The following is a 56,832-nucleotide window of genomic DNA, read 5'->3' on the forward strand; positions in this document are numbered from 1 at the left end:
TTCATGCACGGCAACCGGGTGGTGCGGACGGTCGAGGTCCAGGGCGACCTGATGGCAGCCCTGCGGCACGTCTCGGAACAGCCCGAGGTGCGCGCCGTCGAGGAGGCCATCAACCCCTACCTCGAAGTGGACCGCGACCTCGGCGACCCGGAGTCGGCCCGCATGTTCTTCATGCGCGCCGCCGTCCCGGCCGTCCACCACATCGCCGCACCGGAGCCCGAGTCCGCCGAGGTGCAGCGGCACGCGATCTACTACCCGGCGAAGCCCGGCTGCGGCCAGGCACTCGCCAGGTTCCTCGCCCGGCAGGACGAGGCGGCCGCACGCCGGTCCACGAGCCCCGTTCGGAGCAGCAGCATCTTCCAGCGGGACGACATCGTCGTCCGGCTGATCGACGTGCGCGGCCCGCTGAAGGCCGACCCGGAGACCGTCTACGGCGTCTCGGGCCCCCGCAAGGCCGCGGTCCTCGACCGGCTGACGCTCGCGCCCGGCGGGCGGGCTCGCTCCGCTCACCACACCATGAACCTGATCACCGACCGCCGGGCACCCGCGCAGTCCTGATCCTCCCGGGGCCGTCCGGCCCCACCCCACCCCGATCCCCACCCCAGCCCTCACCCCGATCTCCGTCGAGGCTCTCCCCACACGCCAGGAGGCACCCACCATGACCCAACAGCGCCCACGCATCGTGGACCTGAGCGAGACGCCGCCCAACCGCCGGCGCGGTGGCGACCTGAGGGCCGTACTCACCCCGACGTCGGTGGGCTCGACCAGCGGCTTCATGGGCCTGGCCATCATGGCCCCCGGAGAGTCGATCGCCGAGCACTACCACCCGTACTCCGAGGAGTTCGTGTACGTCGTCAGCGGCCGGCTGGAGGTCGACCTCGACGGGGAACCCCACCCGCTGCGCACCGACCAGGGACTGCTCGTCCCCCTGAACACCCGCCACCGGTTCCGCAACGTCGGCGACACCGAGGCCCGCATGGTCTTCCACCTCGGCCCCCTCGCCCCGCGCCCCGAGCTGGGACACGTGGACACCGAGCAGGCGCCGAACCCGGAGGGAACCGCATGGGAGCAGCCGCCGGACCGTACAGGAGCGGTCTCGTGACCCGCCGGCGGGTCGCCGTCACCGGAGTGGGCGTCGTCGCGCCCGGCGGCATCGGCGTCCGCGACTTCTGGGACCTGCTGGCCAATGGCCGCACCGCGACGCGGGCCATCAGCCTCTTCGACCCGAAGGGATTCCGCTCCCGGATAGCCGCGGAGGTCGACTTCGACCCCGCCGCGCACGGCCTCGACGACGAGGAGGCGGCCCGCGCGGACCGGTACATCCAGTTCGCCCTGGTCGCCGCCCGCGAGGCGGTGCGCGACTCAGGACTCGACCTCACCTCCGACGAGGCCTGGCGGACCGGCGTCTCCCTCGGCACCGCAGTCGGCGGCACCACCCGTCTGGAGCACGACTACGTCGCCGTGAGCCAGTCCGGCTCCTGGTGGGACGTGGACCACAAGCTGGCAGGCCGGCACCTGCACCGGGCGTTCACGCCGGCCACCCTCGCCTCCGCCGTCGCGGAGCAGACAGGCGCACGCGGTCCCGTCCAGACCGTCTCCACCGGCTGCACCTCGGGACTCGACGCCATCGGGTACGCCGTGCACGCCATCGCGGAGGGCCGGATGGACGTGTGCATCGCCGGAGCCTCGGACTCGCCGATATCGCCGATCACCGTGGCCTGCTTCGACGCCATCAAGGCGACCTCGCCGAACAACGACGACCCGGCCCACGCCTCCCGTCCGTTCGACGCCGACCGGGACGGGTTCGTCCTCGGCGAGGGCGGCGCCGTCCTCGTCCTCGAAGAGCTGGAACACGCCCGCGCCCGCGGTGCGACCGTCTACTGCGAGATCGGCGGCTACGCCACCTTCGGCAACGCCCACCACATGACCGGGCTCACCACCGAGGGCCTGGAGATGGCCCGCGCCATCGAAACCGCCCTCGCCCAGGCCGGGATCGCCGCCGACGAGATCGACTACGTCAACGCGCACGGCTCCGGCACCAAGCAGAACGACCGCCACGAGACCGCGGCGGTCAAGAGGGTCCTGGGCGACCACGCCTACAAGACGCCGATGACCTCCATCAAGTCCATGGTGGGTCACTCCCTCGGCGCCATCGGGGCCATCGAACTCGCGGCCTGCGTCCTCGCCATGGTCCACCAGGTGGTGCCGCCGACCGCCAACTACGAGACGCCCGACCCCGAATGCGACCTGGACTACGTGCCCAAGGTCGCCCGGGAGCGGAAACTGCGCAGTGTGCTCTCCGTGGGCAGCGGCTTCGGCGGCTTCCAGTCCGCCGTGGTCATGACCCGGCCGAAGGAGGAGGTCTCGTGACCAGCCGTACGGTCATCACGGGCATCGGCGTCGTCGCGCCCAACGGCATCGGCGCCGACGCCTTCTGGAAGGCGACCCAGTCCGGCACCAGCGTCCTGGACCGCGTCACCAGGTCGGGCTGCGAGCACCTGCCGCTGCGCGTCGCGGGCGAGGTCCGGGGCTTCGACCCCGGCGCCCTGGTCGAGGACAAGTTCCTCGTCCAGACCGACCGGTTCACCCACCACGCCCTCGCCGCCGCCGACCTCGCACTGGAGGACGCCCGGCTCGGCCGGGCCGACTACGAGGGCGACCCGTTCTCCTTCGGCGTCGTCACCGCCGCCGGCTCCGGCGGCGGTGAGTTCGGCCAGCGCGAACTGCAGCACCTCTGGGAGCAGGGACCGCGCTTCGTCGGCCCGTACCAGTCGATCGCCTGGTTCTACGCCGCGAGCACCGGCCAGATCTCCATCCGCCGCGGGCTGAAGGGGCCCTGCGGGGTCGTCTGCAGCGACGAGGCGGGCGGGCTCGACGCCTTCGCGCACGCCGACCGGGCGATCCGCCAGGGCAGCCGGGCCATGCTGGTCGGAGCGACGGAGGCGCCCCTCGCGCCGTACTCCATCGTCTGCCAGCTGGAGTACGAGGGGCTGAGCACGCGGGACGACCCGGAGCGCGCCTACCGGCCGTTCACCGACCAGGCCTGCGGCTACGTCCCCGCCGAGGGCGGCGCGATGTTCGTCGTCGAGGACGCGGACGAAGCCCGCCGACGCGGCGCCACCGTACGCGCGGTACTGGCCGGGCACGCCGCGACCTTCAGCGGCACCCGCCGGCGGGACGAGGCCGGCGAGGGGCTGGCCCACGCCGTCCGCGGCGCCCTCCGGGAGGCCCGCTGCGCCCCCGAGGACATCGACGTGGTCTTCGCCGACGCCCTCGGAACCCCGGAGGCGGACGCGGCCGAAGCGGCCGCGATCCTCCACGCCCTGGGCGACCACGGGCGGAAGGTGCCGGTCACGGCACCCAAGTCCGGTACCGGACGCGCGTACTGCGCGGCTCCCGCGCTCGACACCGCGGCCGCGGTCCTGGCCCTGGAGCACGGCGTCGTCCCGCCGACCCCGAACGTCTACGACGTGTGCCACGACCTCGACGTGGTGACGGGCAGCGCCCGACCGGCGGAACTGCGCACCGCGCTCGTGCTCAGCCGCGGCCGGATGGGCTCGAACTCCGCGCTCGTCGTCCGCAAGGGATCCCCGGCGGACTCCTAGTCCGCCGGAACCGAGCGGCCCCCACAGGAAGAGAGCACACACATGTCCGACCGACTGACCGTGGAGGAACTGGCGGCCCTGATGAAGACCGCCGGCATCACCGTCGATCCCGCCGAGATGGCGAGCCGTCCGGACTCCACCTTCGACGAGTACGGCCTCGACTCGCTGGGCCTGCTCGGCATCGTCGGTGAGCTGGAGAACCGGCGCGGACGGGCCCTGCCCACCGACGCCGACCGCTGCAAGACCCCCGGGGAATTCCTCGACCTCGTCAACCACAGCCTGATGACCGGAGCCTGACATGCCAGGACACACCGAGAACGAGATCACCGTCAACGCACCCGTGGAGCTCGTGTGGGAGATGACCAACGATCTCCCCAGCTGGCCGCAGCTGTTCAGCGAGTACTCCGCGCTGGAGATCCTCGAACAGAAGGGGGACACCACCACCTTCCGCCTGACCATGCACCCCGACGAGAACGGCAAGGTGTGGAGCTGGGTCTCGGAGCGCACCGTCGACCGCCAGGGCCTCACGGTCCGCGCCCGGCGCGTGGAGACGGGCCCCTTCGCCCACATGGACATCCACTGGCAGTACTTCAAGGTGCCCGGCGGCACCCGGATGAAGTGGACCCAGGACTTCGCGATGAAGCCCGAGGCCCCCGTGGACGACGCCTGGATGACCGACAACATCAACCGCAACTCCCCGATCCAGATGGCGCTCATCCGCGACAAGATCGAGCAGCGCGAACGCGAGGGCCGCGCCCCGGCCGCCAGCCGTCTCTGAAGTGAAAGGCAAGCAGTCGGATGAACGACACGCACCGCGCCCTGATCGTCGCCCGCATGGCGCCGGGATCGGGCCCCGACATCGCCGAGCTCTTCGCGGACTCGGACGCGGGTGAACTGCCGCACCTGGTAGGGGTCACACGCCGGAGCCTCTTCCAGTTCGGCGACGTCTACATGCACTTCATCGAGGCGGACCGGCCGCCCGGCCCGGCCATCGCCAAGGTCATCGAACACCCGGAGTTCCGGATGCTGAGCGAGCGCCTCACGGCGTACGTCAGCCCGCACAACCCGGAGACCTGGCGCAGTCCGAAGGACGCCATGGCCCACGAGTTCTACCGCTGGGAGAACCCCGGCGCGAAGTGACCCGGCGGCCCGGACGGGACCCGCACACCGGCGTGTGCGGGTCCCGCCGCGCGTGCGCCCGCGGAAAGGAGCGGAGCAGCCGTGAGCAGACCGGCCGGGAGCAGGGGGCCCGCGTGCCGAGCGCCCGAGTGCAGAGCGCCCGAGTGCAGAGCAGCCGAGAGCAGAGCGTCCGAGAGCAGAGCCGCAGAGAAGCAGGAGACGGCATGAACCCGACCGACAACGACCACTTCCCCGCGGATCCGGGCCGCCCCCACGACGGCGAGCACCCGCGCAGCTCGCTGCGCGCGCTCGTGCTGTCCGGGTCCTCCCGCAGCGGCTCGGTCAACGTCCGGCTCGCGGCCCTCGTCGCCGCGATGGTGCGCGAGGCCGGGGCCGTGGCGGACCCCGTCACCCTCCGTGACTTCCCCATGCCGCCCTACGACGGCGACGCCGAGGCCGGAGAGGGGCTGCCGGAGGGCGCCCTGGCCCTGTGCCGGCGGATCGAGGCCGCGCAGGCGCTGATCATCGCCTCGCCCGAGTACAACGCCTCCGTGCCGGGCGTCCTGAAGAACGCCGTCGACTGGGTCTCGCGCTACCGGCCGCAGCCCTTCAAGGACAAGCAGACCCTGCTGGTCTCGGCCTCGCCCTCGATGGTCGGCGGCAACCGCGGCCTGTGGGCCCTGCGCGTTCCCCTCGAACACCTCGGCGCCCGCGTCTACCCCGACATGTTCAGCCTGGCCGGCGCCCACCAGGCCTTCACCGAGGACGGCGCCCTGACCGACCCGGGCCTCGGCGAGCGGCTCGGCGTGACGATCGGCTCCTTCCTCGACCTCGTCGAGGCGGACACCCGCTACCTGTGCCTGCAGCGCCGCTGGTACGAGTTCCTGGGCGACCGCACCGACGCCCCGGTGACCTCCCGCGCCCAGGACTGATCATCATCGGCCACGGGGGGTGAGCTATGTTTGGCGCGAGTGACGTGAGAAGGAGGCCCTCCGGTGTCATCGGGGCAGCAGGCACGCGCACAAGCGGCTGCGATCACGCCGAGCGGTCAGTCGGCCACGGAGGTCCGCCCTCCGGCCGACCGGCTCCTCGCGCTCTTCGACGGCCGCCGCCTGTCCCCGGGCCAGCGGCGCATCGCCCAATACCTGATCGACCACCTCACCGAGGCCGCGTTCCTGTCGATCACCGAGCTCGCCGAGCGGGTGGGCGTCAGCCAGCCCTCCGTGACCCGGTTCGCGGCCTCCCTCGGCTTCAGCGGCTACCCGGCCCTGCGCGACGTGCTCCAGCCGATCGCGCTGAGTGCGGTGGCCGGCGCCCCGGACACGCGCGAGCAGATCCGCCGCAACGAACTCCAGGCAGCCGTCGACGCGGAGATCGAGAACCTGGAGAACGTCCGCCGGCTGCTCGCCGACACCAACCAGGTGCTGGACATCGGCCGCGAGCTGGCCGCATCGGTACCGCTGACGATCCTCGGACTGCGCATCTCGGTCTCCCTGGCGGAGTACTTCGCGTACGCCGCGCGGCGCATCCACCCCGACGTGCGCCTCGTGACGCGCGGCGGCAGCGTGGCCTTCGACGCGCTGCTCCAGTCCAGGGCGGCCGGCGGGACCTGGGTGCTGGCGTTCGCCATGCCGCGGCACGCCAAGGAGACCCTGTCCGCCGTCCGGGCGGCCCGCAGTACGGGGCTGCGCGTGGTCCTGATCACCGATCCCACCCTCGGGCCCCTGGTGGACGAGGCCGACGTGGCCCTGACGGCGGCGACCGGTTCCCGCCTGGTGTTCGACTCCTACGCGGCGCCCGGGATGCTCTCGGCGGCCCTGCTGCAGGCGATGGCGGACGCGGATCCCGAGCGGACCCAGGCCCGTCTGGAGGACTACGAGCACGTGGCGGACCAGCACGGCTTCTTCCTGTAGACCTTCTTTAGGCCCTCCGCGCCGACTTCACCAGACGATATTCAGCCTTCGACGTGCATGAAATTTTTCATGCGCTTGCTTACTCGACGGTATATATGTTTACTGACGACGGCGCTCCTGATCCACCAGATGCCAAGGAGGACGACCCCACGTCCTCTCGAACGCACCGCGGTACGACGAACCTCCTCCTCACGTCGCGACCGCGGGTCGAGTCCAGGCTTTCGGATCCCGCAGAGCGCCCATGGCGGCCTCGGTCAACCCCTGGGCCGAGGCCGCCCCTCAGAACGTCTCGATCAGAGCTTCGACACCACTCGGAAGTGACGAGAATGCCCCAGACGGCCACGTTTACGCTCAGCCCGGACTGGCCCCTGCAGGTCAAGGCGCCCGGTACGCACGACTGGGAGCGCACGGCAACGCGCTGGCTGCGGGACCTCCTCCCGGCCCGCTACGGCGGCTACCTGACGCTGACCCGTCACCACGCGCTCCTCGCCCGGCACGTCCAGCTCCAGCTCCAGCACGAGATGCGCGCGGTGCGGGCGGCCCTGCAGACCAGCCGCGCCGAGCTGCCCACGATGGGCATAGCCGAGTCGGTCATCGAGAACTCGATCAGGATGTACGCCCTGGAGCTCGAGCAGCTGGGCCGCCTCGCCCGCGGTGCGCGGCTGGTCTCGGACGCGCTGCTGGTGGGCACCCCCGCCCAGCGCCGGCGCTGAACGGCGGCTCCGGAGCGGCCCTCAGGAGGTCTGCCACGAGCGCAGCCGGGCGGCGACGTCGAAGACACTGACGCGCAGCATGCGGATGTCGGTGATGAGGTCGCGCCACTGCTCGTAGGAGGCCTCGACCGCCTTCCCGGAGGCCTCGATGTAGGCGACGGCCACCCCGTAGGCGAAGTACTCGTTCGAGGTGGGCAGCGGCCGGAGCAGCACGATCGCGTCGAGCAGGGCGGCCGCGCGCCAGTAGGCGTCGGGGTGGTCCACCTCCAGGCTCGGCGTGTTGACCCGGTGCCGGGCCACGGCGGCGACCAGGGCGGAGTGGTCGGCCACCGCCACGTCCTTGAACAGCGCCTCCTGCCGCTCCAGAAGCCAGCGGTGATCGATGTGCAGTTCCACGCGTCCGAGTATCCCCGCCCCGCCCCCGCCCGCGGGGCTTTTCGGCCCCGACGGTGGGCGCGGGGGAGGATCACGCCCGTTCGGCTTCGGCTTCGGTCTCGGCGAGGGAGAGGGCCCGGCGGCCGAGCATCTCCGTCAGCACACGCCGCTGGCGCTGCGTCAAGGGCGTCAGGAAGACCGCCGCGTCGGCCGCGGTCCGTTCACACAGGTCGGCCGCCTCACGCACCTTCCCGTACCGCAGCAGGGTCCGTGACGAGAACGGCCGGGACATCTTCGCGACCCCGCCGTCCGAGACCCCCCGCCGCTGTACGATCCGCCCCACGACCCGCGCGCCCCGGGCCGTCAGAGCCGAGGCCGCCGCGTCCATCAGGGCCGCGAAGTCCTTCTGCTTGACCGAGAAGAATCCGACGACCACCACGTCGGCGCCCGCGATCACCAGGGCCGTCGGCCCCGACGGCGCGGGCGGCGGCCGCTTCGCCCCTCGGCCGGGCAGCCGGTCGCGCCTGCGGTCCCGCCGCCACGCCCGCCCCACCCGCCTCGCCCGCACCGCCTCAGAGTAGACAACCGCCACCTGCGGCGACACGTGTTTCTTGCGCACCGCGCGGTCGACCGCGAGATCAGACCGCGCAGAGGTGTTCCGCCGCGGGACTTTGCCTCCTACGGTCTGTGCAGCACAGTTCCGGGACCAGGAGGCAGCGTGAAGCGCGAGATCGGCATGGACATCGACCAACTGGTGACGGCGATGCGGGCGGTCGACGAGGCGGGGAGGCTCTTCGAGGAGGCGCTCGCGGCGTACGAGTCGCGCGGCCTGAAGCGCACCAGCGACGACTTCAAAGTGGCGGGCGGCTCGGTGCAGACGCTCCAGGGCGCCGAGGAGATGGCCCTGGGCACCCGGAAGTTCCTCGCCGAGCTCGCGCTGATCCTCGGCTACGCGACGGCGGGGATAGAGGACCGCGTGGCCGCCCGGCCGGCGGTCGCCCGGGCCGGCTTCACCGGCATCAGCGGTGGCGGCGCCCGGATGGCGCGCCCGCTGCTGGAACCGACCCTGCGGGGCCTGCGCCTCCTCCTCGGCGTCGACTTCTTCGAGCCCGCCTTCAAGGCCGAGATCGAGGAGGTCCTCCGAGCCGAGAAGGCGACCTACCCCGACCCCGCCACGTTCCGCATCCGCGCCTCGGCCGACGCCGCCGCCTCCGTCGGCCGAACGCGCTGAGCCCCGGGATGCCGGACCGGTCCGGCCCGGCGAGGCTGGGAGGTATGCACCATGCGCCCGTCGTCGTACACCGGATCTTCCCGTCGGGAGGCCGACAGGTCACCCTGCGGACCGCCAACCGGGAGGAGCCCCTCGGCCTCGCCCGCTCGGACGCGGACCTCATCGAGTTCCTGCGGCGGGCGGGCATGCCCGACCCCGACGACGTCGTCCTCGGCAGCACCGAACTGGTGGAGTGGGAGTCGGACACCCCGCACGTCTACGAGGCGGACCCGCCGACCGAAGACCTGCCCTGACCCGGTCGCCCCGGGACGCCCCGTGCCTACACTCCCGGCGGGAAGCGGACACGATCATCAGGAGGGGGAGCAGTGGGCGAGCGCCGGTGGAGCCTGGAGGAGCACATCGTGGTGGACGCCGCCCCCGCGGACGTCCACCGTACGGTCGCCGACCTGCGGAACATGGGCCGCTGGAGCCCCGAGTGCCGGCGGGTGTGGGTACGGCGCCCACCCGCCCGCCCCGGCAGCCGGTTCGTGGGGCTCAATCGGCGAGGCGCCTTCATCTGGTTCACGGTGGGCCGGATCACGGCCCTGCGCGCCCCCGTGGCACCGGACGGACCCGGTGAATTCACCTTCGAGGTCGGCGTCTTCGGGCTGCCCATCGCCCGGTGGGGCTACCGCTGCGAGCCGGAGGGCGCCGGTACCCGTGTCACGGAGACCTGGCAGGACCTTCGCACCGGCCCCGGCTCCCGGCTGACCGAGCTGCTCGGCACGGTCTTCGCGGGCACCTCCCCGGCACGCCGCACCGAGGTCAACCGGGCCGGCATGCGCACGACCCTCGCGCGCATCGCGGCGGGCTGGGACCCCGGCGCCCCCTGAGACGGCCCCCAGGACGCGCCGCGGGCCACGCATGTCGCGGCCATCGGCACCGGCGGCGGCCGGGAGCGTCTGTCAGAGGGAGGACGCCGCTTCGGGAGCCTCCTGGCCGGTACGGCGGCGGCCGGTCACGACCAGGTCGCCTCCGGCGGTCCGGTGCGCGACGGCGCCGGTTCGGAAGAAGCCGTCCCCGGTGAACGAGCGCGCGTCGGGCCCGGGCGCCCGGTAGTAGCCGCGCACGGTGTACGGGCCGCGGGCGAGGAGCTCACCGGACTCCCCGTCGGGCACGTCCTCGCCGTCGGCGCCGACGATGCGGATCTCGTCGTCGGGGGAGAGCGGCCGGCCCTGGGCGCAGAGCACGGACTCGCCCGGGTCCGCGGGCCGGGTGAGGACGAGCGGGCCCTCGGCCGGGCCGAAGACCTGCTGGACGGGGCAGCCAAGCCGTGCTCGTCCGGCAGCGGGTGGTTCCACGCGGCAACGTCCGGCGCAGCCAATCCGGCGGCCTTCTTCGCCACCCACTGGTCCGCGCGGAACGCAGATCGATCCGGAAGGGCGGACGACATTGCTTCCGGCTGCTGAGCCGTGGTGTCGCACTGACGCTTGCTGCCGATCGACGCCGACGCGTGTGACGAATTCCCAGGTCAGCCTTGCGCGGACCGACACAGGTTCGCGAGTTCCAGGGACCTCGACATCGCTTCCCGGTCCGCCGGCACGTACTCTTCCGCGGCGGCGGACGCGTCCAGTACCTCCCGGGTCTCCGAGGCCGTGAGGCTGCGCGCCTCGGCTGCGGCCAGGAGGCTGTCCGCCCGCCCTCGGGGCAGGCCGCGTTCCGAGGCGATCAGCTCTTGCAGCGCTTCCTCGCGCACAGCGAAACGGCTCATTCCGCAGTCGAGGCCATCGTCGTCCAGATCGTTCGGGTAGGGCGCGCGGGCCCAGGCGCCGTTCTCGTACCAGTACACGCAGCCCAGCTCCCAGCTCTCCGACAGCTCCCGCAGGCGCTCGTACGGCAGCCAGTCCGGGGCCTGCGCCAGCATGTCGATCTCGGGTTCGTGCCATTTCACGGCGCTGGACTCGTCCCAGCCGTACAGCAGGTAGCGGCCCTCTCCCACCTGCTGGAACGTCCACCAGGTACAGCCGCGGTCGTCGAGGTGCAGACCCTCGCTGTCGATCCACGTGCCGCCGCGGCGGACGCTCCGGGCCTCCGCCTCCGCCGTGGCCTCCAGCACGGCAACCAGGGCCCAGCGCGCCCACAGCACTTCGGCCGCCGGCAGGTCCTCCGGCCGGCCGGGCCTGTCGATCGCCATTCCGTCCCCCCAGTCCGTCGAGTCCTCGTACGGCGTCGTCCCGCGTGATCGCCTAACCGTGATCGTAGAACAGCGCCTGGGCGGAATCGGAGCGGGTGGGGGCGGCGGACGGAGGGAAGAGGGGTCCTCCCGCGAGCGTCGCGTTGGAGTACCTCCGGTCGCCGGTGATGTCCTTGCCCGCCCACGGCGGCACCGGAGGAGGGGAGGCCGGGTCGCCCGTCCACTCGATCTCGGCCACGGTCAGACCCGCGTGTGTGCCCACGTACTCGTCGACGATCCAGTTGTCCGGGAGGGAGTGGCGCTGCTTCACGAGTACGCGGTCGCCGCAGAGGGAGAGGAGTTCCAAAGCGTCCTCGACCGGGACGGGGTACTCGTACTCGGCGCGGGTCGGGCCGGAGCGGCGGCCCTTGACGGTGAGGAAGGCCGAGGTGTCGCCGACCGCCCGGACCCGGACCTCGCGCTCGGGGTCGGGGGACAGGTAGCCCTGGCGCAGGGTGTGGGTCGTTTGGATCAGGGAGCGCCAGCGTGGGTCGTCTGCGAGGACGAGATACTTGCGCTCGGTTTCGGTGGGCATGTCCGAACCTCCGTCAGGTGGTACCGAGCATCAGCGCGATGCCCGCGACCATGAGGGTCGCGGCGGCGATGCGGGGGGCGCCGAAACGCTCCTTGAAGAAGAAGGCGGCGATCGCGGCTCCCGCGATCACGCTGAACTCGCGGAGCACGGCGACGGGTGCGAGCGGTGCCCGGGTCTGCGCCCAGAGCACCAGGCCGTACGAGAGGACCGAGAGAGCGCCCCCGACGAGGCCGGGAACGAGCACGGGGCGCAGTCTCGGCATGAGGGCGCGGCGCTGGGTGGCCGCCGCGTACGCGGGGATGGCGAGGCCGTCGAGGATCATCAGCCAGGCGATGTAGCCGAGGGCCGCGCCGGCTTCGCGCACGCCGACGCCGTCCACGACCGTGTACACGGCGATCATCACGCCGGTGGCCGCGGCCATCGCCACGGCGGGACCGCTGGGCTGGCTCGTCCGGTCACGGATGCCCCAGAGCGCGAGGCCGACGATGCCGAGGATGACGACCGCCACGCCCGCCGCGTTCGCGCCTCCCAGGTGCTCGCCCAGCACGAAGACGGCGAACAGGGTGACAAGCAGGGGAGCCACGCCCCGGGCGATCGGGTAGACCTGCCCGAAGTCGCCCAGCCGGAACGAGCGCATCAGCGCGACCTGGTAGCCGATGTGCAGCAGGATCGAGGCGATCAGGTACGGCCAGACGGCGGGGGCGGGGAGCGGGGCGAGGCACGCCAGGACGGCGCCGGACAGGGTGCGTCCGGCGCCGACCAGGCTGAGACAGGCCAGCTCGTCCTTGATGCGGTGGGTGATGGCGTTCCAGCTGGCGTGGGTGACCGCCGCGAACAGCACCACCCCGACGACGAGAGGCGTCACGGGTGCACCGGGCCGCTGCCCGTGTCCGGGCGGCCTCCGGCCGAGGCCAGCTCCGCGAGAACCTCCTTGCGGACGGACGGGTCGAGCATGTCGACGTTCGCCCGGTAGCAGCGGGCGCCCTCGACGAGGGCCGTGAGCTGCTCGCGCATGGCGGCCAGGGAGGCGGTGAACGCGCCGAGGTCGCCGTCGTGGTGCGCCAGCAGGTCGTCCTTCAGGCCGTAGTTGACCACTCCGTCCGCGAACAGGGCCAGGAACAGGCCCGCTTGCTCGGCGGTGATCCGCTCGAACGCCCGGGGGCGGTCGGGGGAGTAGTCGGTGATGACGATGGTGCGGACCCGCCCGTGGTCCCTGGGCGTGCCGGGGAAGAGGAGTTCGGGCGCGGCCACGAAGTCGCCGCTCTCCAGATGGGGGGTGAGCCCGTGCCCTTCGATCAGCTCGTCGAACTGCGGGGACCGCCGGACCCGTACGGCGGAGGGCACGGCGTGCGCCTCCCCGTCGCGCACCAGGACGTGGGTGTTGGTGAGGAACCGTGCCCCGTCCAGGCAGGCCTGGCTGAGGAAGACGGTCTTGCCTCCCGCGTTGGGACCGACGAGAAGGGTGGCGCTGCCGTCCTCGAAGGTGAAGCCCCCCGCCTTCAGGTGCAGGTACCCGTGGTCCACGGCAAAGTCGGTGAGGATCCGCTTGACGAAGTACGGCCAGATCGTACGCTCCAGGCGGCGGCCGAAGACGTACGAGCGCCGTCCTTCGGTGACCAGGTACGCCGGCTCCCCGAAGATGTGGTTGAGGTAGTAGCCGGAACGGAAGCGCTTGGCACGCAGGGTGCCGTCGCTCAGCGCGCCCAGCACCTCCGGGTCGTACCGGTCCCGATCCAGGTCGATGCAGACGATCTCGTGGTCCGGCTCCCGTCCGGCGGGCGCGTCCCGGGAGAAGTACGCGTAGCCGTCGAACTCCTCCAGGTTGGTGAGGATGCGTATCGTCAGCAGATTGAGGTCGACGTGGCGCGAGGAGCGTACCGGCAGCGTGCCCAGGCCGGCCGGGCCGGCGACCCCGGCGCCGCCGGTCGCCGTGGCGGTCACCGCGTCACCAGGGTGGCGACGGCGTCGCTGATGCGGCGCACGGAGGAGAAGGTCTCGCGGGTGAGCAGCTCGTCGGGGAACTCGATGTCGAACTCGTCCTCCAGCGACACCATCAGACTGACGCTCAGGAGCGAGTCGAGGCCCGCATTCCACAGATCGGTGTCGGGGCCGACGAGGGAGGCGTCGACGGAGCCGCCCAGGACCGAGAACAGGACCTTCCGGACCCGCTCCGCCGGCCCGGACGTGGTCACGGCGGTGTCTTCCATGGTGCGCATGCTCCTATCCGGGGGGTATCAGGCGGCCGCAGCGGCACGGAACCGCTCGACCAGCTGCTGCGGGGTCCACTCGACGCGCTTGCCGGCGTGCGCGCCGCGGGGGGCACAGGTGATGTGGAGCAGGGAGGTGACCCCCGGCTCGGGCCGGACCGCGGCGAGTTCCTCGGCCGAGGCGACGGTGTGCGCGGCGGAGTACCCGGCGGCGAGCGCCATGCCCGCGGGGTCGGCGATACGGACCGGGCGCTGGCCGCCGGTGCTCTCGTGAAGGCCGTTGTCGAGAACGACGTGCACCAGGTCGGGGGAGTGCTCGGCGATCATCGGCAGCGCGCCGGGGTTCATCGCGAAGGAGCCGTCGCCGTCGAGGACGACGACGTGGCGGTGCGGCTGGGCCAGCGCCACGCCGAGGCCGACGGGGGCGGCCATGCCCATGGATCCGACCAAGTAGAAGTTCTCGGGCCGGTCGACGGTGTTGTAGAGGTCGCGGGTGATGAACCCGCAGGTGGAGACGTAGAGAGAAGTGGGGAACTTCTCGGTGACCGCACGGATCGCTTCCTGGATGCCGAACACGTTCAGATGCCTTCCTTGACGATGAGGACTGGGGTGGAGCGGCCGTCCTCGGCCGCGGCGAGGCAGCGTTCGACGGAGGCGTAGGCGTCATTCGGGTCGAAGACGGTGTGGCGCAGGCCGAACACGTCCAGCAGGTTGAGCAGTTCGCGGCCGATGATGTCGTGCTCGACCGCATCGTTGCCGTCGTGGCCGCGCCAACTGACGATCAGCGGCACGTGCAGGTCGTAGATGAGGTTGAGCGAGGTGAGCACGTTCAGTGAATAGCCCAGGCCCGAGTTCTGCATGAGGACGACCGGCTTGGCGCCGGCAGCCGAGAGGCCGGAGGCGACGCCGAGCGCCGAGTCCTCGCGGGGCGCGGGCAGGTAGGAGACCCCCTCGGCGGGACCGGTCCCCGACTCCAGCACCCGGAAGACGCCCTTGAGGAGCGAGCAGGGGACACCGCTGAAGTGGGTGAACCCGTGGTCCGCAAAGGCTTGGACGAGGGTCTCCGCCGCGTTCTCGCCGCCCGGGGCGGCGGGTCGTGCTGCGGTGAGGCTCTGGACATGTGTCATGGGAAGGGGAACTCTTCTCCGCGAGTGTGGGTGTCACGCGGCCGACGGTGCGCGGCGCGGGAGGCTGGGCGGGGCGGGAGGCCGGGCGGGGCGGCTCGATCCGGACCCGTGCGACCCGCCCGGGCGCCGGACGGGCGCCGGGACGGGTCGCACGAGCCCCGGTACGGGCCCGGGATGCTCCGGCGGGCCCGCGTCGTACTACGGCCAGGCGTTCAGCTCGGGCAGTGCCGCGGCCGGGTCGCCGTCCGCGACGGGCAGGACCGGGTGCGGCCGGCCGGAGATCCAGGCGGCCAGCGCGCGCAGCGAGCCGCGGACCACGATCGGGGCCTCACCTTCGGCAGCGCTGGACCACTCCTCGCCGCTGTCCTCGGCGTTGAGCACCACGCCCTGAGGCAGCCGCGGCCGGAGGAAGGTGACGACGTGCGAGGAGAGCGCGGTGCTCCACTCCTCGGAGCCGTAACCGACGGTGAGGTCGACCGTGTGCAGCTCGGTCTCCCGCCACCAGGCGAGCTGGGTCGCGAACAGCGGCGAGTTCCGGTAGGAGCAGGCAAGCTCCCAGCCATCGGGGCCGAGCGCCTCCCACGCCTCCTCCAGCGCGGTCAGGCCCTCTTCGAGCTGCTCCGTCAGCCACTCGACCGGGCGGCCGTGCAGCTCCTCGATGCGCCGGTCGCGGGTGGGCCGCCCGCCGTCGTACACCTCGATCGTCCTGCCCTCCACGGCGTACCGCGCCTGGCGGGCGAACGCCCGGGACAGGTCGGCGAGATGGATGAGGACGTGGCCGCGCGTCCAGCCCGGCAGGTGGACCGACTCGCGGGCGCCTTCCTCCGTGATCTCCGCGGCAGCCGCGCGCAGCCGATCGTGCGCGGCCCGGATCTCCTTGAGCCGCTCGGATACGTCGACGCCGCCGTACTCGTACGCTGTGTAGTCGATGGTGGTGCTCATGAGGGTGTCCTTTCTGTTTCCTTCGTCTGCCCTCCGGCCGGGGACGTCTGCTCGCGCGGCATGAACGCGTGGATCCAGCACAGGATGTCCCGGATGACGTGGTGGTCCTTGTTGGGCCGGAGAGCGCCGATCTGGTGGTACATCACCCCTTCGCTGGGCGGACCCAGGAAGGTGATCCGTGACTCGACACTGCCATCCTCACGGACCGGGTGGAACTCGGGGGTGAGGTCCAGACCGCCGGGGACGAAGTCGGGTTCCCCCAGGCCGGGGTTGGACCACTTGCGGACGATGCCGCGGCGCAGGAGGTTGGGGTAGACGGCCATGACATCACGCTCGGCGTCGAAGCCGTGGACCCGCGCGTCGACGAGGGCGTCCGCGAACCGCTCGCCACCGGTGGCCGGGCCGTCGATGCGGAACTGGCCGCGCTCCTCGTCGCACGAGAGGCGGGCGCCGGGGCCGACCGAGATGTCGACCCGCCCGCTCTTGATGAGCGCGGTCACCTTTTCCATCGCCTCCACCGAGGCACCCTGGCACAGCCGGTTGTGGTGTGGGGTGTAGACGCCGAGGAAGGTGCGGTGGGAGGAGGCGAGGAGGCCACCGAAGTCGACCGCCTCGATGACGACGCCGCGCATGTCGCGCCAGGCGGCGTCGGCCGCCGCCTTGGCCGGGTTGCTCAGGTTGCCCTGGGCGGCCCAGCGGATGTCCCGGTCGAGGAAATCGAGGAAGGTCTCGACGTACTCCTCGGGGTTCGCGTAGCCGTTCTCCGGGACGGGGACCGGGTTGATGGTCCGCTCCCAGGAGAAGCGGTGCTCGGCCGCCGAAGTGGCATGCCGCCAGGGCGACTCGGCCGCGGCGACGGCGGCGGCGAAGCCATGCGGGTCGTCCGCCTCGTGGAGCAGGGCCTCGGCCCGTTCGGCGCCGTACACGACGGTCAGGAAGGAGCGCACGGCCCGGTCGACCGGCGGGAGGCCGTCGGCGGACTCCCCGCCGAGGTGCACCGCGAGGGCGGTGCGGCCGGCCAGCACGTCGTCGACGCGCCGGGCGATGTCCCGGGCGAGGTCCTCCACCGGCGCGACGAGGAACTCGCCGGCCTCCTGGTGGTCCGCGAAGGCGCCGGCGTCTGCGAGGAACTTCTCGTACGCAGGCTGCGCGATGCGGATGGCGGCCTCGCGGAACTCGGGGCCGTACTGGACGCCGTACTGGATCAGCGCCATCTCGAGGAGGATCAGGGGGAAGACATGCCGCTCGAAGTCGAGCTGCCGCTTGGGGGCACCGCCGATGACGTTCGGCACCCCGACGGTCGCGCGCAGTGCGGCGACGGCCGCCGTGGTGAGGAAGGGACCCTTGTACTCCAGGGCCGCGATGTCGCGTTCCTTCTCGTTGTACGGCCGGGCGAAGGTGAACAGGCCGGACCGGCTGAACGCGACGATCGAGTCGGGTTCGGCGCCGCACGGGACGTAGTGGAGCTCACCGTCGGAGTCGCGCTCGAAGGTGCCGCCCCGACCCTCGGTGAGGTACAGCAGCACGTCGATGCCGGTGAGGCCCATGCCGAGACAGGCGACCGTCGTGCCCGGGCCCGTGTACGCCGGGTCCAGGGACCGCTCCAGCGGGTACGCGGAGGGGATGAGGTGCGCCTTGTGCTCCGCGGCGAAGCGGGCGAGGTGGGCGTGGCGCGGGTCCAGCTCCGGCCGGTTGGACGAGTGGCCCGTGAGCATGAGGACGTAGTCGGCCTCGTAGGCGGGCCCGCCGTCGGCGGTGAGAACGGCGAACCGGTCACCGCGCTCCTCCAGGTCCACGACCTCGGCCTGCCGCAAGGTCACCTCCACGCCTTCGGCGGCGCGCAGGATCTCCACGTACCCGGCGAACTGGTCCCTCAGGGCCTCGCCGTGCACGAACCGCTTGGGCCAGTCCTCGGCGACCATGTCGTAGACCGGGTCGCCGGTCTCCTCGAACTTGTTGCGGCACCATTCGAGCAGCGTGGGGCGCTCGGTGGCGGACAGCAGCGGCCCGGCGTCGACGACGCTCTCGTCGGCGGCGAACGCCACCTGGCCGACGACCCGGTTGAGGTAGCTGGTCTTCGTCTGATCGGGGCTGTGCACCTGGCCGGGCCCGAACTCGCCCGAGAGGTCGTAGATGACGATCTCCAGGGCGACCGGGTCCCGCCGGCTGCGCACAAGGGCGGCGAGCCGCTCCAGGACGTAGGTGCAGGTGGGACCGCCACCCACGATCGCCAGGTGAAGGGGTGCAGCGTTCACGGAATTGTCGGTTGTCACCGGCTCACCGCTCCATCTCTCTTCTCGACAGCGGGGATCAGCGATGCGGGGGCGCTCACCGGCGCGACGACCTCGTCGAAGGCCCGGAAGAAGCCGGCGATGTCGTCACTGGTCAGCTGGCCCATGTTGGCGAGGCGGAACACTCCTGCGGACTTCTCCTGGGTCGCGTAGATCACGTACCCGTGCTCCTTGAGACCGTCGTGCAGCTCGTCGTACGTCATGCCGTTGGACAGGTGCGCGTTGGTGATCGAGCCGGCCCGCTGCTCAGGCGGCAGCAGGAGCTCGATGCCGCGCTCTTCCAGGCCGGCGCGGATCTCCGCGGCCCGCGCCGCGTAGCGGGCCGTCCGGGCCGGGACACCCTCGGCGAGGGTGAGGTCGAGGGCCGCGTCGAGGGCGCGCAGCACCTGGACGGCCGGGGTGAACTGCGGGCTGCCCTTGAGGACCTGGGCGCGGTAGTTCGCCGACAGGTCGAGGTAGAAGGTGCGGGCGGGCACGTCCGCGAGGCTTTCGAGGCGCTCGCGGGGGGCGCACACGAAGCTGATGCCGGGCATGCCCTCCAGGCACTTGTTGGCGGTGCCGACGCACCAGTCGACGTGGTCGCGGACGACGTCGAGGTCCTCGGCGCCGAGGCTGCTGATCGCATCGACGATCAGCGACCGCCCGTGACGGGCGACCAGCGCACCGAGCTCGCGCAGCGGGTTGAGCATGCCGGTGCTGGTCTCGTGGTGGACGACCGCGACATGGGTGATGCCCGCGTCGGCGGAGAGCGCGTGGTCGACCGCGTCCAGGTCCAGGGGCGTGGCCCAGCCGAACTCCAGCCGCACGGATGCGATGCCGTGGACGTTCGAGATGCGCAGCAGGCGCTCGCCGTAGTGTCCGTTGTCGATGACCAGCAGACGGCCCCCGGCGGGGACGACCGAGCTGACGACCGCTTCCAGGGCGGCCGTGCCCGAGCCGGTGAACAGGACGGTGGCGTGGCTGTCGAGGCCGCCTCCGCACACCTTGGTGATCTTGCCTCCGACGGTGCCCAGGAGCGCCTGGGACTCGGGTTCGCGGTGGCATTCGTCGGGGCCGGCCAGGGCGGCGCGAACCCGGTCGTGCACATTGACGGGCCCCGGGTTCATCAGGACGACCCGGTCGGGCCGTCCGGGTGTGCCGGTCATGTGGAGTCCTCCTGGGACAGTTCGGTGGCGGCCGGGGTACGGCGCCGGATCAGGGTGCAGGGGACGTCGCGGGGCCAGGCGTCGAGCGGGGCGAAGAGGTGGGCGAGGCCGCCGGGGCCGCTGTCGCCGCGGGTGATGACGCACTCTGCGCCGCGGCGGGCGTGTGCGGCGAGCGCCTCGACCTTGCCTTCCATGGCTCCGGTGGCGTCCCACGCGTCGTCCCAGAACAGCCGCCGCACGGTGGCGAGGTCGTCGGGGTCGAGGTACGGCAGCACGGGGCTGTCCGGGTCCTTGGTGAGGTGGATGCCCGCCACGTCGGTGAGGGCCACGACCCGGACGGGGCCCGGGGCCACGGCGGCGTCGAGCACCACACCGGGGACGTCGTCGCTGCTCAGGATGCGCAGGGCGCCCGCGGCGGTAACCACGCAGTCGCTGGACAGGACCGGCAGCGCGCCCTCGGCGAGGAGCCGGGACACCACCCCGGTCTCGGTGACGGCGGTGCCGTCGGGCAGCTCGTTGAGCATCGAGGTGGTCTGCAGCGGTACGGCCCGTACTCCGTGGGCGCGGAGCGCGGTGGTCCACGCCCAGCGCATCCGGAAGGCCGGTTCGGTCAGGGCGACGGCCGCGTACGGGTCGTCCTTGGCAGCCTTGATGCGCAGGCCGACGGGGTGACAGAGGGCACCGCCGCCGGTGACCAGGACGATCCGGCCGGGGTGGGCGGCGAGCAGTTCGGCGACCTGGGACGCGTACGCGTCGATGGCCGCGTGGTCGGTCTGCCCGCTGTGCCGCTTGTCGGAGAGGAGGCTGCCGCCGACCTTGAGGACGAGCAGTCCCGGCCTCCCGTCCGGGACGGGGCCCGCCGCCGTGGCGGGGGCAGCGGACGCGACGGCGGCGTTCACCGGAGCGGTACGTTGGAGACGGTCCCGGCGGTGTGCCGGCGGGCGTTGAACAGCCTTTCCAGGAAGGGCTGTTCCCAACGGGCGCTCTGCCCGTCGAGGGACCCGTACAGCTCCAGGTAGGCGGTGTCGTCGGGGCGCACGGCGTCCAGCACGTACGCAGGTACGGCCTCCGGGTAGAGGACCGAGGTGAAATGGAGCGAGTAGTAGACGATCGCCTCGGCGCCGACGGACGCGACCCGCTCGAGGAAGCGCTGCCAGGCGTCCTTCTCGCAGGCCCCGGCGACCAGGGCGAGGTCCAGGAACTTGCTCAGCTGGAGGTCCTGGCGGTCCTCGATGAAGTGGAGGCTGGTGGCCTCCTTGTGCAGGTGCGAGCACAGGTCGAGGAGCCGGTCGTCGGGCGCGGGCTCCCAGGAGGGCGCGCCGCACAGCACGACGGGGACCGCCCGGTCCAGCAGTTCGGCCGCGCCGGCGCTGACCCCGGACTTCTTCTGGAAGATGTCGTGGCAGATGTCGACGTTGAAGTCGGTGATGTCGGGGCGCCCGCCGGGCTTGCGGTACGGCAGCTGGTTGCTGAGGTTCATCTTCCAGAAGGCCTGGGTCTCGCGGCTGTACGGCTCGATCCGCTCGCCGTCTTCGGCGACCTTGCCCTGGATGTAGCCGAGCCGGAGCAGGACCTCGTGGGCGGCGCGCGCGTCCTCGCGGGACAGCAGCACGTCGAGATCGGCGATGCGGCGCAGCGCCGGGTCGCGGTATTCGCCCTCGCCGAGGGAGAAGCCCTTGCGGACCGCGAAGCGCAGTCCGGCGGAGGAGAGCTCCGCGAAGACGCGGCCGAACTCGTCGGACAGGCCCTGGTTGCGCGCCCGGTTGGCGAGGTAGGCGCCGGTGAACACCCATGGGTAGGGGAAGCCGGCCTGTTCGCCGGCCTTGCGGTCCAGGCGGTGCCGGTCGACGTGGCGGCCGATCAGCGGCAGCAGCTTGTGCCAGGCGGCGGCCTCCAGGAAGGCGCCCCAGTCCAGGTCCTGGCGGCTCGCCAGCTCGCGGATCTCGGCGATGTCGTCGGCGCCGAGACGCAGCCGAGCCATCCTCAGCAGCAGCCGGGAGTGGACGGGAAGGTCCTCGGCGGTCCGGTCACGAGAGTCGGTCTTGTCTGCCATGTCACACCTCTGCGAGGGACGTGCCGTCCTGCGTGAGCTGCCGCAGCGCACGATGGTCGGTCTTGCCGTTGGGGGTCAGGGGGAGCACGTCCAGCTCGGTGAGCCGGCGCGGCACCATCGCCTCGGGGAGGGCACCGGCCAGGTGGGCGCGGAGCTCCTCGGGCGTCACGGGTTCTCTCACCGTGTAGTGGGCGGCGAGCGAGGGGTGTCCGTCGACGACGGGCACGGTGACGGCCGCGCGGTCGACGGCCGGGTGGCGCAGCAGGACGGCCTCGATCTCGTCGAGTTCCATGCGCACCCCCGCGACCTTGACCTGGCGGTCGACCCGGCCCAGGTAGAGCACGACGCCGTCCTCGAAGCGGGCGAGGTCACCGGTGCGGTAGAGCCGGCCGGTGGGGGAGTCGGGGTCGAGTGGGTCGGTGAAGAACGCGCGGGCGTTGTTGTCGGGGTCGTTGACGTAGCCGAGCCCGACGACGACACCGCCGACGAAGAGGTCTCCTGCCTCGCCGCGGTCCGCGGCCCGCCAGGGGCCCTCCTCCTCGTCGCGTACCAGCAGGTAGAGCCGGGCGTTGTCGACGGGCCGCCCCACGGGCAGCCGGGGCCGGGTGGTGTCGGCGGCGGTCACCTCGTGGTGGGTGACGTCGTCGGAGCACTCGGTGGGCCCGTAGGCGTTCAGGAGGCGTACGTGGGGGAGGGCCGCGAGGGCGCGGGCCGCCAGCTCGGGACGGAGCTCCTCGCCGGTGGAGATCAGCCAGCGCAGGGCGGGGACCACAGGGGCCCGCCGCTCGGCTTCGCCGACGAGCCAGCCGACCACGGTGGGCACGAGCTCGACGACGGTGACACCGGTGCGCTCCAGGACGGTCCGCACACGGCGCGGGAAGCCGAGGTCCTCCTGCCTCACGACGACGACGGCGCCGCCGACGAGCAGAGGGGCGAGCATCTGCCAGATGGAGATGTCGAAGACCAGGGGCGCGGTGAACGCCAGCCGGTCGCCGGCCGACAGCTCCAGGTCGGAGACCTTGGCCCACAGGTGGTTGACCATGCCGCGGTGCTCGACGGCCGCGCCCTTGGGGCGGCCGGTGGTGCCGGAGGTGAAGATGCAGTACCGGGGCTCCCGGGACTGGTCACGGCCGTCGCAGGTGTACGGGGCGGCCGCGGCGTCCGGGCCGGGGGCGGTGACGATGGCGGTGCCGAGTCCGGCGGCCGCCTTGACCGCGGTCTCGCCGCCGCCCAGGGCGCCGGAGTAGTCGAGCAGGAAGCCCGCCGCGCTGCGCTCGAGGACCTCGGTGACCCGCTGCGCCGGCCAGTCGGTGGCGAGGGGGAGGTAGACGGCGCCTAGCCCTTCGAGGGCGAGGAAGGCGGCGATCGTGTCCGCCGAGCGGTCGCCGACGGCGGCCACGACGCTGCCGGCGCCGCATCCGGCAGAGACCAGGGCGGCCCGGAAGAGGGCGGCGCGGGACAGCAGCTCGGGGTAGGCGAGCGTGGTGTCGCCGTCGATGACGGCGGGCGCGTGCGGGGTGGTCTCGGCGAACCGTGCGACGTGGTGGAGCACGCCGGTGCCGGTGTCGAACCGCGCGCTGCGGCCGAGACAGAGCTCGGTGGCCCGGGCCGCGGCGCCCTCGGCGAGCGGCAGCGGGGCGAGTTCCGGCCCGGCGGGCGTGGTGGGCGTGGTGGGTGCGGTCGTCATGACGTTCCCGCGCTCTGGTGGCGGTCCAGCTCGTGGAAGAAGCCGCCGATGGGGACGGCCTCTCCGGCGGCGACGGCCCTGCGGTGGACGTGGGCGCCGACCGCGAGGTCGAGGATGCCGAGGCCGAAGGGGGAGAAGACCACGGGCCGGTCCGCGGGGACGGTCACGTCGCCGGTGAGCACGTCGTAGAGCGTCCCGTCGAGGAAGTCCCGGTTGCCGGTGGCCTGTTCGGCCAGGTGCACCGAGGTGTCGGCCTTCAGCACGTGCTCGACGTCGTCGACGATGTTGACACTGTCCAGGATCACGTCGGTGCCCAGGTCGCGCAGCGAGACGTGCAGGACCAGCGGGTTGTGGGAGAACCAGGCCGGGTCGCTCACGTGGGGTGTGGCCGCGGTGGTGGCGAAGACGATCAGGTCGCACGAGCGGACGAGGTCTTCGGCGCAGTCGTGGACGCGGACCGGCCGGCCGGTGGGCTCCAGGACCTGCCGGGCGAACGAGGCTGCGTACGTGTCGCTGAGATCGAAGACGTGGTACTCGTCGACGTCCCAGTCGAGCTCGGCCAGGTAGTCCTGGACGAACCGGGCGATCAGACCGGTTCCGAAGAAGCCGATCCGGCGCGGCGCGGAGCCGCGCTGGGCGGCGATCCGCCGGGCCGCGGCGGCGGCCGACGCGGCGGTGCGCACCGCGCTGATGATGGACCCCTCCAGGCAGGCGTAGGGGTAGCCGGTGGCCGGGTCGTTGAGCAGCAGGACGGCGGAGGCGCGCGGGATGTCCCGCTCCAGGTTCGTGGGGAAGCTGGAGATCCACTTGATGCCGTCGACGCCGTCCGTGCCCTCGGCGCCGTCCGTGCCCCCGATCGAGGCCGGCAGGGCGATGATGCGGGCGGTCGGCCGGTCGGGGAAGCGCAGGAAGTACGAGGGAGGGTTGACGGTGCCGCCCTGGCCGTGGCGGCGGTAGGCGGCCTCCACCAGGTCGATGATCTCGGCCCGGTTCCCTTCGAGGCTTCGGTGCACCGCCGCGCCGGGGACGACGGAGAACTGCGGCGGACCGCCCTGCTGCTCAGCCATTGCTCTCTTCCTGTTCCTTGTCGAGGTCGCCGTAGGTGCTCCGCACCCAGGCGTCGTCGTAAACCGTTTCGATGTAGCGGTCGCCCATGTCGGCGGAGATGGCCACCGAGGTGAGGGTGGCGGCCGGATCGTGCCGGTCCAGCCAGCCGGCGGCACCGCTGACGACGGTCCCGGTGGAGCCGCCCATGAGGAAGCCGTGTCTGGCGAGGCGACGGCACATCCGCACGGCGTCGCGTTCGTGGACCCGGACGACCTCGTCCATCGGGGTGGCTTCGACCAGGGGCATCGGCTCGCTGGCGCCGAGCCCCGGCAGGTACCGGGGGCCGGCGGGCATCCCGAAGTTGACCGAGCCCACGGTGTCGACCGCGACGATCCGGACTCCGGGACGGTTGTCCCGGAACCAGCGGACGCAGCCGGTGAGGGTGCCACCGGTGCCGGTACCGATGAACAGCACGTCGAGGTCGGGGAACTGCTTGCCGATCAGGGGCGCGGTGTTCTCGTAGTGGGCGAGCCAGTTGGCGGGGTTCTCGTACTGGTTGAGCCACACGTAGCCGGAGTTGCGGGAGCACAGCTCACGCACGAGTGTCTTGCGGGCGGTGAGATAGCTGCCGTCCGCGTCCGGCCGGTCGGCGACGACGACCTCGCTGCCCAGGGCCCGCATGAGTTTGACGGTCGCGGGATTGCACTTGGGGTCGGTGACGCAGACGAACCGCAGGGAGCGGGCGGCCGCCACCACGCTGAGCGCCACCCCGAGGTTTCCGGAGGACGATTCGACCATGGTGGAGTGCTCGTCGATCAGGCCGAGCCGGATCGACGACTCGACCATGGAGGTGGCGGCCCTGAGCTTCACGGAGCCGGCGAAATTGAAGCCCTCGCACTTGAGGTGCAACGGAATGCGGAGTGTCCGTCCGAGGTCGACGTAGACGTCGCTGTCGAACAGTTCGTCCGCTGTGGAGATGATGGCCAAGAGTCGTTTCCGCTTCTTTCGTCCCGCCCCCTACGGTCCGTCCCTGCGCTCAGACGTCGAGCTTCTGCCAGGCCTCCAGGCGCTGCAGGGCGAAGACGTCCTGGACGGAGGCGATGGAGTCCTCGACCGCCGTGGAGTCGCCGGTTTCGTAGACGGAGCGGTAGGTCTCGCGCAGCGCGCTGACGGTGGCGCGCAGCCCCTGGTTGGCGTAGATGACGACGGAGACGCCGGCCTGCTTGATCTCGTCGATGTGCCAGTCCGGGTAGGTCGTCGGGACGATGACCACCGGAACGCGGAAGTCCCAGCCCTCGAGGAAGCCGAGGACCTGGTCCCTGGTCTTGACCTTGGAATGGACGAGGACCGCGTCGGCGCCGGCGTCGGCGTAGGCGCGGGCCCGCTCGAGGGCCGCGTCGACGTCGAGCCCGCTGATGAGGGCCTCGGTGCGGGCGATGACGAACATCTCCTGGGTGGCCTGGGCCGCCTTGGCGATGCGGATCTTGTCGGCGAACTCCTTGGTGCCGAGAAGCGTTTGTCCGCCCGCGACGAAGCTGTTCATCTTCGGGAACAGCTTGTCCTCGATGCAGATCGCGGTGATGCCGGCCGCCTCGAACTCGTGGACCATGTGCGCCACGTTGAGGTTGCCGCCATAGCCGGTGTCGCAGTCGGCGACGACCGGGATCCGCAGCGCCTTCTGGATGTTGGACGCCGCTTCGAGGTACTCGGTCATGCTCAGAATGCTCGCGTCGGGCAGCGCGCGTGACGCTGACACCTCAAGGCTGGACGACCAGACGGCCTGGAACCCGGCCTCTTCTGCGAGCAGCCCGCCGAGGGCGTGGTTGGCGCCCGCCACACGAACAATCTCGTTGTCGGCCAGCACAGAGCGAAATGAAGGATAGATGGACCGCTGCACGCCTGAGACTCCTGAATCGTTCGATGTGGTGGATCGAATCGCTCTACGCCGTTGTAGGCAAGCCTGAGCAAGCTCTAGGCAAGTCGCTGCCTAGTGTTAATTCCCGCTCTATCGCCGACCGTTAGCCTGATCGCCCGGCCGGCACGGGAGTCAACGTAGGGCGACCGAGGCAAAGCTGTCAACGATCTTGTCAGGGACTTGCCTATATGTTGCAATGCTTGCCAAGCCCGTCGAGGGCTATCGGAAGCTCAGAGAGGAACAGCAGAGAATGAGCACCACGCTCGCGCCCGCCCACCCCCGCACCCTCGAGGTTCCGGCCGAGACCTTCCACGGCTTCTCCGAGCAGGCACAGCGCGAGGTCGCCGCGTACGTCGCCGAGCTCGGCGAGCGCTTCCCCGAGGGCCGTGTCGACGCGATCGAGGTCGACCTCGACGCCGTCCCGCTCTTCACGGCGGAGGTCGACGCGAGCCGTCACGTCATCGACGACACCGCGCACTTCATCGTGTACGACCGCATCGCCGGCGTGGACAGCCTGCGCGGGCAGGCGCTGTACGCCTGGCTCCTCGGCACCGCCCTCGGCAGGCCCATGGTCCAGAACACCGACGGCTGGCGGCTCATCGAGGTCTACGACCGCGGCATCCGCAAGACCATCGAGGACGGCGCCCGCTACCACCAGACCAAGCAGGGCTCGTACATGCACAACGACGCGGTCAACGACGTCGACCCCATCGACTACCTGCTGCTGTCCTGCGGCCAGTCCGCCCACATCGGCGGCGAGAGCATCCTCGTGGACGCCAAGCCCGTCCACGAGGTCCTCGAGCGCCACCCGGAGGTCCTGGCCGTCCTCACCCAGGACTTCTGGTTCGAGAAGCGCGGCATGTCGCTGTCGCAGGAGACCGGCTTCTTCCGCTCGCCGATCATCCGCTACACCGCCGACGGCGAACCCCTGGTCCGCTACTTCCGCACCTACATCGAGGTCGCCCACGAGAAGGTCGGCGAACCCATCACCGACGAACAGCGCGCCGCACTCGACTTCTTCGACGCCGTGCTGGACCAGTCCTCGGTGCAGTACCGCGTCCGCTTGGAGCAGGGCCAGACCCTCGTCTCCGCAGACGACCGCTTCCTCCACACCCGCACGGCGTTCTACGACCGCTTCGCGCCCCGCGAGATCGACATGGGCCAGGACCTGGCCGCCGACGTCAACCGCTACATGTTCCGGATGTGGTCCACCAAGGCCTGACGGCCTTCCCCGTGCTGCGAACGAACGTCCCGACACGCCAAGGAGACCATCGATGCACCCGCGTGACTCCCTCCGGGAGGTGGGCCACGACCTGGCCGCCGAACTGCGGGCGAATCGCCCCAAGGACCAGCTCACCGCATCCGGCGAGGTGCAGACCTGGCACCGCACCAGCGGCCGGCTCGCCGAGGGCCGCGTCAGCGACATCAGCGTCCAGTGGGGACAGGCCACCGCGGCCCGGTACGTCACACGCGACACGTTCCTGCACCGCTCCACCTCCGGCTTCGACCCGACCGTGGCTCGGCTCGGCGACAAGGCCGCCAGGACCGCCCCCGCCGGCCTTCAGGACACCGGACGCCCCCCCGCCTGGACCGAACCCGGCACGGCGCTCACCGCCCTGCGCGAACTCGAACAGGCCGCACGCGACTTCGACCCCGCGGTCGCCCAGGTCGTCGTCGACTTCGAACTTGCCGAACAGGACCTCTGCGTCGTGGACCACGAGGGCCGCGTGCACGACGAGACCCGCCTGCTCAGCTACCTCACCGTGCGTGTCATCGCCCGCAAGGGCGGCCGCGTCTCCACGGGCTTCTACACCCCCGGCGTCAGCGGCCCCCTCTCCGGCATCGACATGCACGCCGCCGGGGCGGAGGTCGCCCGGCGCGCCGTCACGGGCCTCGCGGCCCGCCCCGCGCCCGTCGGCCGGCTGCCCGTCGTCGTCGCCGGCGGCCGCGGCATGGTCTTGCTCCACGAAGCCTGCTGCCACCCGCTGGAGGGCGACGAAGTACTGCGCGGCTCCGTGTATGCCGGGCGGATGGGCGAAACCATCGCCTCCCCGCTGGTCACCCTCCGGGACGACCCCACCGTCCCGGGCGCCGTCGGCTCCTACGCCTACGACGACGAAGGCGTGCGCGCCACCCCCACCACCCTGATCGAGAACGGCGTCCTCACCGGCTGGCTCACCGACCAGGAGTCCGCGGCCCGGCTCTCCATCGCCTCCAGCGGCAACGGCCGCTGCACCACCGCCCTCCAGCCGCCCCAACCCCGGATGACCAACACCTGCCTCGCCGCCGGCACCTCGACCGTCGACGAGATCATCGCCTCCACCGAGTACGGCATCTACGCCGAGCACGTCGGCGGCGGCGAGGTCATCGAATCCACCGGCGAGTTCACCTTCCGGGTGACCAACGGCCATCTGATCGAGAACGGGCGGGTCACCGACCCCATCGAGGAAACCACCATCACGGGAACGGGAACACAGGTGCTGAGGGACATCGACGCCATCGCCGACGACACCGCGGTCGGCGCGGCCAAATGCGGCAAGTTCGGCCAGTGGGTCACGGTCGGAGTCGTCGGACCGACCCTCCGGGTCGGCTCCCTCCTGGTCGGAGGCACCCGCCGATGACCACCTCCGACGCACACGTCACCGACACCGCGGCAACCACCGGCGCGAGCGATGTGCTCCTCGCCGAGGCCGCGCGGCACGGCGCCGACGCCGAGGTCTGGACCGCCTGGCACGAGACCGACGAACTGGTCTGCCGGGCCGCAACCGTCGAGCGCCGCAGCGACGTCTCCTCCGGAGCCACCGCCCTGACCGTCTGGGCCGACGGCAACGAAGGCTACGCCGTCCGCAACGTCCCCGGCGCCACCGACCCCGCCCTGGTCACCACCGCCCTCGACATCGGCCGCGTCCTCGCCGCCGCGGACGCGGCCCCCTCCCCCCGCACCGACCGCGCCTCCCACACCCCGTCGGCAGCCCCCCTGCCCCGGATCGACGACGCCGCCACCGCACGGCTGCGCGCCCTCACCGAGAGCACCGGCGACCTGGAGATCGAACTGCGCGCACGGGCCGACCGCACCCGTGTCCGCCTGCACCGCGCGGGCTCCGTCCCGGCGCAGTACGACACCGGCGTCGCACAGCTCTTCGCCCGGATCACCGCCCGAGGCGAGGGCACGGGCTACATCGGCCACCAGCTCTTCGGCCGCACCATGGAAGGCATCCTCGACGCCACCGAGCGCACCGAACTGGCCGAACTCGTCGGCCTCGCCCGGATCCTCGCCTCCCGGCCCGCCACCGTCCTCGACCACGACGACCTCCTCGTCGACGGCAGGGTGTTCTGCCGCCTGCTCACTCTCGTCGCCCCCGCCTTCCTCCTCGACTCCGTCCTCGAAGGCCGCTCACCCCTGAAGGACGACATCGGCGAACGGGTCGCCTCCCCGGGCGTCACCCTCCTCGACGATCCCACTGCCGCCGACTCCCCGCTCCCCACCCCCTGGGACGGCGAAGGAACCCCCACCGGCCCCACCGTGCTCGTCGAGGACGGAGTCCTGCGCGGCTTCCTCTCCTCCCGACGCACCGCCGCCGAGGCCGGCGCACCCGCGACCGGATCCGCCCACCGCGGCGCCAACGGCGAGATGCCGACCGTCCAGCCGGGCCATCTCGTCCTCAGCCACACCGACGACCTCGGCACCGAGATACGCGCCGACCGCACCGTTCTCCACGTGGTGCAGGCCAACGGCGCCCACACCTCCAACCCCATCACCGGCGACTTCTCCATCGGCGCCAACGCCGTCCTCGTCAGCCCCGACGGCACCCGCCGCAACGCCGGCAACATCACCCTCGCCGGCAACGTCTTCGAACTGCTCCGCTCCATCGACGGCCACGACGGCCGCGTCCGCGTCAACCGCAGCAACAACTCCTTCGTCGCCGGCCCCGGCATCTGGACCCGCAGCCTCACAGTCGGCCACCAGGACGGCGCATGAGCCTCCTGCACAATCCCGGATTCCGGCTGTTCTGGGGTGCGCAGACCGTCAGCATGGTCGGCACCAACATGACCCGGGTCGCCATCCCGCTCCTCGCGGCAAGCACCCTGTCCGCCACCCCGTTCCAGATGGGGCTGCTCCAGGCCGCGCAGACGATCGCCTTCCTCCTCGTCGGCCTGCCGGCCGGCGTCCTCGTCGACCGGTCCCGCCGCCGCCCGATCCTCATCATCTGCGACCTGCTGCGCGCCGTATTGATGGCCGCGATCGTCATTGGCTTCCTCCTCGACCTCGTCACCTTCACCCGCCTGCTCGCCGTCACCCTCCTCGTAGGCCTGGCCACCGCGTTCTTCGAGATCGCCTACCAGTCCTACATCCCCGTCGTCGTCGGACGGGAGAACCTCATCGAGGGCAACGCCCGGCTGGAGAGCACCAACGCCGTCTCCCGCCTGGCCGGGCCGACCCTCGGCGGCGGCCTCGTCCAACTCGCCGGCGCCGTCGCCACCGTCTCCGTCCAGGCCGCCACCCATGTCCTCTCCGCGCTCCTGCTCTCCCGCATCAGCACCCCCGAGGCGACCCCGGAGCGCACCGAGCAGCGCCGCATGGGCGCCGAGATCCGCGAGGGCCTCCGCTTCGTCCTGCGCGATCCGGTCTTCCGGGCCATCACCGGTTCCGCCGCGACGTACAACTTCTTCTACGCGGTCTCCCTCCCGTTGGTGATGCTGCTGCTCGTCGAGGAGATGGGGCTCTCCGGAACCGCCGTCGGCCTCTTGATGGCGGTCAGCGGCGTCGGCGGCGTACTCGGCGCCGCCTTCGCCGGCCGCCTCGGCCGCCGGTTCGGACAAGTCCGCACCATGTGGACCTCGTACCTGCTGACGGTGCCCACCGCACTGCTCATCCCGTTCGCCGAAAGCGGCTGGCAGAGCCTGCTGTTCGCCGCACCCTGGTTCACCATGAGCTTCGGCATCGTCGTCTACAACGTCGGCCAGGTCAGCATCCGCCAGCAGCTGTGCCCGCCGGAACTCCTCGGCCGGATGAACGCCAGCGTCCGCTTCCTCGTCTGGGGCATCCTGCCCCTCGGCTCGGTCACCGGCGGAGCGCTGGGCGAATGGCTCGGGGTCCGCGGCGCCCTCCTCATCGGCGGCATCGGCATGAGCACCGGCGTCCTGTGGCTCGTGCTCTCCCGCCTGCGCCCCCTGCGCGACCTTCCCGCGCCCGCACCATCCCCGTCGGCCGACGGCACCACGCTGCGCGCCTGAGACATGCCCCGCCTTCCCAGAGCAACCGAACGGAGTACCCCGTGTCCCCCCGCTACGTAGTGTTCATCGAATCCCCCTGGACCGGCGCCGGCCAGGACTGTGCGCGCTTCCTGCTGGAGCAGGGCATCACGCCGATCATCCTGGCCACCGCCCCAGCACACATGCACCCCTCGCTGCTCCACGACTACGCCGAACTCGGCGTCGACATCCGCGCCTGTGACATCGACTCCGCCGACGCGATCGTGGCCTTCTGCGAAGAACTCGCCACCCAGGGCGAACTCGTCGGCGTCACCTCCGTCTACGAGTACTACTGCGACATGGGCGCCCGCGTCGCCGCCCGCCTCGGCCTCGCCGGGCCCGACCCGGCCGCCGCCGCCATCTGCCGCTCCAAGGCCGCCATGCGCGAGGCCATGGCCGCGGTGCCCGGCCTCAACCCCCTCTTCCGGGTCGCCGAGTCACCCGAGGCAGCCGCGCAGGCCGCCGACCGGATCGGCTACCCCGTCGTCGTCAAGCCGCTCGACCTCACCGGCAGCCTCTTCGTCCGCCGCTGCGAGAACGCGGACGACGTCACCGCCATCACCGCCGAGGTCATGCGGCTCGGCGAGTACCTCGGCCACACTGTCACCCCGAAGGTGATCATCGAGGAATGCGTCCTGGGCGCCGAGTACTCCGCGGAGATCGTGCACGGCAAGGTCCTCGGCCTCACCGAGAAGATCGGCAGCGAGCCCCCGCTCTTCCTGGAGATGGGCCACGTCTTCCCGGCCGCCCTGCCCGGGGAGCAGGAGCGGCTGCTGATCGAGAAGGCCGAACTCGCCGTCAAGGCCGTCGGCATCACCTGGGGCCCGTCCCACGTCGAACTCAAACTCACCGCCGACGGCAAGGACGCACGGGTCATCGAGGTCAACGGCCGCATCGCCGGCGACCGCATCCCCGAGGCCGTACGCATCGCCAGCGGCGTCGACATGTGCCGCCTCCACATGACCGCACTGCTCGGCGGCGTCCCGGACCTGACGCTCACCACCGACCGCACCGCCGCCATCCACTTCCTGATGCTCCGCTCCAGCGGCCACCTCGACGCCATCGACGGCATGGCGCAGGCCCAGGCCCTCGACGGAGTCCACGAGGTGCACCTGCGCCCCGGCGTCCAGGCCGGCATCGACTACCGGGCGAACGGCTCCAACCGCGACCGGGCCGCCTGGATCATCGCCGAGGGCGCCGACCGCGAGCAGGCCCTGGCCCGCGCCCGCGCCGCCGGCGACACGCTCACCTTCACCTGGTCCCCCCTCGACGAGACCGCCGCGGAGGCATAGCACCGTGCCCCGCCCAGCCCCCGGGCCGTCCGCATCCCCGGACCGCACCGTCCCCGTCCCCTTCGCCGCCGGCACCGCGCCCACGGACGGTGACACGGCCGAGGCCCCGCTGACCTGGAGCCAGCGCTACTACCTCGCCGAGGTCGACGCGGCCCGGGCCCACGGGCGGGGACTCAACGTGCCCCGCCTGTACCGGCTGCGCGCGGGCACCACCGAGGCTGACACCGTCACCGCACTGAGCGAACTGCTCGAACGGTACGAGGTGCTGCGCAGCCGGGTCGTCCGGGACCCGGCCCGCGGCACGCACCAGCAGGTGCACGCCCGGGGCACCCTGCACCTGGCCGTCCACGAGGCGCCCGCCGGCACCGCCGACGCATACGCGGAGGCCGTCCTGGACGCGATCACCGCCCCGCCGCTGGACATGACGCACGGCTGGCCGCTACGCGCGGCGCTCGTCACCGAGGACGGCGCCCCGCGCCACCTCGCCCTGGCGTTCGGCCATGTCGCCGTGGACGCATACGCGCTCGTCCCCCTCTCCGCGCACCTGGTCGGGCGGATCGCGGAGACCGATCCGGTGGCCCGCACCGCCCCCGCCCCGGGCGGCCCCCCGCGCGGACCGCGCGAGCAGGCTGCCGCCGAGGCGTCCCCGGCAGGAGAACGCTCCGCGCAGCGCGCGCTGCGCCACGCCGAGGAGGCCTACCGCCGCATGCCGGCCGCCCCGCCCCCGGCGGCGGAAACCCCGGCCGGGCCCCGGTACCGGTTCCTCCGGCACCGTTCCCCCGCCCTGGACCTCGCCGTCGGCGCCGTTGCCGCCCACACCGGGGAGTCGCCCGCCACCGTCCTGACGGCCGCCCTGGCCGCCCTCGACGCCGCCCGGACCGGTCCCGTACCGGGCGAGGACGGCACGGGGGAGACCCGGTACGGCACGGTCCACCTGATCTCGGCGAACCGGCTGCGGCCCGAGACCGCCGCGGCCGTCCTGCCGCTGTCCCAGCCCGTGCCCTGCTGCGTGGACACGGCCGGGACCACCTTCCACGAGCTGGTGCGCCGGACCGCCGCGGCCTCGCTGCGCGCCTTCCGGGCCGGCGGCGGCCCGCCCGACCGGCTGGCTGCGCTGCTCAGGACCGTCGAGGAGGAGCGAGGCGTACACCTCGACGCCACCCCGGCCCTCAACTACCGGCCGCGCTCGACCGCGCTGCCCATACGCCCGACCACCGCCGCGGAACTCGCGGCCGCAGCGCCGCGCGCCGCGACGGAGTGGACCGACGCCGACCCGTGGCGGGCGAGCCACTACCTCAGCGCCGACGTGGACGCCGACGGGATCCGGCTGCTCCTCCAGATCGACACCGCCGTCCACCCGCCGGAGTGGGCCGTGCGGCACACCGCCGCCCTCGAACGGCTGCTGTGCGCGGCCGCCCTGGACGCGGACCTCCCGGTGGGCTGACCCCCCCCCTCGTACGAGACAGATTGAGGAACACAACGATGGCAGACGATCAGCAGCGCACGGCCCTCCTGGTCGGCGCCGGAGTCATGGCGGAGGGGTATCTGCACGCGGCCCGGACCCTGGGGCTGCGGGTGGGCATCGTGGAGACCCCCACCCGGTACGCGGCACTCGCGGACCGCTTCCCGTGCATCGTGGACTTCGAGCCGGTCGACGAGGCCGCCGCCGCCCGGGACGAGAGCTGGCTGGCACCCGCGATGACCCTGGCGGCCCGGCTGCGCCCGGACGCGGTCTGGGGCTTCGCCGAGCCGCACGTCCTGGCCACGGCGATGGTCCAGCACCGTCTGGGGCTGCCCGGCCCCGGTCTGGACGCGGCGACGGTCTCGCGCAACAAGGCGCTCCAGCGCGCCGAGTTCGCCCGCACCGGGCTGCCCCAGCCGGCCCACCGCCACACCCGCAAGCTGTCCGAGGCCACCGACTGGGCCCTGGAGCGGCTGCCCGTCGTGGTCAAGCCGGTCTCCTCGCAGGGCAGCCAGGGCGTCGAGCGGGTCGCCACCCCGGACGACTGGGCGGACACCGTCGCCCGCCGCGACACCGAGGGGCCGCTCCTCGTCGAGCAGTACGTCGAGGGCCAGGAGTACAGCGTGGAGGCCCTGGTGCACCAGGGCCGGGTGCTGTTCACCAACCTGACCCGCAAGGAGACCACCGGACCGCCGTACTTCGTGGAGCTGCTCCACGAGGCGGGCCACGGAACGGACCGGCCCGTGCTGCGGAAGGCCGCCGACGAGCTGTGCCGGGGGGTGGTGGCCGCGCTCGGCATGGTGACCGGCATCGCGCACCTGGAGTTCCGGGCGGTCGACGGCGACGAGCCGGTGATCATGGAGGTGGCGGTCCGCACCCCGGGCGACCACATCATGGAACTCGTCGCCCGAGCCCACGGATTCGACGTCTTCGGTGCGTGTCTGCGTCTCGCCCTGGGCGAGGAGCCGGCCGTGCCGGACGGCCACGACCCGGTGCGCGCGGCAGGCAGCCTCTTCCTCTCGTCCCCCGGCACCGGCACGCTGGCCGCACTCGACCTGTCCGCCTGGAGGGCCCTGCCCGAGGTGGCCCGGCACGACGCCCGGCTGGCCCCGGGTGCGCGGGTGCGTCCCGCCGAGGACTCGGGGGACCGGCTGGCATGGGCGGTCCTGGACTGCGACACCCCGGACCGGCTGCGTTCGCTGGCACGGGAGCTCGTCACCGGGGCCGTGGTGGACCTCACCGGGGACGCGGACCCCGCCACCGGCGCCTGACCCCCGGCCCCACGGGACCGCACCAACGAACTTCCCATGTCAAGGAGCATCATGTCCGAACAGCGCGTCCTGATCGTCGGCGGCCGGATCGAGAACATCCGCAAGGCGAAGGAACAGGGTCTCGGCGTCGTCTACCTCCAACAGCCCGGTCAGTTCACCCCCGAGCACGCCTCCCTGGTGGACGCTGCGCTGCTCGTGGACTACACCGACTGGTCCGTGACCGAACCCCTGGTGGCCGCCGCGCACCGCGCGTACGGCTTCACGAGCGTGGCCACCACGACGGAGGCGGGCGTGGAGCCCGCCGGCCGGATCAGCGACCTGCTCGGCCTGGGCGGTGTCTCCCACGAGGTGGCCCATCTGCTGCGGGACAAGCTGAGCATGAGGCAGCACCTGGCCGCCGCAGCACCGTCGGTCTCGGTCGCCGCTGCGGAGGTCGGTGACCGAGAGAGCCTGACCGGCTTCGGCGCGCGCCACGGCTACCCGTTCATCGTCAAACCGGTCGACGGCATCGGCAGCCTCGGGCTCCAGCTGGTCGAATCGCCGGACCAGCTGGACGAGGTGTGGGAGACGGTCACGCGGCTGCGCCACTCGGACCACCAGTTCGCCCGCTTCTTCCCGCTGGAGCGCTTCCTGATGGAGGAGTACATCTCCGGGCCCGAGCTCAGCGTGGAGGCCTTCACCTTCGAGGGCCGTCATGTGGTGGTGGCCGTCACCGAGAAGCTGACGTACGACAACTTCGTGGAGCTCGGACACGTGGTGCCCGCCCGGATCACCCCCGCGGACGAGGCGGCCGTGGTGGCGTGCGTGACCACGTTCCTGGACGCGGTGGGGGTGGCGAGCGGTCCCAGCCACACGGAGGTACGGCTGTCGGAGCGCGGGCCGCGGGTGATCGAGTCACACAACCGGCCGGGCGGCGACCGCATCCGGGACCTGGTCGAGGAGGCGACCGGCTTCGACATCGAGCGGTACACGGTGGCCTGGCCGGGCGGGGGCCTGCCGCCCCTGGAGGAGCGGCCGGCCGTGCGTCAGGCGGCGGCCACCCGATTCCTGGCCGCAGAGCCGGGGACGGTGACCGCCGTCGAGGGGCGGGAGGCGGCGCGGGCGCTGGAAGGGGTGGTCGACGTGGACCTGCCGGTGGAGCCGGGGAGCGTGGTCCGGCCGCTCCGGTCGAGCTGGGACCGGCTCGGTCAGGTGATCGCCGTGGCCCCGGACGCGGATGCCGCGGTGGCGCTGTGCGAGAAGGCATGCGCGACCATCCGGGTCGGCACGACGCCCCATCCGGAGGGTTCCGAGAGGGCGGCCGGTGCCGCGGACGTGGCCGGGTGACGCGTGGAGTACGAGGAGATTACGACCGAGGAAGAACTGCGTGAACTTGTCGGCCCGGTGAATTCGGTGGTGTTCCGCAAGGCCACTCCGACTCTCCGGGCGTACGAGACCGAATGGATCAGCAATTCGCCTTTCTGCATGATCGCGACTGCCGCTCCGGACGGGACGTGCGATGTCTCTCCGCGCGGCGATCCGCCAGGATTCGTGCGCATTCTCGACGAACGCACGCTCGCCGTTCCCGACCGGCCGGGTAATCGCCGGCTCGACACCTGGCGGAATGTCCTGCAGAACCCGCAGGTGGGCATGATCTTCCTGATTCCCGGACGGGGTGACACCCTCCGGGTCAACGGGCGTGCCCGCCTGATCCGTTCGGCCCCCTTCTTCGACGACATGGTCGTCAGGGGGAGCCGGCCGCAGCTGGCCCTCGTGGTGAGTGTCGAGGAGGCGTACTTCCACTGCGCCAAATCCTTCATGCGGGCCAAGCTGTGGGAACCGGAGTCATGGGCTCCGGAGGCGGTGTCCTCCAGGGCGCGGATCGCGCAGGCGACGGAGTGGACCGAGGCCTCGCTGGAAACCCTGGAGCGCAGGTACGGCCCCGCGTACGAGCAGCATCTGTACCCGGGGGCGTCGCAGGGTCCGCCGACCCCGGGGCCGGTGGACCCTCCGTGAAGCCCCGTTGAGCCCCCCCGTGACGTGGCAGCAACTTGACAGGCCTGTCAATCCTTTGCCTGATGGCCTCCGTTCCGGGTACATTGGCGCAGCCCCGGTATGGGCGATCGGTGAAGTTGAGCAAAGGATTCCCATGAAGAAGACCGTAGTTGCCCGCATAGTCGCTCTCGCATTCTCAGCTCTACTGATTGCGGGTGCGGCTTCGGTCGGTACGGGTGAAGTGCGCACTCTTGCCGCCGGCACCGGCGATATCGACTGGCCGTAACCATTCTTTTCAGGCTGTCTTCGGCCAGACTTTGAGACCCGGTTGCCAGCGCAAGTCAATATTTGTCACCATGCTTCGGGGGGGCTACAGTGGCCCCCCCGAAGTCTGTGCGGGGCATCGGACGAAAACCTCGAAGGCAGTGATCGTATGCTGGAGCAACCTGGCTTTGGGCGGCGCTTGCGTCAGCTGAGGCTGCAGCAGGGCAAGACCCAGGCGGAGCTCACCGGGCCGGGCATGTCCTCGGCGTACCTCTCCCGCCTGGAATCGGGTGCCCGGTTCCCCACGCAACGCGCCGTCGACTACCTCGCGGAGCGCCTCGGCATTCCTGCCGAGATCTTCACCGAACGCATCGAGGACGACCTCTCGGACATCGTCGCCACCCTCGCCTCCCGGCCGGACAGCGAGCGTGACGCCGAGATGCGCGACCTCCTCGCCGACGCGCTCGCGCGCGCCACTGACGCGGACCCCTCCACCCGCTGGCAGGCCCTGGCCCTCCTCGCCCAGCTGCACGCCTCCCTCGGGGAGTTCCCCGAGGAGTGGGACGTCCTCGAATCCCTGAACCGGCTCAGCAAGGAACTGGACCGCCCGGCCCTCCAGGTCTACGCCAAGCAGCGGGTCGCCCGATGCGCCCGCAGCCGCGGCGACATGGAGCTGGCCCGCAGGGCGGTCCGCGAGTCCCTGGAGCTGGGCGACCACTACCGTGTCCGGGTCCCCGCCGCCGATCTGCTCCGCAGCCGGCTGCTGCTGGTCTCGGCCGAGGCGGAGCTCGGCAACGTCGCCGAGGCAATGCGGCTGAGCCTCGACACCCTCGAAGCCCTGCCGTCCGAGCGGGGCGCCCTCACCGCCGAGGCGTACTGGACCGCCGCGACCGTGAGCACCCGCCAGGGCAACACCGAGGCGGCCCGCCGCTACCTGGACAAGGCGATCGATGCCCTGGACAGCCGGGAGGACATCACTCTCTGGATGCGGCTGCGACTGGGAGCAGCTTCGCTCTGCCTCCAGAGCCTGCCGCCGCGACTGGAGCACGCGCAGGCCCTGCTCTCCGCCGTCGAGCCCGTCCTGGACTTCGCCGGACCGCCTCGCCACCGCCAGGAGTTCCTCTTCCTCCGCGCCCAACTGGCCTTCCAGTGCGGCGACTCCGACCTCGCGGCCGAACTCGCGGCCGAGGCCGAGGAGGGCCTCCAGCTCTTCACCTTCCGCGACCGGATCCGCTTCCGGATCCTCCAGGAGATGCTGGCCGCCCACGCCGGTGACATGCACGCGGTGGCCCGCCTCAACGAGTTGGCCACCGAGGTGCAGCGCACCCAGATGCCGGAACTCGCCGCCGAGGTATGGCGGGCGGCCACCGAGTGCGCGGTGAAGACGTTCCTGCCCACCTTGTGAGCGGGCCGCGCCGCCGCCACCCTCCACAGGGCGAGCCGGACGACGAACGCTTGGCATGATCAGGTCGAACAGGGGCCCACGCCGGCCCCCGACCCCGGGGCTGCCGCCCCCGCTGCCCGCGCGCCATCCTCGCGCGGGCCCACCGGTGGATCACCGAGGGCGCCGATCACCTCGCCCCCGGCCCGTCACGATGGCCGTGGACGTCCTCGTCCGCCTCCGCCCTGACCGTCCGGGTCCGATCGGATCAACACCCGGTACGGCACGGCCCTGCCCCGGGAACACGTCTCCCGCGAGGTGCGGGGTGCGGGCACGCGCGGCGGTCACTGCCTGCGGTGCCTGTTCGTCGTGCTGGACGTGCCGCCGGCCGTCCGCGGCACCGAGTACATGAGCCTGGGCGCCACCGACATGCAGCAGCGAGTCAGTGCAGCGCCGGTCACCGTGCAGCGGCAGCTCGACAACTCCCGCCTGTGGTCGGTCGCGGCCCGCCTGATGACGCTGTACGCGAAGACGGCGCGGGGCGCGGACGGGGCGAAGGCGGTGCACCGGTGGCGGATGGCCGCGAAGGCGCCGCCCTCCCCGTCGCCGACGACTTCGCCGACCAGGCCACCGCCTTCAGCAGCAACCAGCCCTCCCTCGGCGGCCGAACGCCGTGTTCGGCAAGGCCCACACCGCTGCCGGACGGCTTCTCGCCGAGGGCCGGCGCGCCTTGGACCGGGCCGGCTCGCACGAGCAGACCTCCGACTACGCCGTCCCCCGCCCGCGCCTCAGCCGCTCAGGGCCGCGCGGCGGATCTTGCCGCTGTCCGTCTTCGGCAGCGCCGTGACGAAGTGGACGCGCCGCGGATAGGCGTGGGCCGACAGCCGGGTCTTCACCAGGGCCTGGAGCTCCGCCACCAGCGCGGGGCCGGTGGCCGCCGAGGGGGCGGGCACGACGTACGCCTCCACGACCTCCCCGCGGAGGCTGTCCGGGGCGGCGGTGACGCCCGCCTCGGACACCGCGGGGTGCTCGATCAGGATGCTCTCGATCTCGGTCGGGCCGATCCGGTAGCCCGCCATGACGATGAGGTCGTCCTGGCGGCCCCGCACGTGCAGGCGGCCCGCGTCGTCGAGGACGGCCAGGTCACCGGTGACGAACCAACGGCCCTCCTGGAGGAAGGACCCGCCCACCTTCGGGGCGGGCCCGCCGCCGCCCGCGTAGCCGGTGAACCACATGAGGGGGCTGCGGGCCACGTCGACGGCGAGGAGCCCGGTCCCGCCCACCGTCTCGCGGCCCGTCTCCGCATCGAGCACGGCGAGCGTCCAGCCGGGGAAGGCGCGCACCTCGCTCGGCGCCGCGCCCGCCGCCGACGCGACGTCCCAGGCCTGACCGGCCGCCATGCCCAGTTCGGACTGGCCGTAGTGGTCGTACAGGTCCGCGCCGAGCACGCGGCGGGCCCACGGCGGGAGGTCCGGGGGCAGGGGCTGTCGGTTCATTCTCGCGATCCCGATTGAGCACCCACTTCCTGAACCGTCCACTCAGCGTGTCCGCACCGCAGAAGCCGTGCCAGGACCCGAAGTCGTGAACAAAGCCACCCGTGGTTGCATGGGAGCGGGTCGGGTCCGTGGTTCAGAGCCCGGATGTGCGCAGTGCTCCGACGAGGAAGCCCGATCCGATCACGACGAAGAGGGCGCCGATGCCGACGAAGAGCCACCACAGGAGGCTGCTCTCGGCCGGGAGCGTCCAGCGGGTGGGCTTCGCGGGGTCGTAGCGGACCTCGACCCGTGTGCCGACGGTCAGGGTCCTGTCCCGGGAGCGGGCTATGTCCGTCCGGGTTTCCATCGCCCGGCCATCGGCGGTTGTCCAGGCGATGACCGGGTAGTACGCGGTCGTGCCGGAGCTTCGGAAGGTGATGGTGCCGCCGTCACCCGGTCCCTCCAGCTTCGTCGCCGCGAGGCGGATCGCCAGCCCGTGGGCCAGCGTTCCCCGCCGGACCAGAGCGCGCACCTGCCACACCTTGCGGTACGCCGCCGCGCCGATGACGGTTCCGGCCGGGATGAAGATCAGCGCAAAGAGCCAAAGAACCTGGGACGTGCTCATGTGGGCTTCTCGATTCGCGGCAGAGGTCGACGGAGGGGCGACGTGCACCCCTCCGCCGCGCCTTCCTGACGGCCGCAGCGCCGGAAGCCGTACGCCTTGCAGCAGTTGATCACACATTCCGCCGCGGCCACGACCCCAGGCCCCGCCCCCCGGCGGTTGCATGTGAGCGTAGTGCGGCTCGCTCGCTGAACTCGTCCTCGGTGGTGACGGCTCAGCGCGGCCGTGACGGGGCGTGGGCCCGTCCAGGGGTGTTGGCCGGGGCCCGGCGGGTGCCGGGGGTCAGGGCCGCGGCAGGAGGTGGTTCAGTGGCGGCGGAAGGTGTCCTTGACGTCTTCCTTCGCCTGGCGGGCGTTGCCCTTGGCCCGCCCGGCCTGTGCCTTGGTCTTCTCGGTGCCCGACATGGGGACCTCCTCGTGTAGTACCGGGTTGGTCGTGACGACTCGCCTGCTCACGATCCCGAGGCCAAACCCCGCAATCGGTCCGCCGATGTCGGATGTCGACGTTGCAGTCCGACACCCGGACAGGTCCCTGGCCTCTCGGCGTACGGCCGCCGGAGCGGATCGACTCGGGGGCCGTTCCGCCCGCGGGGCAAGTAGTGTTCCGCGAGCAACTGGGTGCTGCGGCAGCAGCGGTTGGGGGGGAAGAGTATGAACGAAGTGATCGGGCCAAACGTCGGCGCCGGCGACGCTGACGCGGCGCGCCGCAAGCGGGTGCGGCGCAGTGCTGCCTGGGGAGGGGTGGCGGGCGCAGCAGGGGTCGTGCCGGTAGCCATCAACGCAACGGAATTCTGGCCGTGGTGGCTCAACCTGGTGTTCTGCCTTTTCGTCGGCGGTGCGGGTGCCTTTACCGGGGCGGTGACCGGGCGCCGGGAGGGGCGCAAATCCGAAGTCCGCAGGGACACTCTCGAAGCAGGCGAGAGGCAACTGGGCCAGTACAGGGTCAGGATCGTCCCCGAAGGAGCTCAGGCGCCTGCGCCCTTCAAGGAGGATGACTACACGTCCTATTCCCTGACGACGACCACGCACCGGCTTCAGCTGTGGGAATTCGGCTACGTGCCGCAGTGGAGCCACCCGTGGAGAGACCTGCACCTGGCCTTGGAAGATCACGTCGTGGTCATCACCGGGCCGCAAGGCCTCCTCGGCCGATTCATCCTGGGCAGGAACGTCGTGCCGAATGAGCTCGTCCTGGTCGCGGACCGGCTCCGGGCCCGCGCACCCAGACACTCGGCCGCGCCCGAGAGCGGTGAGTACTGAGCCGACTCCGGATCGGGATCCGACCGCCCTGACCGATACCCGCCTGACCGTTCTGCGACCCCGTTTCCTCCGTCGGCGGCAGGCCGCTCCGGCCATGAGGCGGGGTCTCTGAGGCGTGGCGCTCGGTGTGCTTCACCCCCCTACCTTCCGGCCTCGCTGCTGAACGCCTGGTCAGGCTGAGCGATTGTCCAGGTGTTCCCAGCGCGGGACGTGTTCGGCGCGGTCACGTTCTGACCCACTTCCACTTCACGCCGGCCTCGGCGAAGGCTGCGAGCCGGGCGCGGCCGACCGTGTTGCAGCGGCTTTCTGGTTGCTGATCCAGATGCCCACTCGGTGTTCGGTGCCGTCGGGCAGCTGCTCGACGGCGGCCCGTCCAGGCAGTCGGCCTCCCGCGTATCTGCCGTCTTCCCGTGACAGCCGGTTGTCCTTCGTGCAGGCCTCCCGGACCGATACCCGGCTGAAACGCAATTGCGAGGCCCTCGAAGGGTCCTCCTGACGCCCTGGAAGCGCGCGTCTCCGAGGCTGTGCCGGTACTCGACCACCGGCGTACGCGATATCGGAAGGCAATTGCCGTGCTGAGCACCCCGTACCGTTCTGAGACCACAAGGCAAGAGGAGCCGTCCGGCCCGCCGCAGCCTCGTCCCGCCGGCCGCTTCCGCGCCGTCCCGGCCACCGGCCGTGGCCGCCTCATCGCCGCCGGCGCCGTGTGCGCGGCCCTGACGATGGCCCTGCACACCTGGATCCCGAACGGGGCCTTCAACCTCGGCAGCCTGTTCCAGACCTTCCTCCCCTGGGCCGGGCTGAGCGTCCCCGTCCTCCTCCTGGCGGCGGCTGTAGGCCGCTCCCGGCTCGCGGCCGTCGCCGTCCTGGCCCCCCTGACCGCCTGGGGCTGCCTTTTCGGCGGAACCCTCACCGACAAGCGATCCGAGCGGCCCGGCAGCGGAGACTTCACCGTGGTCAGCCACAACGTGGACGAGGAGAATCCCGATCCGGCGGGGACCGCGCGAGCGCTCGCCGCATCGGGCGCGGACGTGCTGGCCCTGGAGGAGATGTCCTCGAAGGCCACGCCCGCCTACGAGCGCGAGCTTGCCGCCGGCTACCCGTACCGCTCCGACACCCTCGGCGTCAGACTGTGGAGCAAGCACCCGCTGAACGGCGTGGAAGCGGTGCCGATCATGCCGTGGACGCGTGCCGTACGGGCCACCGTCGAGACCCCGGGCGGCCCCGTCGCGGTCTTCGCCACCCACCTCGCTTCGGTACGCGTGACCCCGGACGCCGGATTCACCACCGCCCGCCGCAATGATGCGGCCCGGAAGCTGGCCGCGGCCGTGCGGGCCGAGCCGCTGGCCCGGGTCGTCGTGATGGGCGACTTCAACGGGACGGCGGAGGACTCGGCCCTGCGACCCGTGACCTCCCAGATGGCCTCCGCGCAGCACGAGGCGGGCGCCGGCTTCGGCTTCACCTGGCCCGCTCGGTTCCCCATGGTCCGCATCGACCAGATCCTGGTGAAGGGGATGAGCGTGACCTCCGCATGGACCCTTCCCGCCACCGGCAGCGACCACCTCCCCGTCGCGGCCTCCCTCCGGCTGTGACCGCACCGCAGGCCCCACTGACTAGGATGAACTCCATAAATATCCGTTCTGAGCAGGTAGGTGGCGTGTCGGCACCCCGGGGCCCGGACCCCGTCAGCATCCTCGTCGTCGAGGACGACGCCGCCATCCGCCGCGCCGTACAGCTGTCCCTGGAGCGGTACGGCTATCAGGTCGCGGTGGCCGAGAACGGACTCGACGGCCTGGAGGCGTTCCGAGCCGGAAGGTACGACCTGCTGATCCTGGACGTGATGCTGCCCGAACTCGACGGCATCGGGCTGTGCCGCCGGATCCGCGAGGAGAGCCTCGTCCCGGTCCTGATGATGTCCGCGCGCGGCGACGCCCTCGACGTGGTGTCCGGACTGGAGGCGGGCGCCGACGACTATGTCGTCAAACCCGTCGACACCCCCGTCCTCGTCGCCCGGATCCGGACGCTGCTGCGCCGCGCCACCTTCCGGCCCGCCGAACCGGAGACGACGCCGACGCGGGGGGCCGGACCGGCGAACCCCGCAGCCGTCCCCGCGGATGCCGGGACGACTCCCGGGGAGCTGGTCTTCGGGGACCTGTCCGTGAACACCCTCGGCCTGGAGGTACGCCGGCGCGGACAACCCGTTCCGCTGACCCCCACCGAGCTGCGGCTGCTGCTGGAGTTCGCGGCGGCTCCCGGCGCCGTGCTCGACCGCCGGCGTCTCCTGAGGGACGTGTGGGACTACGGCTGGGAGGGCGACACCCGGGTCGTGGACCTGTGCGTGCTGCGGCTGCGCAAGAAGATCGGAGCCGAGCGGATCGAGACCGTCCGGGGCTTCGGCTACAAACTCGTCCGCGGCTGAGGGGCCGGCCGCACCCATGGCACTCCTCAACCCGCGCGCCCTGCGCTGGAAAATCGCCGCCCTGACCGCGGCCGCCTGCTGCGCGGTGGCCGCCGTGATCGGCGTCCTCGTCCACCAGGCGATGGCCGAACGAAGCGAGCGCACCTGGAACGAACGCCTCTCCGCTCGCATGGCAGCCGCGGAGCGCGAGTACACCCGCACGGGCACCGCCCCGCTCGATGTCGAGGTCCTCACCCCGGATCGGCTCGACGCACCCCTCGCGCGGGCGCTGGCCGCCAAGGACCCGGCCGCTCTGTACGCGACCTGGACCGACCGCAAACCCCCCAACTGGTACTGGATGTGGGCGGCCATGCCCGTCGACGGCGGCCGGGTACTCGTCGCCCGGACGGACATGAGCTCCGAGGTACGCGGCCTCCAACTCCTGGACCGCAGCATCGTCAAGGCCGTGCTCGCCGCCCTCCTGGTCGTGGTACCGCTCGCCGCCCTGGCCACCGAACCGATGAACCGCAGGCTGCGCCGGGGATCCCGTACGGCCCGGGCCATCGCCGACGGCGACCTCGACGCCCGGATCGGACCGGGTGGCCGGGCCCGCGACGAGATCACCGAGATGTCGGCGGCAGTGGACGAGATGGCAGCCGCCCTGCAGCAGAAACTGGAGGGCGAGCGCCGCTTCACCGCGGACGTCGCGCACGAACTGCGCACCCCGCTCATGGGGCTGTCCACCGCCGCCGGGCTTCTCCCGGAGGGCGACGAAGTGGCCGACCTCGTCCGGGACCGTGCCCGGGCCCTGAACGGACTGGTCGAGGACCTCCTGGAAATCTCCCGGCTCGACGCCGGAGCCGAACGCGCGCGCACCGACGCGGTACCCCTGGGCGAACTGGTCACCGACATCGTCCGCCGCACGGGGACGCCGACCGCCGTGGTGGTCCGTACCACCACGATCCTGGAGACCGACCCGCGCCGGGTGGAACGGATCGTGGTCAACCTCGTCACCAACGCCCACCGGCACGGAGCCGACCCCGTCGAAGTCACCGTGGAGGCCACCGCCACGGGCGCACGGATCCTCGTACGGGACCGGGGCCCCGGCTATCCCGCCGCGCTGCTCACGGAGGGCCCACAGCGCTTTCGTACGGGAAGCCCCGAGCGGGGGCGCGGGCACGGACTCGGGCTGACCATCGCGCTCGGGCAGGCGGGCGTCCTCGGCGCCAGGCTGGCCTTCGCGAACGCTCCGGAGGGGGGCGCGGTCGCCACCCTCGACCTGGACGGCGTGCGCGGCCCCTCCAGCAGCTGAAACGGAACCGCAACACGCCTTCCCGACGGCGCCAACCAGACTCGCGCGGGTCGTACGGCACCCTCGGCCTTGCCGGCCACGGCCCCGGACGACGCGGGCCCGGCCGACAGGATCCGAAAGAGACGCCAGGGGTGCGGGGGGCGGTGCCTACGGCTGTTCGATCGGGACGAACAGGGCGTTGATGGTCCGGTCGGCGTTCATCGTGAGCTGGTAGTTCGGGTCGGTCCCCTCCAGCTCGATGCCGTCCACGGCCCACGCGTCGAACCGGAAACCGGGGTTGGGGACGGCGGTGACGGTGACCTGCGTGCCCGGGTCGTACGGACCGTACTCGCTGACCCGGACCGTGCCCGCGCCCACCGGGTCGTGCGACAGGGTGAGGGAGCGGCGGTTGGTCACGAGGGAGGAACGGTATCCGGCCAGGGTGTCCGCGTTCTGCAGCGCGACGGCGGCGTTGTTGTTCTGGGCGTTGCCCAGGATCTGGCCGTTCCAGGTGCGCTCGGGGGTGGAGTACGAGTTGACCACGTTGCACGCCTGGGGGCATGCGGTGGAGTACGCCATGAGCGTGCGGTGTTGGCCGTTGGGCGTGACCCAGCCGTAGTTGAACGTGCCCGCGGGGGTGGCACCGCCCTGGCGGGCGATCGTCAGACGGTCGTGCTTCATGCCGAAGTTGTGGCCGATCTCGTGGGCGAGGTTCTCCCAGCCCGTCACGGATCCGATGCTGGTGACCGAGAACGCGGCACTGTCGGTCGCGGAGGTCGGGCCCGGGTCGGGCAGGCTCGCGGCCCCGGAGCTGTCCTCGAAGGGGACGCCGGCGAGCAGGGCTACGAGGTCGCCGCCGTACTGGTTGCGCCGGGCGGCGGCCGTGGCGCCGAGGACCGTGTTCGCGGGGTTGCTGATCATGCTGAGCAGGGTGTTGACGTTCTCGCGGTCAACGCCCGTTGCCGCGGTCTGGTAGGTGTGCACGACGTGCACGCTGGCCGGCACGTTGTCGGTGGCGAGCGCCCGGTTGAGCTGGTTCACGCCGTAGGAGATGCGGGACTGCACCGCCTGGACACTGCCGACCGCCTGGACGCTGGCCGGCGTGTAGGCGGCGACGATGTCGATGGCGGCCGGGGCGTTGGGCGTGGCGGCCCGGAGCCCCGGCTTGTGCGGCTTGTGCGGGTGGTGCGGGTGGTGCGGCTTTTTCGCAGGGACGTCGACCGTGTCGACACCGACCCCGCTGGGCGGCAGGGCGAGGGAGTCGATCTCCTGCAGCTCGTACCAGCCCGGCCGCTTGGCCAGCGGCTGGTACGCGTACTGGCGGAAGCCGATCGTGATGACGCCGGAGAGGGTGACCGGCCCTTCGGTGCAGGCCCCGATGGCGGACACGGAGATGGTGTTCTCCGGGTCCTTCGGGTCGTGGCCGCCCCAGAACACGGTGCCGTCCGCGTCCTGGTGCTGGAAGTCCTGCACCGCGGTGAAGCCCTTGCCACGGCCGAACAGCGGGAATGTACGACGCTCCGGCCTGCCCTCCTTCTGCTCGCCGCACAGGGACCGGAACGCCTCGGCGTCCGTGCGCTGCGCGGCGGTGCGTACCACCCAGGGTTCGTGTTCGTGGCCGCCTCCACCCGTCCCGGCGGAGGCGGCGGGTGCGGTCAGGGCGAGTGACACGGTGGCGGTGAAGGCGGTCGCCGCGGCGGACGCGACGAGCAGGAAACGACGGCGCATGGGGGAGAGAAGCCTCTCTTCGGGGGTGTGCGCCTTGGTATTCCGTGCCGGACGGCACGCCACACCGGCTGCCTCCGCCCGCACCGGCGGCCGGTCCGAAGTTCACCCGATCACGGCGGGGGCGGCCCGCCGGACCGCGACGATTCCCTATATCCATCCGGCCCGGAGCCCGGGGAGGAACTGGCCGGGGCCGCCACGGCTCCGGCACACCTGCGGTGTGCCGGGGCCGCGCCATGCCTACGTGGCCGGGGATCGGCGTTGTCAGGCATGTGCTCCGCACCACTCACCCGGCGAGGCGGTCCGCTCTTGCTGGTACCCGCCACACTTGGATTGCGTAGGTCTCCGGTCGGTTTGCCCTCCGGGCCTATAGGCCGTTGACCCGGGCCATCCGCGCGGCGTCCTGGGGTTGCTGGATTTCAGCTGTCGCCGTGCGGGTTCTGCGGGGTACCCGGGCTTGCTGTTGCTGGACCTGCGCCATGAGGCGCCTGCTGTGCAGGGCCATCTCCAGCTCGAAGCGGGTGCGGGGGTCGCGCAGATCGGGACCGAAGAGCTTTTCCAGTTGCCGCATGCGGTATCGGACGGTCTGGGGATGCACGCTGAGGGCTTTGGCGGCCTCGGGTGCGCCGCCGCCCTCCAGCCAGGCGAGCAGGGTGTCTTCGAGTCGCTCGCTCTGGCGGGGTGTGAGGTCGGCGAGTGGACGCAACCGTCGTGCGGCCAGGGCGTGGGCCAGGTGTTCGTCCTGGAGCAGCATCAGCGCGGAAAGGTGGTCGTCGACGAATACGGCGCGCGCGTCCGGGGCGGACGGGGTGGGGATGAGGTTGAGCAGACGCACGGCCCAGCGCTGGGAGGAGGCGGTGTCGCGGGGTGGGACGGGGTGCCCGACGGCGGCGAACCGGCCGCGGAGTGTTGTCGCCACTTCGGTGCGGGCTTCCGGGTCGGGGGTGGGCAGCAGCAGGCAGGGCTGTCCGCAGACCATTCCGGCCAGGGCGCCGTCCGTGCCGGCCGCCAGCTGCTGGGCCTCACCGGGTGAGGTCAGGGCGATGGCCCGGACGAAGTCCGGCAGGGGCCAGCGAGCTGCCCCGGCCAGCTCTGCCAAGGCTTGCTCGGACGGGGGAGTGTCGGACGTGAGGGCGGTGAAGAGCTCTCGGCGAGCTTGTTCGGGCCTCGCGTTGGACCGCTGGGAGGGTATCGCGCTGAGGGACGGCAACGGCCCGTCGTGCGCGTCCCGTCCTCGTGGGCTTCCCTCGCCCTGTCCGGCAGCCGGGGGCTCATGGCTGCCCAGGGCGGTGAGGAGGGCTGATTCCACGTGCTGGTTGACGACTTCGTCGTCGATGTCCGCGACGTGAGCGGAGATACCCGGGATGCTGTCGCGTAGTTCCTTCGCGATCTCCGCGGCCAGCGCGGGTAGTTCCTTTCGCAGGAGCTGGGGCCATTCGCCGCGTGGGCGGGTCCGGATGTGGTTCAGAAGGTCAGACATAGTTACCTCGCTCCCATGGTGCGTGCCCTGTCCCGGCATGGGGAGTTGAGCGCTTCGTACTCCCTTCAGGAGAACGTCCGTTAACCACGGACCCGCGACATTGCCTGACCTTTACCTTTGGGGAGGTGTGGCGGCGGGCAGGGCGGGCAGCTGCGTGCCGCCCGTTGGTCGCCCCGAAGGCCTGGCCGACCTGCCGTACGTGGTCGCGGGGGCCGACTCCGCGACGGGGCCGACGCTGCGGTGGGGCGGGTCGTCGGCAACGGCCGCGGCGAGGAACGACCGATACGGCGGCGGCGGTTCAGGTCGGCCGGACCCCGACCAGCCGGGCCGCCGGAGACGACCGGCGGCGCGGAAGCAGAGGAAGGCGGTGGTGAGGGTGTGCCCCGAAGGTCCTTCCTCCGCGACGGGAAGCCCCCGCTACCGCCCACATCGCCGACGACCGCACCTTGGGGGCCCACGCGTTCGGCTGGCTGTCCCTCCTGGCCAAAGACCAGAGCCGCCCTCGCGGGGCCGTCGCCAACGCCCGGGTCAAGCAGTTGCCCGCCGTAGGCGCCCACCGCGCGGCTTCCAGGAGCGGTCCGAGGGCGTTGTCTTCGACAACTGCCGACGGATCGAACCGGTAGGGGCTGAAGCGTCCTGCAAGCAGTGGGTGTATGCGGCTGGACGGCTCATGGGAAGAAGGCGCGTTCCACGCAACCGGCCACCCCGGGCCAGTATTTCGGCAGGTGTAAGGACATGCGCGGCCAGGTCCGACGCCGAGACCGCAGGGCCTTAAACCCGAGTGATCCACGGGCCGCGTTCTGTAGCCTGAGCGGGCCTTCAGCCCCGTTCCAGGGCTCACAGACATTTGGGGGATCGGTGTCTCATCGCCGACTTGTAGCAACCGCGACCATCCTCGCGGCAGGCATGTGCATGTCTCTCATACCAGGGCCGGCCCACGCCGCCGGCCCCGCGTCGGGCAAGGTACAGGGGGTGTCCCAGCCCGACCTGGACTCGGCCGTCGAGGCCAAGTCCACCACGTTCGACAGCCCGGCCGACCGCTCGGTCAAGGTCCCGGCCAACGGCAAGGGAAAGGCAGCCGGCACGCCGGCGGCATCGGACGCGAACCCGAACCTCGCGGTTGCCCTTCAGGCCGCCACGTTCCAGGCCAAGTCGCTGCGGCTGGACATGGACGTCACGAGCGCCGTGACCCCCGTCTTGATCGACATCAACTGGGGTGACGGCTCGGCGTCCAATGCGAACACTCACGGCTCCAATTCGGTGACCACGGAACACGTGTACAGCGAGGTCGGCACGTACACGGTCAAGGTCACTGTGACGGACACGGTCAATCAGACGTCGGCCGAAAACTCGGTCACCGTCATTACCGCAGGCTCGGACTTCACCCCGTACAACCCGACCCGCCTGCTGGACACCCGTGACGGCACCGGCGCGCCGAAGGCCAAGGTCGCTCCGTACGCCTACGCCCGGGTCAAGGTCGGGGGCTACGGCGCCATCCCCGCCGGTGTGACCGCAGTGGCCCTCAACGTCACCGTCACCAACAGCAGGAGCGGCGGCCACGTCACCGCCTTCGCCGAGGGCACCAATCGCCCGACCACCTCGAACCTCAACTACGAGCCCGGCCAGACGGTTCCCAACCTGGTCATCGTGCCGGTCGGCGCCAACGGCTACGTGGACCTCTACAACGGCGGTTGGGAGTCGGTCGACCTCCTCGCCGACGTCACCGGCTACTTCACCCGGTCCGCCGCCAACGGCTACACGGCGCTCAGCCCGGACCGGTTCGTCGACACCCGCACCGGTCTCGGCACCCTCAAGGGTCAGGTCGCCGGGTACGGCACCTTCAGCACCAAGATCGCGGGAAACCGCGGCGTCCCCGCCGGAGCCAAGGCCGTGGCGGTCAACGTGACGGTCACCAACTCGGTGAGCGACGGCCACCTGACCGTCTTCCCCACCGGGAAGGCGGCGCCGACCGCGTCCAACCTGAACTTCGCTGCGGGCCAGACCATCGCCAACTCGGTGATCGTCCCGGTAGGCACCGACGGGCAGATCAGCATTCGCAACGGCGGCTGGAACCCGGCCGACGTGATCGTCGACATCGTCGGCTACTACAGCCCCGACAGCGTCAGCGCGTACCTCCCCCTCGATCCGGTGCGCGTGGAAGACACCCGCGAGGCCAAGAAGCCGCTGCCCGGCCGCCACTACAGTGCGCTCGGACTCGGCGACGGCCAACGGCACACCACTGGCTTCGTCATGAACACCACGGTGACCAACCCCCAGGGGGCCGGCTTCCTCGCGGTCGCTCCGGACCCGAACACCATCGCGGACTACAACAACGGCACCAACGTCGAGGTGCCGAGCCCGACCTCATCGAACCTGAACTTCACCGCGAACAAGACCGTCGCGAACCTGGTTCAGGCGGGCCGCGGCTCCACTGGTGTCATCGACTTCTTCAACTGGAGCGACGCCAACATCGACCTCATCGTCGACGTCTTCGGCATCTACGTGGACAACTGATCCACCGCTGGGCCGTCTCTTTCGGATCTTGCCGGGCCCATGCCGCCCGGCAAGAGCTGGAAGGGACGGCCCAGGCACGGAAGGCTGCCCGACACTGCCACCCCCCCCGTGTACGACTGTGGATCACGGTGCCCCGGGCGCCGTCCGGGCCGCTTCCCCCGGGCCCCACTCGCCCTACGCCGGGCAAGCGGGACCTCCACTTGGCCGAGGCAGTCGGGCAGGCATCCGACAAGCCATGGACCCTGAACTGGCCGCCCGCCATCGGGGCACAGGCCGCTTGTCGGCACATCGCTTCTCGCCCCGGCGGCGGGATTCGCTGCACTGACCTGTCCCGGGCACGAGGATGTCGCCGAGTGGGTCGCGCAGTACAACGTCCGGACGTTCGGGACACAACCGGCCGGGCGGCCGCAGTAGGGCCAGGGGTTCTTCCGACGGTGTCGGTCCGGGCGGGGCGTCCCGCCCCTGCGCGGATGCCGAGTGCGGGGGAGGGGGCCCCGGGGGCGGCGGGCCGTCCCACCGCCGATACCCTGACGGAACGTATTCGACCGTTACGGTGAGTTTCCGAACGGGTAGAGCTGGGGTTCCCGACCCTGGAGGAAGACGATGTCCGATTCTGCCCGGCAGACGGTAAAGCCCGAGGTCACCCTGTTCAGCGGTATCGGTCACACGGGTGACAGCTGTGTCCTGCCGATGGACGGCTCCACCTACTCCCTGAGGGCGACCGGTCTGAACAAGATCGCGTCGGTCAGGGTCGACTGGCCTGACCATGGCATGGCGAAGCCGGTCGTCCGCCTCTATACAGAGGTCCCCACCCAGCAGGAGGACTTCGCAGTCGGCCAGGGGTCCGCCTTCAAGGACTTCATCGCCGACACCGCCGACACCGGCAAATGGGCCGGCGCGAAGTGCGTCAAGGGCTACGCCGACGACGGCAGGGCGACGGCGCGCACCAGCTTCTCCGGCCACCGCGGCGAGCGGACCGTCCTGGACACCCTCGACGACCCGAACCCCATGCCCAATCTCAGCCGGCCGAGTACGGGCCGCGGCCTGCTTGGCTGACTCCTGACCGCAGGGCGCAGCCCCGGGCCGCGAGGGGGCCGCACACCGCACCCGCGACGCGTTCCTGACCGTGGCCGATTCCGCCGGCATCGGCTCCGAGGACCTCGCACGGTCGCTTGTCGGCGGGCTGGGTCGGGCGACGGCTCGGTGCCGGTGGTGGCCGTGTCGCGGGTTCGTCCTTGTCGGTGGAGCGTGGCGTCGGCGCGGGCGGCTGTTCCTTCGCCGGCGAGGTAGCCGGCGGCGGCCTGGTTCGGCTGCGCCTTTCGGGGCAGGTGCGAGTGCGACGGCGGCGCGGCCAGTGGCATCGGAGGCCCGTGCTTCGAGGAGATGACGTGGAGGGATTGCTTCTATGACTGAGAATGTGTGGGGTTACCGCGAGACGTCCGGCCGTACGGTCGGAGACGACCTGACGGGTTACAAGGTCGAGGCGGCCGACGGCTCCATCGGGAAGGTCGACAAGCACTCCGACGAGGTCGGCTCGTCTTACGTCGTGGTCGACACCGGCCCGTGGATCTTCGGCAAGGAGGTCCTTCTGCCGGCGGGCACGATCGACCGGGTCGACGTGCAGGAGGAGAAGATCTACGTCGGCTGGACGAAGGAGCAGATCAAGGCGGCTCCGGAGTTCGAGAAGGACAGGCACCTCGGCAACGCGGAGTACCACCGTGAGGTCGGCGGCTACTACGGCAACCTGTCGAACCGCCTCTGAGACCGGACCCGTTGAGGTCGCCGCCGCTCAGGCGGCGCAGGGTGGGGCGGCAGCCACCGGGCTGCCGCCCCACATGCCCGCCCGCACTCGGTCTCTGCGGTGAGCGGCCCGCCGCCCCCGCCCGGCTCCGCTGCCGCGGCCCCCGGACGTCTGCGGACTGGGGGTGTGGCGCATCAGGTGCGCCGGAGTCGGCCCGGCGGTGCCTTTACCCCCTACAGACGGTTGCAGCATTGAGGTTGGCCAACGCGACGCAGCACGGACTGGCGGGCAGAGGCCGTTGGTAACGAGGACGGGGGCTTCTGGCTGCCCGCCCCTTCGGCAGTTCCCGCTTCCGCCGCCGGGCCCGCTGTCCTGGCAGGGACTTTTGGGCTGCTCCGCTGTTCGGTGAGGAACAGGTGGGCGGCGGTGACCAGGGTGACGTGGCGGTGCCAGCCGGTGAACGAGCGGCCCTCGAGGTGGTCCAGGCCCAGGGCTGTCTTCAGCTCGCGGTGGTCGTGCTCGATCCGCCACCTCGACTTCGCCAGCCTGACCAGGCCCTTCGCCGGGATGTTGGCGGGCAGGTTGGAGACCCAGTACTTCACCGGCTCGTCCTCGCCCTCAGGCCACTGCGCGATCAGCCAGGCCAGCGGGATCGTGCCATCGTCAGCGGGTTTCGGACGCCGGCCGGCGAGACGGACCCGCAAGAGTACAAAGTGCGAGCTCAGCGCGGCTTTGGACCCCTTGCGCCAGACCACGGCCCGCCCCTGCCTCCGTCCGGCGGCCAGCACATGCTCGCGCAGGGAGACCGGGCGGGACCGGTATCGCGGCAGCGGCCGCGGACCAAGGCCGCGCCGTAGCCCGCGTCCGCGACCACAACGGCGGGCCGCAGCCCGATGCCCGCCAGTTCATCGAGCATGTCCGGCGCGAGCCGCCATTTCGGCTGATGGTGCTCGTCTGCGGGGATCCGGCAGGCCTCCCGTCGGCTGACCGCGGCAGGGCCGTCCCAGGACGCGGGCAGGAACACACGCCAGGCCAGCGGGCATGAGGCGGTGTCTGAGGCCGCTGGACACTCACCCCGATCTGGCAGTTGCCGACCTTCCCCAGAGTGCCCGAGTACTGCCGGGCCACCCCCGCGGACGCCTTCCCGTCCTTGGGGAAACCGGTGTCGTCCACCACCCACACCTGCGGCCGCACCACCCGCACGGCCCGCCACGCAAGACGGGCCCGCACATCCTGAACGGGCCAGGTCGAGGACGTCATGAACTGCTGCAACTGCTGATGGTCGATCCCCAGGCGCTCCGCCATCGGCTGCATCGACTTACGCCGGCCGTCCAGCAACAGGCCCCGCAGATACAGGCCGCCCTTGACCCGCTGATCCCGCCGCACCAACGGCGCGAACACCTCGGAAGCGAAATCCTCCAACCGGCCCCGAAACGCAGCAGGTTCCCCAGCCCTCATACAACCAGCGAACTACCAGACACCCACCACGACAAGACCGGCCAACAAAGCACTACTAGGGTGGCGGGGTGACGAACGAGGGTGTGGGCATGAGCGACGACGACCGGGTGCTGTACGGGTGCATGGGCCTGGGCGGGAGCTGGGATCCCGAGCCGTACGGGCCGGGCGACATCGATGTCGCCGAGGCGGCCGTCGAGGCCGCCCTCGACAGCGGGATCACCGTCTTCGACCACGCCGACATCTACCGGCACGGCAAGTCCGAGGCCGTGTTCGGCGAGGTCCTCGCGCGGACACCCGGTCTGCGCGACCGCATCACGCTCCAGACCAAGTGCGGGATCCGGCTCGGTGACGAGGACCGCCCGGGCATGTACGACCTGCGCGGGGAGACCATCACGCGGCGCGTGGAGGAGAGCCTCACCCGGTTGCGGACCGACGTCATCGACGTCCTGCTGCTGCACCGCCCCGACCCCCTGGCGGACGTGGACTCCATCGCCTCGGCGCTGACCTCCCTGCACCGGCAGGGCCTCGTACGGCATTTCGGCGTGTCCAACATGGGTGCCGCGCAGATCGCCCACCTCCAGGCCCGGCTGGACCAGCCGCTCGTGGCCAACCAGCTGGAGATGAGCCTGCACAGCCGTGACTGGGTGGAGGCCGGGGTGCTGCTCAACACCCCCGCTGCCACGGCGAACGGATTCCCCTTCGGCACCCTGGAACACTGCCGCGACCACGGCATCCGCCTCCAGGCCTGGGGTGCGCTGGCCCAGGGCCGCTTCACCGGCCGCCAGCAGACGCCGGCCGAGCGGGCCACCGCCGAGCTGCTGGCCGAACTGGCCCGGCGCAAGGGGACGACGCCCGAGACCGTTCTGCTGTGGTGGCTGATCCGGCATCCGTCGCGGATCGCGCCGGTCATCGGGACCGCCCGCCCCGACCGGATCCGCGCCTGCCGCGACGCAGCCCTGCGCGAACCCGACCTCACGCACGAGGAGTGGTACGAGCTCTGGGTCACGGCCCGCGGCGTCCCCCTGCCGTAGGTCGGAACACCGGCAAACCGGCCTCCTCGTAAGGGGGTTGGCCCCACCACGACCCGACCGGCCTGCCGGATGGGGCCCCTGCGCGTGATCGACAAGGCTTGCGCCATGACGACCCACCCGAAGAAGGCCCTGCTCCTCGCCCTCGCCGCGACCACGGTGGCGGCGGGTCTCACGGCGACCGCCGCCCCGGCAGTCGCCCGGCCCGCCACCACCGCGGCCTCGAAGCTCGACTGGAAGCCCTGCGCCGCACCCGGCGGACCCACCGCCCAGGAGTGCGCGGTACTGCCCGTTCCGCTCGACTACGACGACCCCGACGGCCGCCAGCTCCACGTCGCCGTCTCCCGGGTCCTCAGCGACCGCCCCGCGGCCCGCCGCGGCACGCTCGTCGTGATCCCCGGCGGCCCCGGCGGATCCGGCGTGCAGCGCCTGGCCCAGAAGGGCGCCGCCCTCCAGCGGGAGCTGGCCGGCGCCTACGACCTGGTCGCCTTCGATCCGCGCGGGGTGGGCGCCAGCACCACCGCGAGCTGCGGCCTCGCCCCCGAGGACCGGTACCTGACCACGCTGCGGTCCTGGCCGGGCCCGAACGGCGAGATCACGGAGAACGCAGCCCGCTCCCGCCGCATCGCCGAGGCCTGCGCCCGCAACGGGGGCCCCGAACTGCGCAGTTTCACCACCGCCAACCAGGTCCGGGACCTCGACCGCCTCCGCGAGGCCCTCGGCGAGCGCAGGCTCTCCGCCTGGGGGACCTCGTACGGGGCGTACGTGGCGGCCGAATACGCGCAGAGGTACCCGCGGCGCACCGACCGCTGGGTCCTCGACAGCACCGG

56 protein-coding genes and 3 pseudogenes (2 of these 59 only partly in view) are annotated in these 56,832 nt (G+C 71.6%); 32 read left to right on the top strand and 27 right to left on the bottom strand.

Going from position 1 to position 56,832, the window contains the following annotated elements; translation table 11 throughout:
- The 10 genes from E6U81_RS03905 to E6U81_RS03950 all read left to right on the top strand — a co-directional run.
- On the top strand, nt 1-558 hold the 3' portion of the coding sequence (locus tag E6U81_RS03905; RefSeq protein ID WP_136228652.1) for a SchA/CurD-like domain-containing protein. 540 nt of this gene lie to the left of the window's left edge; only the last 558 of its 1,098 coding nucleotides appear in the window; the start codon falls outside the window, past its left edge; the stop codon is at nt 556-558.
- Between the two features lie 100 nt (nt 559-658).
- On the top strand, nt 659-1,102 hold the full coding sequence (locus E6U81_RS03910; protein WP_030965476.1) for a cupin domain-containing protein: 444 nt from the start codon (nt 659-661) through the stop codon (nt 1,100-1,102).
- Nucleotides 1,063-2,370: a beta-ketoacyl-[acyl-carrier-protein] synthase family protein gene (locus E6U81_RS03915; protein ID WP_136228653.1), complete on the top strand. Its 1,308-nt coding sequence runs from the start codon at nt 1,063-1,065 to the stop codon at nt 2,368-2,370. The genes E6U81_RS03910 and E6U81_RS03915 overlap by 40 nt, the downstream gene beginning before the upstream one ends.
- On the top strand, nt 2,367-3,605 hold the full coding sequence (locus tag E6U81_RS03920; RefSeq protein ID WP_136228654.1) for a beta-ketoacyl synthase N-terminal-like domain-containing protein: 1,239 nt from the start codon (nt 2,367-2,369) through the stop codon (nt 3,603-3,605). Before E6U81_RS03915 ends, E6U81_RS03920 begins: the two co-directional genes overlap by 4 nt.
- Before the next feature lie 42 nt (nt 3,606-3,647).
- On the top strand, nt 3,648-3,902 hold the full coding sequence (locus E6U81_RS03925) for an acyl carrier protein (protein WP_136228655.1): 255 nt from the start codon (nt 3,648-3,650) through the stop codon (nt 3,900-3,902).
- 1 nt (nt 3,903) lies between these two features.
- Nucleotides 3,904-4,383, top strand: a complete 480-nt coding sequence (locus E6U81_RS03930) for an SRPBCC family protein (RefSeq protein ID WP_136228656.1) — start codon at nt 3,904-3,906, stop codon at nt 4,381-4,383.
- Nucleotides 4,384-4,403: 20 nt separating this feature from the next.
- Nucleotides 4,404-4,745 (top strand): TcmI family type II polyketide cyclase, encoded by a 342-nt coding sequence (locus E6U81_RS03935; RefSeq protein ID WP_136228657.1) that lies wholly within the window; start codon nt 4,404-4,406, stop codon nt 4,743-4,745.
- A gap of 278 nt (nt 4,746-5,023) precedes the next feature.
- Nucleotides 5,024-5,656 carry an NAD(P)H-dependent oxidoreductase gene (locus E6U81_RS03940; protein ID WP_136228915.1) on the top strand — a complete coding sequence of 211 codons (633 nt, stop codon included), beginning with the start codon at nt 5,024-5,026 and terminating at the stop codon, nt 5,654-5,656.
- Between the two features lie 63 nt (nt 5,657-5,719).
- The gene (locus tag E6U81_RS03945; RefSeq protein WP_031157543.1) at nt 5,720-6,637 is read left to right on the top strand and encodes a MurR/RpiR family transcriptional regulator; all 918 of its coding nucleotides are present in this window, start codon (nt 5,720-5,722) and stop codon (nt 6,635-6,637) included.
- Nucleotides 6,638-6,963: 326 nt separating this feature from the next.
- Nucleotides 6,964-7,350 (top strand): hypothetical protein, encoded by a 387-nt coding sequence (locus E6U81_RS03950; protein WP_030848295.1) that lies wholly within the window; start codon nt 6,964-6,966, stop codon nt 7,348-7,350.
- 21 nt (nt 7,351-7,371) lie between these two features.
- Here E6U81_RS03950 and E6U81_RS03955 read toward each other — a convergent pair whose 3' ends face one another.
- Both E6U81_RS03955 and E6U81_RS03960 read right to left on the bottom strand, forming a co-directional pair.
- On the bottom strand, nt 7,372-7,746 hold the full coding sequence (locus tag E6U81_RS03955) for a toxin Doc (RefSeq protein WP_136228658.1): 375 nt from the start codon (nt 7,744-7,746) through the stop codon (nt 7,372-7,374).
- A gap of 70 nt (nt 7,747-7,816) precedes the next feature.
- Nucleotides 7,817-8,293 carry a hypothetical protein gene (locus E6U81_RS03960; protein ID WP_240803614.1) on the bottom strand — a complete coding sequence of 159 codons (477 nt, stop codon included), beginning with the start codon at nt 8,291-8,293 and terminating at the stop codon, nt 7,817-7,819.
- 150 nt (nt 8,294-8,443) lie between these two features.
- Here E6U81_RS03960 and E6U81_RS03965 point away from each other — a divergent pair, with 150 nt between their 5' ends.
- The 3 genes from E6U81_RS03965 to E6U81_RS03975 all read left to right on the top strand — a co-directional run bounded on the left by E6U81_RS03965 (nt 8,444) and on the right by E6U81_RS03975 (nt 9,828).
- Nucleotides 8,444-8,956, top strand: coding sequence for a hypothetical protein (locus E6U81_RS03965; protein WP_136228659.1), 513 nt, complete (start codon nt 8,444-8,446; stop codon nt 8,954-8,956).
- 44 nt (nt 8,957-9,000) lie between these two features.
- The gene (locus E6U81_RS03970) at nt 9,001-9,249 is read left to right on the top strand and encodes a hypothetical protein (protein WP_030818001.1); all 249 of its coding nucleotides are present in this window, start codon (nt 9,001-9,003) and stop codon (nt 9,247-9,249) included.
- 72 nt (nt 9,250-9,321) lie between these two features.
- Nucleotides 9,322-9,828 (top strand): SRPBCC family protein, encoded by a 507-nt coding sequence (locus E6U81_RS03975; protein WP_136228660.1) that lies wholly within the window; start codon nt 9,322-9,324, stop codon nt 9,826-9,828.
- 72 nt (nt 9,829-9,900) lie between these two features.
- On the opposite strand, the pseudogene E6U81_RS40825 reads toward E6U81_RS03975, so the two are convergent.
- From E6U81_RS40825 to E6U81_RS04060, 17 genes and pseudogenes are all read right to left on the bottom strand, one after another.
- Nucleotides 9,901-10,299: pseudogene (locus E6U81_RS40825) on the bottom strand (AMP-binding protein); the annotation flags it as partial.
- A gap of 167 nt (nt 10,300-10,466) precedes the next feature.
- Nucleotides 10,467-11,129 carry a hypothetical protein gene (locus E6U81_RS03985; RefSeq protein WP_136228662.1) on the bottom strand — a complete coding sequence of 221 codons (663 nt, stop codon included), beginning with the start codon at nt 11,127-11,129 and terminating at the stop codon, nt 10,467-10,469.
- 52 nt (nt 11,130-11,181) lie between these two features.
- Nucleotides 11,182-11,703, bottom strand: a complete 522-nt coding sequence (locus E6U81_RS03990; protein ID WP_206309832.1) for a CYTH domain-containing protein — start codon at nt 11,701-11,703, stop codon at nt 11,182-11,184.
- Between the two features lie 13 nt (nt 11,704-11,716).
- Nucleotides 11,717-12,568 carry a DMT family transporter gene (locus E6U81_RS03995; protein WP_136228663.1) on the bottom strand — a complete coding sequence of 284 codons (852 nt, stop codon included), beginning with the start codon at nt 12,566-12,568 and terminating at the stop codon, nt 11,717-11,719.
- A complete protein-coding gene (locus E6U81_RS04000) occupies nt 12,565-13,596 on the bottom strand; it encodes a FomB family phosphonate monophosphate kinase (protein ID WP_136228917.1) in 1,032 nt (343 codons plus the stop codon). The genes E6U81_RS03995 and E6U81_RS04000 overlap by 4 nt, the downstream gene beginning before the upstream one ends.
- Nucleotides 13,597-13,640: 44 nt before the next feature.
- Nucleotides 13,641-13,910, bottom strand: a complete 270-nt coding sequence (locus E6U81_RS04005; protein ID WP_136228664.1) for an acyl carrier protein — start codon at nt 13,908-13,910, stop codon at nt 13,641-13,643.
- 27 nt (nt 13,911-13,937) lie between these two features.
- On the bottom strand, nt 13,938-14,486 hold the full coding sequence (locus tag E6U81_RS04010; protein ID WP_206309833.1) for a thiamine pyrophosphate-dependent enzyme: 549 nt from the start codon (nt 14,484-14,486) through the stop codon (nt 13,938-13,940).
- A gap of 2 nt (nt 14,487-14,488) precedes the next feature.
- Nucleotides 14,489-15,037, bottom strand: coding sequence for a thiamine pyrophosphate-binding protein (locus tag E6U81_RS04015; RefSeq protein WP_136228665.1), 549 nt, complete (start codon nt 15,035-15,037; stop codon nt 14,489-14,491).
- Between the two features lie 198 nt (nt 15,038-15,235).
- Entirely contained in the window at nt 15,236-15,979 is a 744-nt protein-coding gene (locus E6U81_RS04020) for a maleylpyruvate isomerase family mycothiol-dependent enzyme (RefSeq protein WP_136228666.1), read from the bottom strand.
- On the bottom strand, nt 15,976-18,234 hold the full coding sequence (locus E6U81_RS04025; protein WP_240803615.1) for an FAD/NAD(P)-binding protein: 2,259 nt from the start codon (nt 18,232-18,234) through the stop codon (nt 15,976-15,978). Before E6U81_RS04025 ends, E6U81_RS04020 begins: the two co-directional genes overlap by 4 nt.
- A gap of 14 nt (nt 18,235-18,248) precedes the next feature.
- Nucleotides 18,249-19,415: an aminotransferase class V-fold PLP-dependent enzyme gene (locus tag E6U81_RS04030; RefSeq protein WP_136228668.1), complete on the bottom strand. Its 1,167-nt coding sequence runs from the start codon at nt 19,413-19,415 to the stop codon at nt 18,249-18,251.
- A complete protein-coding gene (locus E6U81_RS04035; RefSeq protein ID WP_168714541.1) occupies nt 19,412-20,314 on the bottom strand; it encodes a hypothetical protein in 903 nt (300 codons plus the stop codon). Before E6U81_RS04035 ends, E6U81_RS04030 begins: the two co-directional genes overlap by 4 nt.
- Complete coding sequence (locus E6U81_RS04040; RefSeq protein ID WP_136228670.1) at nt 20,311-21,468, bottom strand: nucleotidyltransferase family protein; 1,158 nt, start codon at nt 21,466-21,468, stop codon at nt 20,311-20,313. The genes E6U81_RS04035 and E6U81_RS04040 overlap by 4 nt, the downstream gene beginning before the upstream one ends.
- Nucleotide 21,469: 1 nt before the next feature.
- Complete coding sequence (locus E6U81_RS04045) at nt 21,470-23,155, bottom strand: amino acid adenylation domain-containing protein (protein WP_136228671.1); 1,686 nt, start codon at nt 23,153-23,155, stop codon at nt 21,470-21,472.
- The gene (sbnB, locus tag E6U81_RS04050; protein ID WP_136228672.1) at nt 23,152-24,222 is read right to left on the bottom strand and encodes a 2,3-diaminopropionate biosynthesis protein SbnB; all 1,071 of its coding nucleotides are present in this window, start codon (nt 24,220-24,222) and stop codon (nt 23,152-23,154) included. The genes E6U81_RS04045 and sbnB overlap by 4 nt, the downstream gene beginning before the upstream one ends.
- Complete coding sequence (gene sbnA, locus E6U81_RS04055) at nt 24,215-25,189, bottom strand: 2,3-diaminopropionate biosynthesis protein SbnA (RefSeq protein WP_136228673.1); 975 nt, start codon at nt 25,187-25,189, stop codon at nt 24,215-24,217. Before sbnA ends, sbnB begins: the two co-directional genes overlap by 8 nt.
- 49 nt (nt 25,190-25,238) lie before the next feature.
- Complete coding sequence (locus E6U81_RS04060) at nt 25,239-26,066, bottom strand: isocitrate lyase/phosphoenolpyruvate mutase family protein (protein ID WP_240803616.1); 828 nt, start codon at nt 26,064-26,066, stop codon at nt 25,239-25,241.
- Between the two features lie 301 nt (nt 26,067-26,367).
- Here E6U81_RS04060 and E6U81_RS04065 point away from each other — a divergent pair, with 301 nt between their 5' ends.
- The 10 genes from E6U81_RS04065 (at nt 26,368) to E6U81_RS04110 (ending at nt 39,038) form a co-directional block, all read left to right on the top strand.
- The gene (locus E6U81_RS04065) at nt 26,368-27,339 is read left to right on the top strand and encodes a TauD/TfdA family dioxygenase (protein WP_136228675.1); all 972 of its coding nucleotides are present in this window, start codon (nt 26,368-26,370) and stop codon (nt 27,337-27,339) included.
- 52 nt (nt 27,340-27,391) lie between these two features.
- Nucleotides 27,392-28,738 (top strand): TldD/PmbA family protein, encoded by a 1,347-nt coding sequence (locus E6U81_RS04070; protein WP_136228676.1) that lies wholly within the window; start codon nt 27,392-27,394, stop codon nt 28,736-28,738.
- Complete coding sequence (locus E6U81_RS04075) at nt 28,735-30,096, top strand: metallopeptidase TldD-related protein (protein ID WP_168714542.1); 1,362 nt, start codon at nt 28,735-28,737, stop codon at nt 30,094-30,096. Before E6U81_RS04070 ends, E6U81_RS04075 begins: the two co-directional genes overlap by 4 nt.
- Entirely contained in the window at nt 30,093-31,352 is a 1,260-nt protein-coding gene (locus tag E6U81_RS04080; protein WP_136228678.1) for an MFS transporter, read from the top strand. The genes E6U81_RS04075 and E6U81_RS04080 overlap by 4 nt, the downstream gene beginning before the upstream one ends.
- A gap of 41 nt (nt 31,353-31,393) precedes the next feature.
- Nucleotides 31,394-32,662 (top strand): ATP-grasp domain-containing protein, encoded by a 1,269-nt coding sequence (locus E6U81_RS04085; protein WP_168714543.1) that lies wholly within the window; start codon nt 31,394-31,396, stop codon nt 32,660-32,662.
- Nucleotides 32,663-32,666: 4 nt separating this feature from the next.
- The gene (locus tag E6U81_RS04090; protein WP_136228680.1) at nt 32,667-34,106 is read left to right on the top strand and encodes a hypothetical protein; all 1,440 of its coding nucleotides are present in this window, start codon (nt 32,667-32,669) and stop codon (nt 34,104-34,106) included.
- Between the two features lie 38 nt (nt 34,107-34,144).
- Nucleotides 34,145-35,395, top strand: coding sequence for an ATP-grasp domain-containing protein (locus tag E6U81_RS04095; protein ID WP_136228681.1), 1,251 nt, complete (start codon nt 34,145-34,147; stop codon nt 35,393-35,395).
- Between the two features lie 51 nt (nt 35,396-35,446).
- A complete protein-coding gene (locus E6U81_RS04100; protein ID WP_168714544.1) occupies nt 35,447-36,721 on the top strand; it encodes an ATP-grasp domain-containing protein in 1,275 nt (424 codons plus the stop codon).
- A 3-nt stretch (nt 36,722-36,724) separates the two neighbouring features.
- The gene (locus tag E6U81_RS04105; RefSeq protein WP_136228683.1) at nt 36,725-37,390 is read left to right on the top strand and encodes an MSMEG_1061 family FMN-dependent PPOX-type flavoprotein; all 666 of its coding nucleotides are present in this window, start codon (nt 36,725-36,727) and stop codon (nt 37,388-37,390) included.
- A 442-nt stretch (nt 37,391-37,832) separates the two neighbouring features.
- A complete protein-coding gene (locus tag E6U81_RS04110) occupies nt 37,833-39,038 on the top strand; it encodes a helix-turn-helix transcriptional regulator (RefSeq protein WP_168714545.1) in 1,206 nt (401 codons plus the stop codon).
- Between the two features lie 764 nt (nt 39,039-39,802).
- Here E6U81_RS04110 and E6U81_RS04115 read toward each other — a convergent pair.
- Nucleotides 39,803-40,510: an AMP-binding protein gene (locus tag E6U81_RS04115; RefSeq protein WP_136228685.1), complete on the bottom strand. Its 708-nt coding sequence runs from the start codon at nt 40,508-40,510 to the stop codon at nt 39,803-39,805.
- A gap of 133 nt (nt 40,511-40,643) precedes the next feature.
- Nucleotides 40,644-41,114 (bottom strand): DUF3592 domain-containing protein, encoded by a 471-nt coding sequence (locus E6U81_RS04120; RefSeq protein WP_168714546.1) that lies wholly within the window; start codon nt 41,112-41,114, stop codon nt 40,644-40,646.
- 647 nt (nt 41,115-41,761) lie between these two features.
- Here E6U81_RS04120 and E6U81_RS04125 point away from each other — a divergent pair.
- The 4 genes from E6U81_RS04125 (at nt 41,762) to E6U81_RS04140 (ending at nt 46,077) form a co-directional block, all read left to right on the top strand.
- On the top strand, nt 41,762-42,367 hold the full coding sequence (locus E6U81_RS04125) for a hypothetical protein (RefSeq protein WP_136228687.1): 606 nt from the start codon (nt 41,762-41,764) through the stop codon (nt 42,365-42,367).
- A gap of 572 nt (nt 42,368-42,939) precedes the next feature.
- A complete protein-coding gene (locus E6U81_RS04130) occupies nt 42,940-43,959 on the top strand; it encodes an endonuclease/exonuclease/phosphatase family protein (RefSeq protein WP_240803617.1) in 1,020 nt (339 codons plus the stop codon).
- 26 nt (nt 43,960-43,985) lie between these two features.
- A complete protein-coding gene (gene cseB / locus E6U81_RS04135) occupies nt 43,986-44,786 on the top strand; it encodes a two-component system response regulator CseB (RefSeq protein ID WP_136228688.1) in 801 nt (266 codons plus the stop codon).
- 16 nt (nt 44,787-44,802) lie between these two features.
- On the top strand, nt 44,803-46,077 hold the full coding sequence (locus E6U81_RS04140) for a HAMP domain-containing sensor histidine kinase (protein WP_136228689.1): 1,275 nt from the start codon (nt 44,803-44,805) through the stop codon (nt 46,075-46,077).
- A gap of 147 nt (nt 46,078-46,224) precedes the next feature.
- Here the strand turns inward: E6U81_RS04140 and E6U81_RS04145 are convergent, their stop codons facing one another.
- The 3 genes and pseudogenes from E6U81_RS04145 to E6U81_RS41885 form a co-directional block, all read right to left on the bottom strand.
- Entirely contained in the window at nt 46,225-47,784 is a 1,560-nt protein-coding gene (locus E6U81_RS04145; RefSeq protein WP_136228690.1) for a M12 family metallo-peptidase, read from the bottom strand.
- Between the two features lie 364 nt (nt 47,785-48,148).
- On the bottom strand, nt 48,149-49,261 hold the full coding sequence (locus tag E6U81_RS04150) for a helix-turn-helix domain-containing protein (protein WP_136228691.1): 1,113 nt from the start codon (nt 49,259-49,261) through the stop codon (nt 48,149-48,151).
- A gap of 535 nt (nt 49,262-49,796) precedes the next feature.
- Nucleotides 49,797-49,907: pseudogene (locus E6U81_RS41885) on the bottom strand (nitroreductase family protein); the annotation flags it as partial.
- 326 nt (nt 49,908-50,233) lie between these two features.
- Here E6U81_RS41885 and E6U81_RS04160 point away from each other — a divergent pair.
- The 3 genes from E6U81_RS04160 to E6U81_RS04170 all read left to right on the top strand — a co-directional run bounded on the left by E6U81_RS04160 (nt 50,234) and on the right by E6U81_RS04170 (nt 53,537).
- Entirely contained in the window at nt 50,234-51,775 is a 1,542-nt protein-coding gene (locus tag E6U81_RS04160) for a PKD domain-containing protein (protein WP_136228692.1), read from the top strand.
- Between the two features lie 603 nt (nt 51,776-52,378).
- The gene (locus E6U81_RS04165; RefSeq protein WP_136228693.1) at nt 52,379-52,831 is read left to right on the top strand and encodes a hypothetical protein; all 453 of its coding nucleotides are present in this window, start codon (nt 52,379-52,381) and stop codon (nt 52,829-52,831) included.
- Nucleotides 52,832-53,180: 349 nt separating this feature from the next.
- Nucleotides 53,181-53,537 (top strand): PRC-barrel domain containing protein, encoded by a 357-nt coding sequence (locus E6U81_RS04170; RefSeq protein ID WP_136228694.1) that lies wholly within the window; start codon nt 53,181-53,183, stop codon nt 53,535-53,537.
- A gap of 212 nt (nt 53,538-53,749) precedes the next feature.
- Here the strand turns inward: E6U81_RS04170 and E6U81_RS40830 are convergent, their stop codons facing one another.
- From E6U81_RS40830 to E6U81_RS40840, 3 genes and pseudogenes are all read right to left on the bottom strand, one after another.
- Entirely contained in the window at nt 53,750-54,271 is a 522-nt protein-coding gene (locus tag E6U81_RS40830; protein ID WP_240803618.1) for a transposase, read from the bottom strand.
- Nucleotides 54,238-54,540: a transposase gene (locus tag E6U81_RS40835; RefSeq protein WP_240803619.1), complete on the bottom strand. Its 303-nt coding sequence runs from the start codon at nt 54,538-54,540 to the stop codon at nt 54,238-54,240. Before E6U81_RS40835 ends, E6U81_RS40830 begins: the two co-directional genes overlap by 34 nt.
- A 32-nt stretch (nt 54,541-54,572) precedes the next feature.
- A pseudogene (locus tag E6U81_RS40840) lies at nt 54,573-54,974 on the bottom strand (transposase); the annotation flags it as partial.
- Nucleotides 54,975-55,063: 89 nt separating this feature from the next.
- Here E6U81_RS40840 and E6U81_RS04180 point away from each other — a divergent pair.
- Nucleotides 55,064-56,005, top strand: coding sequence for an aldo/keto reductase (locus tag E6U81_RS04180; RefSeq protein WP_276615795.1), 942 nt, complete (start codon nt 55,064-55,066; stop codon nt 56,003-56,005).
- A gap of 105 nt (nt 56,006-56,110) precedes the next feature.
- A protein-coding gene (locus E6U81_RS04185; RefSeq protein WP_136228695.1) for an alpha/beta hydrolase crosses the window boundary here: on the top strand, nt 56,111-56,832 show its start. 790 nt of this gene lie beyond the right edge of the window; the window shows 722 of its 1,512 coding nt (coding positions 1-722); it begins with the start codon at nt 56,111-56,113; its stop codon lies off the right edge, out of view.

The sequence above is a fragment of the Streptomyces sp. A0592 genome (assembly GCF_004795115.1).
Lineage (GTDB): Bacteria > Actinomycetota > Actinomycetes > Streptomycetales > Streptomycetaceae > Streptomyces > Streptomyces erythrochromogenes.

Bases quoted from the DNA above. Each gene is read 5' to 3' on its own strand.
- E6U81_RS03910 (WP_030965476.1), top strand. From the start codon at position 659: ATGACCCAACAGCGCCCACGCATCGTGGACCTGAGCGAGACGCCGCCC.
- E6U81_RS03915 (WP_136228653.1), top strand. From the start codon at position 1,063: ATGGGAGCAGCCGCCGGACCGTACAGGAGCGGTCTCGTGACCCGCCGG.
- E6U81_RS03925 (WP_136228655.1), top strand. From the start codon at position 3,648: ATGTCCGACCGACTGACCGTGGAGGAACTGGCGGCCCTGATGAAGACC.
- E6U81_RS03930 (WP_136228656.1), top strand. From the start codon at position 3,904: ATGCCAGGACACACCGAGAACGAGATCACCGTCAACGCACCCGTGGAG.
- E6U81_RS03935 (WP_136228657.1), top strand. From the start codon at position 4,404: ATGAACGACACGCACCGCGCCCTGATCGTCGCCCGCATGGCGCCGGGA.
- E6U81_RS03950 (WP_030848295.1), top strand. From the start codon at position 6,964: ATGCCCCAGACGGCCACGTTTACGCTCAGCCCGGACTGGCCCCTGCAG.
- E6U81_RS03970 (WP_030818001.1), top strand. From the start codon at position 9,001: ATGCACCATGCGCCCGTCGTCGTACACCGGATCTTCCCGTCGGGAGGC.
- E6U81_RS03985 (WP_136228662.1), bottom strand. From the start codon at position 11,129: ATGGCGATCGACAGGCCCGGCCGGCCGGAGGACCTGCCGGCGGCCGAA.
- E6U81_RS03990 (WP_206309832.1), bottom strand. From the start codon at position 11,703: ATGCCCACCGAAACCGAGCGCAAGTATCTCGTCCTCGCAGACGACCCA.
- E6U81_RS04005 (WP_136228664.1), bottom strand. From the start codon at position 13,910: ATGGAAGACACCGCCGTGACCACGTCCGGGCCGGCGGAGCGGGTCCGG.
- E6U81_RS04015 (WP_136228665.1), bottom strand. From the start codon at position 15,037: ATGACACATGTCCAGAGCCTCACCGCAGCACGACCCGCCGCCCCGGGC.
- E6U81_RS04020 (WP_136228666.1), bottom strand. From the start codon at position 15,979: ATGAGCACCACCATCGACTACACAGCGTACGAGTACGGCGGCGTCGAC.
- E6U81_RS04030 (WP_136228668.1), bottom strand. From the start codon at position 19,415: ATGACCGGCACACCCGGACGGCCCGACCGGGTCGTCCTGATGAACCCG.
- E6U81_RS04040 (WP_136228670.1), bottom strand. From the start codon at position 21,468: ATGGCAGACAAGACCGACTCTCGTGACCGGACCGCCGAGGACCTTCCC.
- E6U81_RS04045 (WP_136228671.1), bottom strand. From the start codon at position 23,155: ATGACGACCGCACCCACCACGCCCACCACGCCCGCCGGGCCGGAACTC.
- sbnB (WP_136228672.1), bottom strand. From the start codon at position 24,222: ATGGCTGAGCAGCAGGGCGGTCCGCCGCAGTTCTCCGTCGTCCCCGGC.
- E6U81_RS04065 (WP_136228675.1), top strand. From the start codon at position 26,368: ATGAGCACCACGCTCGCGCCCGCCCACCCCCGCACCCTCGAGGTTCCG.
- E6U81_RS04070 (WP_136228676.1), top strand. From the start codon at position 27,392: ATGCACCCGCGTGACTCCCTCCGGGAGGTGGGCCACGACCTGGCCGCC.
- E6U81_RS04075 (WP_168714542.1), top strand. From the start codon at position 28,735: ATGACCACCTCCGACGCACACGTCACCGACACCGCGGCAACCACCGGC.
- E6U81_RS04080 (WP_136228678.1), top strand. From the start codon at position 30,093: ATGAGCCTCCTGCACAATCCCGGATTCCGGCTGTTCTGGGGTGCGCAG.
- E6U81_RS04095 (WP_136228681.1), top strand. From the start codon at position 34,145: ATGGCAGACGATCAGCAGCGCACGGCCCTCCTGGTCGGCGCCGGAGTC.
- E6U81_RS04100 (WP_168714544.1), top strand. From the start codon at position 35,447: ATGTCCGAACAGCGCGTCCTGATCGTCGGCGGCCGGATCGAGAACATC.
- E6U81_RS04115 (WP_136228685.1), bottom strand. From the start codon at position 40,510: ATGAACCGACAGCCCCTGCCCCCGGACCTCCCGCCGTGGGCCCGCCGC.
- E6U81_RS04120 (WP_168714546.1), bottom strand. From the start codon at position 41,114: ATGAGCACGTCCCAGGTTCTTTGGCTCTTTGCGCTGATCTTCATCCCG.
- E6U81_RS04125 (WP_136228687.1), top strand. From the start codon at position 41,762: ATGAACGAAGTGATCGGGCCAAACGTCGGCGCCGGCGACGCTGACGCG.
- cseB (WP_136228688.1), top strand. From the start codon at position 43,986: ATGAACTCCATAAATATCCGTTCTGAGCAGGTAGGTGGCGTGTCGGCA.
- E6U81_RS04140 (WP_136228689.1), top strand. From the start codon at position 44,803: ATGGCACTCCTCAACCCGCGCGCCCTGCGCTGGAAAATCGCCGCCCTG.
- E6U81_RS04145 (WP_136228690.1), bottom strand. From the start codon at position 47,784: ATGCGCCGTCGTTTCCTGCTCGTCGCGTCCGCCGCGGCGACCGCCTTC.
- E6U81_RS04150 (WP_136228691.1), bottom strand. From the start codon at position 49,261: ATGTCTGACCTTCTGAACCACATCCGGACCCGCCCACGCGGCGAATGG.
- E6U81_RS04165 (WP_136228693.1), top strand. From the start codon at position 52,379: ATGTCCGATTCTGCCCGGCAGACGGTAAAGCCCGAGGTCACCCTGTTC.
- E6U81_RS04170 (WP_136228694.1), top strand. From the start codon at position 53,181: ATGACTGAGAATGTGTGGGGTTACCGCGAGACGTCCGGCCGTACGGTC.
- E6U81_RS04180 (WP_276615795.1), top strand. From the start codon at position 55,064: ATGAGCGACGACGACCGGGTGCTGTACGGGTGCATGGGCCTGGGCGGG.